Genomic DNA, 57,671 nt, shown 5'->3' with positions numbered 1-57,671 from the left:
CCTTTTGGACCTGGTCCTGTAAAAGCTCTTGAAAAATTCTTGGAAATTGCCAAACGTGATGGCTATGAAACTAAGAATGTCGACAATTATGCCGGTCACTTTACCTTTGGTGAAGGAGAAGAAGAGCTTGGAATCTTTGCCCATATGGACGTCGTGCCTGCAGGTAGTGGCTGGAAGACGGATCCATACAAACCAGAAATTATCGATGGCAAGCTCTATGCGCGTGGTTCGTCTGATGATAAAGGGCCTACAATGGCCTGCTACTATGGTTTGAAGATCATCAAAGACCTAGGACTCCCTGTTTCTAAGCGCGTGCGCTTTGTTGTCGGTACGGATGAAGAATCAGGCTGGGGCGATATGGATTACTATTTCAAACATGTCGGACTTCCTGAGCCAGATTTTGGCTTCTCACCAGATGCGGAATTCCCAATCATCAATGGGGAAAAAGGAAACATCACTGAGTACATTCATTTTGGAAATGACAACACAGGAAGTGCCCATCTTCATAGCTTTACAGGCGGCCTTCGTGAAAACATGGTACCAGAGTCAGCGACTGCAGTCGTTTCTGGACAACTTCCAGATCTTGCTGGCCTCTTAGATGCCTTTGCCAAGGAACACCAACTCAAGTATGAAATCTCAACTGTTGATGAAGAAACCTATACCGTTACGATTGTCGGGAAATCTGCTCATGGATCAACTCCTGAAGATGGAATTAATGGTGCAACCTACTTAGCTCTCTTGTTGAACCAATTTGATTTTGGTGGTGCTGCTAAGGCTTATCTTCATGTGACAGCTTCACTTCTTCACGAAGATTTTGCTGGTGAAAAATTAGGTATTGCCCATACGGATGCCAAAATGGGACCATTGAGCATGAATGCAGGTGTCTTCCATTTTGATGAAAGCCAAGCAGACAACACCATTGCCCTCAATATCCGTTACCCTCAAGGTACAGATCCTGAAACTATCAAATCCACCCTTGAAAAGATCGAAGGAGTGGCTACAGTAAGCTTGTCAGCCCACGGTCACACACCTCACTATGTTCCGATGGATGATGAATTGGTATCCACCCTCTTGCGTGTTTACGAAAAACAAACTGGCCTCAAAGGACATGAACAAGTGATCGGTGGTGGTACCTTTGGTCGCCTCTTGAAACGTGGGGTTGCCTTTGGTGCTATGTTCCCAGACTATGTCAATACTATGCACCAAGCTAATGAGTTCGCAGATGTCGAAGATCTCTATCGTGCAGCAGCTATTTACGCAGAAGCCATCTATGAACTAATCAAATAATCCACTACTCGGCCAGTTTTTCTGGCTGAGTTTTTCCATAGAAGGAGGACTTATGTCAACGATTGAAAGCATTAAACAAGCCATTATGGCAGATCCTCAAAATAAAGAATATACAGAGAAAGGGATAGAGCCACTCTTTGCAGCCCCAAAGACAGCTCGTATCAATATTATCGGACAAGCTCCAGGGATGAAGACGGAAGAAGCTGGTATTTACTGGAAGGATAAGAGTGGTGACCGCCTGCGCGAATGGTTAGGAGTTGACGAAGACACCTTTTATAATTCTGGTTTGTTTGCGGTCATCCCCATGGACTTTTATTTCCCAGGGCATGGGAAATCTGGTGACCTTCCACCTCGCAAAGGCTTTGCGGAAAAGTGGCACCCTCAACTTCTCAAGGAGTGTCCGGATATTGAGTTAACCCTCTTAATTGGACAATATGCCCAAGCATACTACCTTCATGAAAAGGTTAGTGGCAAGGTAACCGAACGGGTTCACCATTTTAAAGATTATTTGCCAACCTATTTTCCACTCGTTCACCCTTCCCCTCGCAATCAAATCTGGATGGCTAAAAATCCTTGGTTTGAGGCAGAGGTGGTTCCAGAATTGCAAACCTTAGTACAAGAGATCATTCAAAAATAAAGGAGAGCGACGATGGATCCTTATCAACAAGTTAAAGAGAAATTAGACGAGTTAGGCATTTCATTTGATGTGGTGGAACACCCACCTGCATTCACAACTGAGCAGGCCGATTCTTACATTGAAGGCTTAGAAGGTGTTCGGACCAAGTCCATGTTTTTGACCAATAAGAAGAAAACCCAATTCTATCTGCTCATCATGGACGACCAGAAACCATTGGATATGGAGGATTTCAAAGAGCAAGTGGAAGCCAACCGGATCCGCATGGCTTCAGCAGATTCTTTAGCTGAAAAAATGCAATTACCGGCAGGTACGGTTTCTCCATTTGGTTTATTGAACAATGGAGAAAAAGATATTCGAGTCTATTTCGATAAAGACATTGTGTCAGAGGAGATCATGACTTTCCATCCCAATACCAATGAAAAGACGATCTTTATTAAAACCCAAGACTTGTTACGATTTTTAGAGGCTGTTGGCTTTAACTATGAAATCCTAACCCTTCCATAACATATCTTACAGGAGAAATCATGAAAGAAATTCCATTTTCAAGCTTTTACCAAGCTTATCAAAAAGGAGACTTACACGTTCTTGATGTACGCGAGCAGGAGGAATATGATGCCCTTCACTTAGATGGGGTTCGTCTTCTTCCCTTATCTGAGTTAGCAGATCGCTACCAGGAATTAGAGAAGGATCATCCCTATTATGTCATCTGCAAGTCTGGTCGACGCTCAGCACGTGCTTGCCAATTTTTGGAAGAGCAAGGCTATGATGTGACCAACGTCCAAGGTGGCATGGATGCATTTGAATCCTAAGAAACGGGAGTGGGAAAGAACTCCTTAAAATAAAAAAAGTTGAAAAGGTTCCCCAAACCTTTTCAATCTTCCCACCTCCGCATAGCTTCAACAGTCTGGGAGACTGTTGAAGGTTGTGGATAAAGGAAACTTTGTTTCCCTCATTAGGTCATCTTTGGAGCTTAAAAGGCGAACAAAGATGCCAATCAACCACTGCGTCTTGCACTTATTCCTATCAAACATCAAAGGCTGGACAGTTTTTGCCCAGCCTCTTTTTCTTTACTAATTTCTAAAAATGAGTAGAATTTGTATGTTTTTCAAAAGATCTTGCAGGGATTTTCCAGTCTTTCATTGAAAATGGTTCAGAAATTTTGTATAATACCCTAGTATAAACAATAGTTAAGGAGATTCATTATGTCAAAACAAGATTGGCTGGATTATTTCGAAGCCGTAAATGGTCGTTCTGCTAGTGCAGAAGAAATTGCTCAAGCACTGGCTGCAGGAGAATTTCAAGAAGAAGTAGTGGTTCCAGAAACCCCACAAGCTCCAGAATTTGTCGCAGCACCAACTGCCCCTGTTGAAGAACCAGTAGCAGCTCCACAAGCCCCAGAGTTTGTTGCAGCGCCAACTGCCCCTGTTGAAGAACCAGTCGCAGCGCCACAAGCCCCAGAGTTTGTCGCAGCACCAACTGCCCCTGTTGAAGAACCAGTAGCAGCTCCTCAAGCTCCAGACTTTGTCGCAGCGCCAACTGCCCCTGTTGAAGAACCAGTCGCAGCTCCAGTTCAAGAGCCTGCCCCTCAAGCTGCTCCAGCGAATGGACCTGCTTTCCAACAAGCTCCACAACAAACCTACCAACAACCTACTCAAGCAGCTTATCAACAAGCTCCTTACCAAGGTCAACCAGGACAACCTTATCCTGCCCAACCAAGTCAATTTGGTGTAGCCGTTGGGGGTTACTGGAATTGGTTCCTTTCAGCTTTGAAACGTCCAACAGCTGTAGAAAATCCAAAAGCTCTTAACGGAATTTTACAGTATGTCTTAACTGCCTTTGTCTTGACCCTATCAACTTTCTTCACAGCTAGTGGATTTACAGGCGGTTATGGAATGGATTTCCGTGCCTTTATGTTGACATTGATTTCCCTATTCTTTAGCGTTTACGCCTTCCAAGTAGCTGGATTCTTTGTTCGTCGTGTGGTTCTTCAAGATAAGGAATACAGTTACGGTCGTTCATTTGAAGAGTTTGGACGTTTGTCTGTTTACACTTTGCCACTTGCCCTTCTTACTTTCCTAGTAGGTCTTGTAAAAGTTTATGAATTTTATGGCTTTGTAAACTTCCTTATTTTCTTCTTGTTCTTTGTTGGAACATGCTACGTCGTTCATCAAGGATTGAACAAGACAAGCTTTAAAGCAGATAAATTCTTGCTTCTAGTAGCATCATCTGTTGTCTTGCTTCTCATTGCCATCTTTGTCATTTATGTGAATGCTCGTATTTTAGAACAAGTAGCCGTAGGATTTATTCCAAGTGCTCCAAATTTCTCTAACTTTGGATTCTAACAATATCACAAAACGGAAGGTGGGGGAACCCACTTTCCCTATTTTATAATGAGGGAGAAGAGATCCATGCAAAAGAAATGGGTTGAATTATTTGAAAAAGTGATTGGTCGCAAACCGTCACCAGAAGAGTTTATGGCTGGGAAAGCTTGTGGATTTGATTTGAAACAAATTCAGTCTATCGCAGGGAATGCCCCGGCAGAGGAAGTCGCTACTGTTGAGGAACCAGTGTTTGAACCAGTTGAAGAAGTGAAGAATGTTGATCCACTTCTAGCAGCTCGTCAGGCTTGGTTGCAACATTTTGAAGAAACCTATGGGCGCAAGCCAAGTGCAGAAGAATTTACCGCGGCTAAAAGTCAAAACTTTGAGTTTTTTGTAGGACCTGTACCTGAAGCAGAATTTGCGACCCTAGATGCAACAGAAGTAACACAGGAATATGTACCTCAACAGCCAACTCAAGAGTATACGGCTCCACTTGCTGCTGAGCAAACGCAGATCTTTGCTGGTCCAAATGTCACAGAAGCAGGTCCAGCTCAGAAAAAACAAAAGGCCCCTAAAACGAAGGGTGGAAAGAAAATTTCCAAGAAGAAAATTGGAATTATTTCTGCTATTGCAGTCCTTGTGATCGCTTTGGTGGCAGCCTTCTTTTACTTCCAGTCTACAACACGTGTCGAAGTGACTGCAGATAAATTCATTAAGGCAGTGGACACCAAGGATTATCGCGAGGCAGCAGACCTGCTTTCAACCGATAACGATAAATGGACGAAGGATGAAGCCGAAAGCTTTATTACCAGCATGGAAGATCAAGGGGTCGATATCGGCACAGAGTTGAACAAGATCATTGATAATGGTGGAGAGGGCAGCTATACGGATAAATCTGGAAACAAAATTTTTGGTTTGGAAAAAGCGGACAAGAAATTTGGGATCTTCCAAGAATACCGTGTAGCCAGCTATCCAGTACAAGTCAAGGTCAAGACCAATTTGGACCAAGCCAAACTCAAAGTGGCTGCCAATAAAACGGTGACCTTGAAGAAAGATGCAGTGACAGACCTTGGTTCTTTCCATTACAATACAAAAGAAATGGAATTGACTGCTAAAACAGAGGTCGGAAATGTTACTTCTAAGATCCATCTCAATCCTAAAAAAGCAACCAAGAATAACTTAGAATTGCAGTTGAATTCTGAAAAACGCAATTTAGAAGTTGAGTTCCCAGATGAAGTTGAAAACCCAACGGATGTGAAGGTTGTGGTTAACGGCAAAGAAGTCGGAACCAGCACGACCTTTGAAGTAGATAGCATCCCTTATCAAGAAATTGAAGTACATGCTGTCTTCAACATGAATGGGGAAACCTATACAACTGAGAAGGCTAAGGTGACGATTGAAGAGGGTGAGAACGATCCGATCGAACTTAAACTAGCCAAAGATACCCTAAAACGCATCAAGAGTGCACAAGATGCTAAGAAAGCGCAAGCTGCCAAAGAAGAACAAAATCGGACCTTGGCGGAAGAATTCTTGAAAGAGTACCGCGACGCTGTCTTTAGCTCCGTTTCAAACCGAAATAACACCTACTCTAAATACTATGACACACAAAGTCAAGCTTACAAGGACATGGTTGAGTTCACAACTGGTGATGGTGTTCGAAAGGCTAAAATTGACTACTATACTCCAGGAGCTTTGGACATTCAAAGTGTCACGGAAGAAAATGGTGTGGTGACGATCAAGACTTATGAAGACTTTACCGTGCATTATACAGATAGCCATCCAGATTCACAAAACCGCAAGTACAAGACCTACACCTTGAAAAAAGTAGGTGCAAGTTATGTGATTACGGATATTGTCGTAACAAAAGAATCATAGGAGATTCCCCATGAAAGCAAGATTTTCCAAATTAACTTTAGTGACAGTTGCCTTGTTAACCTTGACAGCTTGCTCCCAATCTCAATCCACTAGTTCTAAATCTTCTGCAAAAGAAGAAACTAAACAAACGCAAACTAAGTCTTCCAAAGGAACGTCTTCTGCAAAGGATACGTCAAAAGAAACTGGCAAAGAAGAGTCGTCAAAAGCTGGTAAGTCAGATGTGAAAGTGGATTCTGGTGTCAGCTATAATGGTTCCTACTATAGTGTCAAAGGGAAATATGGTGAGGTCATGATCGCCAACAAACATTATCCCTTGTCGCCTGACTTTAACCCAGGTGAAGATCCTGAAGCTGTTTCAGCCCTTCATGAATTGATCGCAGCCATGCAGGCAGAAGGTTATCCGATCAGTGACCAATATAGTGGTTTTCGTAGCTACGACACCCAAGTTGGTCTCTACCAAAACTATGTCAATCAAGATGGTCAGGAAGCCGCCGATCGTTATTCTGCAAGACCAGGTTATAGTGAACACCAAACTGGTTTGACCTTTGATTTGATCGATACCAGTGGTAATTTGGTAACCGAACCTGGACCAAGTAAGTGGTTGCTCAAGAACGCAGCTAAATATGGATTTGTGGTTCGTTACCAAGAAGGTAAAGAAAAAGTGACAGGCTACATGCCTGAAAGCTGGCATCTCCGCTATATCGGAAAAGAAGCACAAGATATCGCTGACTCAGGTTTGAGTCTGGAAGAATACTATGGCTTCACCGGTGGCGATTACGTTGATAAATAAGAAAAGGTTGGGGTTGATATCCCAACCTTTTAATTATATGTTTTTTAGAAACGTATCCAGTTCTTTTTGGTTTTTAAGAGAGATAAATTTGTCTGGATAGGTTTGGCCGATAGTCCGATAGCGTGTGACCTGTCTGGCTTGGCGTCCATCCCAAAGAATCCAACGGATGAATTCCCAGTCAAATCGTTCAGGGCAGCCAGCTGCCATACTCTCACGGACCCGACCTTTATAACGGCGGTATCGTTTCCACCCTCTATAGAGGCAGTTCCAACAAGAGAAGTTGAGAAAGATAATCTGGTCGGCTTGCTCCATTCTCTCCTCATAGCAGCACCAAGAGTAATTGCCATCAATGACCCAGTCTTTATGATCGCTGAGAAACTGTCTCATCTCACCTTCCATCGTATCCCGGTCACTGTCTATCCAGCCCGGTTGAAATTGAAGGGTATCCATGTGGAGCTTGGGAATGGAGTAGTAGCGAGCTAAGTTTTCAGCCAAGGTGGATTTACCTGAGCCAGAATAGCCGATAATAACGATTTTCATAAGCACCTCTCAAAAAATTAGGCACAAAAAAAGCTCCGGAGAGCTTGATTTTTATGCTGTTCTTGATTAACCAAGTTTCGCTGCAAGACGTGCTTTATCACGGCTAGCTTTGTTCTTGTGGATCAAACCTTTAGTTTCTGCTTTATCGATAGCTGAGCTAGCAGCGCGGTAAAGTTCTTCAGATGGGTTTGCTTCAAAAGCTTTGATTGCAGTACGCATAGCTGATTTTTGAGCTGAGTTTTTTTCGTTTTGTTTAACGTTCAATTCAGCGCGTTTGATAGCTGATTTAATGTTTGCCAAGTTATTCACCTCCATTGATAATCTAACTATCTCATTATATATGAAAAGTTAAGATTTGACAAGCCTAAAATAGCTTTTCCTTAAAAAAGTACCGTTAACAGGCCATTTTCTCTAGCGTTTGAGATAAATTTCGTCGATTTCATGGTTGGTTGCCTTATGGAGAATCAGATCAGCTCGGTTTCTGGTTGGTTGGATGTAATGTTGCAAGTTGACTAAATTAATGGATTCCCAGACCTGATGGGCCATGCTTAAAACTTCTTCTAGGGGTTGCTCTGTAAATCGATAGTAGTAGTTATTGGGATCATTCTGAGCTAATGCAAGAAGTTTTTGGAAGCGATCGAGATACCAAGATTCGATATCATCAACTGCAGCATCCACATAGATCGAAAAATCAAAGAAATCGGTCATATAGAGACTGTCATTTTGCGGATTTTGAAAGACATTGATCCCTTCGACAATGACAAAATCAGCCGGTAAAATCGTTTGCTTCTCATCTGGGACAATATCGTATATTTCGTGGGAATAGACGGGGATTTCTACGCTCTTGTTGTTTTTGATTTGATTAAGAAAATCAAGGAGCAATTCCATATCATAGCTTTCCGGAAATCCTTTTCGATTGAGGATCTCTTGTTCTTTTAAGATAGCATTTGGATAGAGAAAACCATCCGTTGTTACCAACTCTACAGTCGAGCCTTCGAAGGTTCGTGACAGCAGGATTTGAAGTAAACGGCTAGTGGTAGATTTTCCAACCGCTACGCTTCCTGAAACACCAATGACAAAGGGTTGGCGCTCACTCGTTTTTTGAAGAAAAATACCTTTTGAGAAGGCCAAATCTTCTTTGGAACGCTTGTAGATGCCTATAAGGTTTGTCAAAGGCAGGTAGACGTCACGTACATCTTGGAGGTTGATGCGGTCGTTAAAACTTTTAATAGAATTGAGCTCTGTTTGAGAGAGTGGTGGGGTGGTTTTGCGGTGCAAATTTTGCCAGGTTTCCCGATTAATTTTTTCAAAATGTAGAAATTCTTTGTCCATATGTCACTCCTATTGTAGTCTTTAGTATACCAATTTTTAGAGGTCATGTAAACGATTTAAAAAAGGAGTGAATTATGATAAAATAACCTTATGAGTAAAATGTATTTCGATGTAAACCCAGATGCAGCCCATGATATTCATGATCTGGCTGTTGTTTTATTGGGACAAAAGATGAATTTTTATACGGACGCCGGCGTCTTTAGTAAAAAAATGATTGACTATGGAAGCCAGGTGCTCTTATCAACCCTGGATTTTCAAGAAGGGGAAAGTGTCCTCGATGTTGGCTGTGGCTATGGTCCAATTGGCCTCTCTCTAGCTAAAGCCCAGGGAGTCGCCGTGACCATGGTCGATGTCAATGAGAGGGCACTAGACTTGGCTAAGAAAAATGCTAGCCGAAACGGCGTGGAAGTTCAGATCTTTTCTTCGGATGTCTATGAAGCAGTCGAAGGGGTCTTTGACCATGTAATCAGTAATCCGCCGATCCGAGCTGGTAAGAAAGTGGTCCACCAAGTGATCACCGGTAGTTTTGAACATTTGAAACCAGGTGGAGACTTGACCATTGTCATTCAGAAAAAACAAGGAGCTCCGAGCGCTAAGGCCAAGATGGAAGAGACGTTTGGCAATTGTGAGACAGTAAAAAAAGACAAAGGCTATTATATTTTAAGAAGTGAGAAAGAATCATGAGAGCAGTAGATATCATTCAGAAAAAAAGAGATGGTCTTGCCTTAAACAAGGAAGAAATTGAATGGCTGATTGAGGGCTATGTGGCTGGAACAGTTCCGGATTACCAAATGTCAGCTTTTGCTATGGCTGTTTATTTTAAGGGGATGACGACAGAAGAAATCTCTCATATGACCATGAAGATGGTCCAAACGGGGCAACAGTTTGATCTGTCAGCTATTCCAGGTATCAAGGTGGACAAACATTCGACTGGTGGTGTCGGAGACAAGGTGACCTTGGTCTTGGTGCCTTTGGTTGCAAGTTTCGGAGTGCCGGTTGCCAAAATGAGCGGTCGTGGCTTAGGCCACACGGGTGGAACCATCGATAAGTTGGAATCCATTAAGGGTTTCCAGATTGAACGGACCCAAGAGGAATTTATCCAGCAGGTGCAGGAGATCGGCTTATCGGTCATTGGTCAATCCGACCAACTTGTAAAAGCAGACAAACTTTTGTATGCTCTGCGTGATGTGACAGCGACAGTGGATACCATTCCTTTGATTGCTAGCTCCGTTATGAGTAAGAAAATCGCTGCTGGAGCGGATGCTATTCTTTTGGACGTGACGGTAGGCGAGGGTGCCTTCATGAAGAATATTGAGGATGCTCGTCGCTTAGCACGTACCATGGTGGATCTTGGAAATGCAGTGGGTCGGAAAACCATCGCTGTCATTACAGATATGAGCCAACCATTGGGAACCAGTATTGGCAATCGTTTAGAGATTTTGGAAGCCCTGGATATTCTGAAAGGACAGGGGCGCGCTGAAGTCACTGAGTTTATTTGTGAATTAGCGCAAATCATGTTGAAATTGGCCAATGTAGATCAATCGATTGAAGCCATCCTTGAACACTTGACCAATGGTCAAGCTTTAGCGAAGTTTGAAGAAATGGTGGTGGCTCAAGGTGGAGACTTAGAAGATTTGCATCGTCCCGTTAAAGTGGATCAGGTCCTTGAAGTAACAGCGGACCAAGATGGCGTCATTGCTGCTTTACCTGCCATGGAGTTTGGTTTGTTTGCTATGCGCCTGGGTGCTGGTCGTGCTGTCAAATCGGATCCCCTCGATTATGAAACAGGGATTGTGTTTGACAAAAAAGTGGGAGAGCACGTCAAAAAAGGGGAACGCATTGCTCGCATTTTCATGAATGAAAAAAATTCACAAGAAAGAGTTACAGAATTCAAAAAAAATGTTAAAATACTAGAAAGGGCTGAAAGCGTTAAAGAAATTATTGAAATAATATCTTAAGCAGCTCAGGAGATTGTATGAAGTTAAATAAATATATCGATCACACTCTTTTAAAACCAGATGCGCAACAAGAACAGATCGAAAAGCTGATCGAAGAAGCCAAGGCTTATGATTTTGCGAGTGTCTGTGTGAACCCGACATGGGTGAATTTTGCGGCTGAGGGCTTGCGCGATTCAGACGTTAAAGTTTGTACCGTCATTGGTTTTCCTTTAGGAGCAAATACACCATTTGTCAAAGCGTGTGAAACAAAAAATGCGATTCAAAATGGTGCCGATGAGATTGACATGGTCATTAATATCGGGGCTCTTAAGTCTAAGAATTTAGCACTAGTTGAGGAAGATATCCAAGCGGTAGTCGAAGCGAGCGGTGATAAGCTGGTCAAAGTCATCATTGAGACTTGTCTCTTAACCGATGATGAAAAGATCGTTGCTTGTCAAATTGCTAAGTTAGCTGGCGCAGACTTTGTGAAGACTTCAACTGGCTTCTCAACTGGAGGAGCAACGGTAGAAGATGTGGCCTTAATGCGTCAAACTGTTGGACCCGACATGGGTGTTAAGGCTTCTGGTGGTGCTCGCTCTTATGAAGATGCTCTTGCTTTTATCGAAGCTGGTGCGACCCGTATTGGGACTTCTTCTGGTGTAGCCATCATGGAAGGAAAGGTGGCTCATGGCGACTACTGAGTTGATTGACTTAGCAGTTGAAGTGAGTAAACAAGCCTATGTGCCTTACTCTCATTTCCCAATTGGAGCTGTACTGCTAACGAAGGATGGAGAAATCTATACAGGGGTCAATATAGAAAATGCCAGTTTTGGTTTAACCAACTGTGGAGAACGGACAGCCATTTTTAAAGCTGTTTCTGAAGGAGCTCGTGAGTTTCAAGAGCTCATTATCTACGGGCAAACAGAAAAGCCCATCTCTCCATGTGGTGCTTGTCGCCAGGTCATGGCTGAATTTTTTGAGCCAGACCTTCCTGTAACCTTAGTATCTAAAGATAAATCGACGGTCGTGATGACGGTCAAGGAATTACTTCCATATTCCTTTACAGACTTGACTTAATGGGTCTGTGAGGCGGTCTTTTGACCCTTTCAATACTTCGCAACAATGTTGCACAATAATTTAGGAGGTTCAGTAATGAACAAGAAACAATGGCTAGGCCTTGGTCTAGTAACTGTCGCTGCTATCGGACTTGCAGCATGTGGAAATCGTGCGTCTAAAAAAGATAGCGCTAACTCAGAATCTAAAACAGATTTGAAAGCTGCTATCATTACCGATACTGGTGGTGTGGATGACAAATCATTCAACCAATCTGCTTGGGAAGGTTTGCAAGCTTGGGGTAAAGAAAACGGTCTTTCTAAAGGGAACGGATTTGACTACTTCCAATCAACAGATGAATCTCAATATGCGACAAACCTTGATGAAGCTGTTTCTAACGACTACAAATTGATCTTTGGTGTTGGTTTTGCCTTGAGCGACTCTGTTAAAAAAGCTGCAAAAGACAACCAAGATGTGAACTATGTCATCATCGATGACCGTATTGAAGGACAAAAGAACGTAGCATCTGCTGTTTATGCCGATAACGAAGCTGGTTACCTTGCTGGTATCGCTGCTGCAAAAACTACAAAAACTAAACAAGTTGGTTTTGTAGGTGGTATGGAAAGTGAAGTTATCACTCGTTTCCGCGCTGGATTTGAAGCTGGTGTTAAATCTGTTGACCCATCTATCAAAGTTCAAGTAGACTACGCTGGTTCGTTCGGTGACTCTGCTAAAGGTAAAACAATTGCTGCTGCACAATACGCTGCAGGTGCAGACGTTATCTACCAAGTAGCTGGTGGTACTGGTGCAGGTGTCTTCTCTGAAGCTAAAGACTTGAACGAGAAGAAAAATGAAGACGAAAAAGTTTGGGTTCTTGGTGTTGACCGTGACCAAAAAGCTGAAGGTGAATACACTTCTAAAGATGGTAAAAAATCTAACTTTGTATTGGCTTCAAGCTTGAAGAAAGTCGGAGAATCTGTAAAAGACTTGGCTAAGAAAACTGCTGACGGTAAATTCCCTGGCGGTAAAGTGATTACTTATAGCTTGAAAGATGGTGGAGTTGATTTGACAACTGACAACCTTTCTGCAGATGCTAAAAAAGCAGTCGAAGATGCTAAAGCTAAAATCCTTGACGGGTCTCTTAAAGTTCCTGAAAAATAATATTTGATTGGATCGGCCCGACCTTCAAGGGCCGTTCCTTTTAATAAATTGAGACATTTTTGTCTCAGTAAAATCTATTAGCAACCCTAGTAGATTTTATTGAAATAAAAATAGATTTGAAAGGAAACACCCCCATGACACATGAATATGTCATCGAAATGCGTGAGATTACCAAAAAATTTGGTGACTTTGTAGCAAATGACAAGATTAATCTTCAGTTGCGCAAAGGTGAAATCCATGCACTTCTTGGAGAAAATGGTGCAGGGAAATCTACCCTGATGAATATGCTGGCTGGTTTGTTGGAACCAACTGGCGGAGACATCGTGGTAAATGGAAAAACTGTTAACCTAGACTCACCTTCAAAAGCAGCTTCTTTAGGAATTGGAATGGTGCACCAACACTTTATGTTGGTTGAAGCCTTCACTGTTGCTGAAAATATCATCCTTGGGTCTGAAACCACTAAACATGGTATTTTGGATCTTAAGAAAGCCAGTCAAGATATCCTTGATTTGTCTAAAAAATATGGCTTAGCAGTGGATCCAAATGCTAAAGTTGAGGATATTTCCGTCGGTGCGCAGCAACGTGTGGAAATCTTAAAGACGCTTTATCGTGGAGCCGACATCCTAATCTTCGATGAACCTACTGCAGTGTTGACACCAGCTGAAATCGAAGAATTGATGACAATCATGAAGAACTTGGCAAATGAAGGAAAATCCATTATCTTGATTACGCACAAGTTGGATGAAATCCGTGCTGTTTCTGACCGCGTCACAGTTATCCGTCGTGGTAAATCAATTGAGACAGTCGAGATTGGTGGAGCTACCAACCAAGACTTGGCCGAAATGATGGTCGGTCGTTCTGTTTCCTTTAAAACGGAGAAAGGTCCTTCTCAACCGAAAGAAGTCGTCTTGTCGATCGAAAACTTGGTTGTAAACGAAAACCGGGGAGTCCCAGCTGTTAAGAATTTGTCAATGGAACTTCGTGCTGGTGAAGTCGTCGGGATTGCAGGGATTGACGGAAATGGTCAGTCTGAGTTGATCCAAGCGATTACAGGACTACGGAAGGTAAAATCCGGTTCAATCAAGATTAAAGGCAAGGACGTTGTGGGACTTCGTCCACGTCAAATCACAGAAATGAAAGTAGGGCACGTCCCTGAAGACCGTCACCGGGATGGATTAGTCCTTGATATGATGATCTCTGAAAATATTGCCCTTCAAACCTATTATAAAGAACCTCTTAGCAAGAATGGTATTTTGAATTATCCAAATATTACCTCTTATGCTAAGAAGTTGATGGAAGAGTTTGACGTTCGTGCAGCCAGTGAAGTGGTACCTGCTAAGGCTCTCTCTGGAGGGAACCAGCAAAAAGCCATTATCGCTCGCGAAATCGATCGTGATCCGGATCTCTTGATCGTTAGCCAGCCGACTCGTGGATTGGACGTTGGAGCGATCGAATATATTCACAAACGTTTGATTCAAGAACGGGATAATGGAAAAGCTGTTCTGGTTGTCAGCTTTGAATTAGATGAAATTTTGAATGTTTCTGACCGTATTGCGGTTATTCATGATGGGAAGATCCAAGGGATCGTAACCCCTGAAACAACGAATAAGCAAGAACTTGGAATCCTCATGGCAGGTGGACAAGTAAAGGAGGGAGCATCAAATGAATAAGAATTTAAAACAAATTGCCGTTCCATTGGTGTCTGTCCTTTTAGGATTGGTCTTGGGTGCCATTATTATGTGGGCCTTCAGCTATGATGCCCTTTGGGGATATGAATTGCTGTTTAAAAAAGCCTTTGGTTCGATTAAGAGTTGGGGAAATATTTCCCGTGCTATGGGGCCACTGATTTTAGTTGCTCTTGGGTTTTCAGTAGCCAGCCGGGCCGGCTTCTTTAACGTTGGACTTCCTGGTCAGGCTTTTGCAGGATGGATCATGGCGACTTGGTTTGCCCTTTCCTTCCCAAATATGCCTCGCTTACTGATGATTCCGATGACCGTTTTGATTGCGGCTATTGCAGGTGGATTTATTGGAGCGATTCCTGGTTTCCTTCGTGCCTATCTCGGAACCAGTGAGGTCATTATCACCATTATGATGAACTACATTGTTCTCTATGGTGGGAATGCCTTGATTCATAGCTTCCCAGCTTCCTTGATGAAAAACAAGGACTCAACCATTGATGTGGGAGCCAACGCTGTCTACCAAACGGAGTGGTTGCGTAATTTGACAGACAAATCACAAATGAACATCGGGATCTTCTTTGCCATCATCGCAGTGGTGGTCATCTGGTTCTTGATGAAGAAAACAACACTTGGTTTTGAAATCCGTGCCGTTGGTCTCAATTCGAATGCGGCAGAATACGCTGGGATGTCTGCAAAACGGACCATTATCCTTTCTATGATCATTTCTGGTGCTCTTGCTGGTATTGGTGGGGTAGCAGAAGGTCTGGGTATTTACTCAAATGTCTACGTTCAAACCAGCTCGATGAGTGTTGGATTTAACGGAATGGCCGTAGCCCTTCTTGCGATGAATTCACCAATTGGTATTCCATTTGCTGCCTTCTTGTTTGGTGCACTTCAAATTGGGGGAGTTGGTATGAAGCCAGCTGCAATCCCTGAAGAAGTCGTTCAAATTGTGACAGCATCTATTATCTTCTTCGTATGTGCCCACTACATTATTGAAAAGATGATCTCGATGCGTTCAGCTAAAAAAGGAGGAGCAAACTAATGAGTATTGTAACGATTTTAAGTATTCTTGTTTCCTCTATGATTGTGTATGCAGCGCCGCTGATCTTCACAAGTATCGGAGGAGCATACTCAGAACACGCTGGGGTTGTTAACGTTGGTCTGGAAGGAATCATGGTTATGGGAGCCTTCTCAGGTATTATCTTTAACTTGACTTTTGAGCCTGAGTTAGGAAGTTTGACACCATGGTTGTCCTTGATCGTTGCTGCAGGGATTGGAGTACTCTTCTCCTTGATTCACGCGGTGGCAACCATTCATTTCCGTGCTGACCATATCGTCTCAGGTACAGTATTGAACTTGATGGCACCACCACTTGCGGTCTTCCTTGTTAAAGCGATGTATAACAAGGGACAAACTGATAATATCAAAGTTGCCTTTGGGAAAACATCGATTCCGGTCTTATCTAAAATTCCGGTCATTGGGGATATTTTCTTCAACAATGCCAGCATCATTGGTTGGGTTGCGATTCTATTTTCATTCTTTGCTTGGTTTATCATGTTCAAGACGAAGTTTGGATTGCGTCTTCGTTCAGTTGGGGAACACCCACAAGCAGCAGATACATTGGGAATCAATGTATATAGAATGCGCTACTTAGGAGTGATGATCTCTGGTGCCCTAGCAGGAATCGGAGGAGCCATTTACGCTCAGTCAGTTTCTGTTAACTTCGCCGTGACGACTATTGTAGGTCCTGGATTTATCGCCCTTGCGGCTATGATTTTCGGGAAATGGAACCCAATCGGGGCCATGCTTGCTAGTCTCTTCTTTGGAGCTTCTCAAAGTTTGGCTGTTATCGGGAATCAATTGCCTTTGCTTAAAGGGATCCCATCCATCTACTTGCAAATTGCGCCTTACGTTTTGACCATGGTTGTCTTGGCAGCCTTCTTCGGACAAGCAGTTGCGCCAAAAGCAGATGGTGTTAACTACATTAAATCGAAATAATGCACAGAGAGAGGTTGGGACAAAAGTCCTAGCCTCTCAATTGTTTTTGGATTGTCGAGTAAGACGCAGTGGTTGAGTGGGCTCTACTACGCTGATTTCATCAGCTTTTACAGCCCTACTCAACTGTGCGGAGGTGGGACGACGAAATCGAATTCTAACGAATTACCGATTTCTGTCCCACGCTCTCTTTTGCTTTGTAAAGGCCCCTCTTAGTCGCAATTTCTTTAGATTTAGGGTACAATAAGAATACAACTTTTCACGTATTGGAGGAGCAGATGTTTAAGTGGATGAAACGCCTGATTGGCATGGTGATCGTTTTATTTATTTTATTAGTGATCTTGTTGGTTCCTGGATCTATCCCTGAAGGAGAGCAACTGAGAAATGTGCAGGCAGGGAGTTCTTTGATTGAGTTGGCTCAAAATGCTGTTTCAAATGCCTCTGTGAGCACTGAAGGGCTCTCAACTGAGCTAAGTCTCAATTCAGTGCAATTGAGTCAGGTCGTAAAAACAAGTGCTGGATCCGCCCTTGACAATTCTGACTATCAAAAGATGGCATTAGGAATGGATGGCAATGACCTTCATGTCAAAGTTCCTGTATCATTAGGGCCAATCGATAGCTATCTAGATTTAACCATGACCGGTCAAGTTGAAAACAATGTCATGAATTTGACCGTGACCGGTGCTAAATTAGGGAAAATGCCCATTCCAAAATTCTTGGTTCTCAACTATTTGAAGGATCAATCCAATCAAAATGGAGGCGGCTTCACAGTGAATGGTGATCAAATCACCCTTGATATCCCTCAAGCAGGCTATAGCATCTCAAAAGCGCGAGTAGAAAATGGCAATGCCAAGGTGACGGTTAGTATCTCCTTATTTTAAGACTATGAAAATGGAGTTGTCATGCTTATCTTTGAATTTTGTGCAGAGAATTTAACGTTTATTGATAAGGCGATTGCTGCTGGGGCAGGTCGCATTGAACTGTGCGACAACCTGGCAGTAGGCGGGACCACACCGAGTATAGGTGTGGTCAATGAAGCAATCAAACTGACAAGAGCGAAGTCTGTGGATCTATGTGTGATCATTCGGCCCCGTGGTGGCGATTTTGTCTACACTGAGCTGGAAGTCGAAGCTATGCTAGCGGATATTCGGGCTGCGAAAGAAATAGGGGTTACTTGTTTTGTGCTGGGTGCGCTGACGAGCGATCGAAAGTTGGACCAGAGGATCATGCAGCTTTTACTAGCAGCCTGTGGAGAGGCAGAGGTGGTCTTTCATATGGCCTTTGATGAGTTAGCTCATACAGATCAGCTAGAAGCGATTGAGTGGCTTTCTGATCAGGGTGTGGCCCGTATTTTAACACGAGCTGGAAGTCCAGGTGACCCACTAGAGCAACGTTTTGCACACTATCATCGTTTATTAGATGCGGCTAATGGAAAGATTCAGATCCTGCCAGGTGGAGGTGTGACCCTTGACAATCGTCAGCTCTTTTTGGAGCAATTGGGCGTTTGTCAACTGCATGGCACGCGCATCGTGTTTTAAAAAAGAAACGATCACTGCTTGAAGTAGTTTTGAAGATCCGTTATCAAGGTTGGGGACGTTGTTTCCAGCCTCTTCTAGTGCAAAAATGAATAAGGGAGAGAAAATGTTTTTAGAGCATTATTTTGACCGCTACACCTTTCAGCCAGAAAAGGGATTGGCTTTTGGATTTGAAAAGAGAGAAGCAGGTTATGAGTACCAGTGCCCCGTCTTATCGGACACTTTTCTCTTAAAGGTCCGTGTCTGCGACCGGAAGATTTCTTTTCAGGTCTATGATCAGGATACAGGGGACGAGTATATCCAGATCCATCAGGAACAGCTACAAGGAAATTTTGTTGGCCAAGTCAGGGAAGCCTGTCATGAAAGTCTTGCAAGAATCCGCCAAGCTTGTTTTGAGGTAGAAGAATTTCTCTATCCTCAAGCCAAGCGTCTCATGGCCTATATCTCCCTGCACTATCAGGGAACGATTGAGTATTTGTGGGAGAGATCTCCGGAATCCGGTGCTATTCGACACCGAGACACCCTTAAGTGGTATGGTGTCTTTATGACCATTGATTGGAAAAAACTGGATGCTGGCAAGTCTGGGAAAATAGAAGTCTTAAATGTCAAGTCTGACCAAGTAGCCCATTTCATCCAGCAGAAAGGGATTTATCCAGCTTTTCATATGAATAAAAAATATTGGGTGAGTATCCCCTTAGATGGAACAATTGCTGATGAGGAGTTGTTTGTTCTGGTGGATAGTAGCTGGCAACTCACCAAAAAGGGGAAATAAGATGAATCTGTTGAGGAAATTATCTTGGTTTTTTAATTTAGAGAAGAAGCGATACTTGATCGGGATAGGTTCCTTGATCTTGGTTAGTTTTTTAAACCTCATTCCTCCAAGAATCATGGGACTTGTGATCGATTTGATCGATAAAAGAAAGCTGACACTGGGGCAGTTAGTTATGGATATTGCCCTTTTGGTCCTCTCAGCTCTAGCCATGTATGGCCTTCGTTTTGTTTGGAGACGCTATATTTTTGGGACGGCCAATAAGTTGGCTCGGATCTTGCGTTACCGTTTGTTTCAGCAATTTACGCTCATGTCTCCGTCTTTTTATCAGCGTTATCGGACAGGTGATCTCATGGCCCATGCTACTAATGATATTAATGCGGTAACCATGTTTGCTGGTGGCGGGGTTATGTCTGCAGTGGATGCTTCTGTGACCGCCTTGGTGACCCTAGTCAGCATGTTTTTCATGATTGATTGGCGCTTAACCCTCTTAGCTATTTTGCCTCTACCGGTTATGGTGGTAGTGACTTCCGCCATTGGACGCAAAAACCACAAAGCCTTCAAAGAGGCCCAAGAAGGCTTCTCAGAGCTGAACAACTTTGTTCAGGAATCAGTATCAGGGGTTAAGGTGACCAAATCCTTTGGCTTTCAGGCAGATGAGATTCAGGCTTTTGAAAAGACCAATCAAATGGTCTTTTCAAAGAATATGACTTCAGCCGGTTACAATGCTTTGTTTGATCCGACCACTCTTCTTTTTGTCGGTCTTTCCTATGTTTTGACGCTCTACTTCGGGGGGCTATTTGTTCAGGAAGGAAGCCTGACGGTTGGACAAATCGTAACCTTTATTACCTATCTAAATATGCTCGTCTGGCCCCTTCAAGCTATGGGCTTCTTGTTTAATATTAGTCAGCGTGCTAGCGTCTCCTATGATCGGATTGAGACACTTTTAGCAGAAATACCTGATATCCAAGATCCAAGTCAACCAGTCACAGACATCCAAAACGGCGATCTGGCATATGACATTAAAGAATTCGCCTATGAGAAAGAGCCTGTCCTTAAAAAGGTAGCCTTTCATTTAGAAAAAGGGCAAACCCTTGGGATTGTGGGTCCAACTGGATCTGGAAAGACCACCTTGTTGCGTCTCTTGCTTAGAGAGCACGACTTGGAGCAGGGAGATATCTTGCTCAATGGGATCTCTATTAAAGACTATCGCTTGGAAGATCTTCGAAGCCTGATCGGCTATGTCCCTCAAGATCAGATCCTCTTTGCCATGACCATTCGCGAGAATGTCGCTTTTTCAGATCCACAGATCAAGGAAGAAGAGGTGATGAAGGCTCTGAGAACTTGTGGAGTCTATGAGGATATTCTGGCCATGCCAGACCAGATGGAGACAGTGCTGGGAGAGCGAGGGGTCTCTCTTTCTGGCGGGCAAAAGCAACGGATTGCCATGAGTCGTGCTTTGGTCATGAATCCTGAGATCTTGATCTTGGATGATTCCCTGTCTGCAGTAGATGCTAAAACGGAGCACCAGATCATTGAAAATATGAAGCAGGAACGCAAGGGGAAAACAACGATCATCACAGCCCATCGCCTATCAGCGATCGTTCATGCGGATTTGATTCTGGTAATGGAGAATGGACAGATCAAGGAGCGCGGAAATCACGAGGAATTAATGGCTCAAAAAGGTTGGTACTATGAAACCTATCAAGCCCAACAATTATCAGAAGAAATGGAGGGAAAGCTGAATGAAAACATCTGAAGCTCATGTTATGAAGCGGCTCTTGACTTACATGTGGCGTTATAAATGGTTAACAGCCCTAGCCTTAGCCTTTACCTTCCTGACTAGTCTGTTATTGACAGCGATCCCTCTTGCAGCTCGCTGGTATATTGACCACCTAGTGGATCCAACAAAAGCCGGCTCTCCAGTCATGACAGCTTTTCAGTTTCTCATTCTCTACTATGGGTTATTCATTGGGCGTGTGCTGGCAACTTACCTGAGCCAGTTAACCTTTGCGCGTGTATCCAATTCCATCGTAAGAGATATCCGTCTAGATATTTTCAAAAATCTTCAAAGACTGGGTATGTCCTTTTATGACCAGACAGCAGCAGGTTCGATTGTTTCGCGTGTGACCAATGATACACAGGCAGTCGCAGATATGTTTTCTACGGTCTTTTCAAGCCTGGTTTCATCCTTTTTACTTTTTATAGTCACTCTTGTAACCATGTTTAGCTTGGACTGGCATTTGACCATTTGGATCCTGCCTTTTCTTCCCATCATTTGGTTTTCCATCCGTCTCTATCGCAAGTTATCCAATCGCTTGGTCAAGATGACCCGACAAAAATTATCAGATATCAATGTGAAATTATCGGAATCTATTGAAGGGATGCGGATCGTGCAGGCCTTTCGTCAAGAAAAGCGCTTGACGGATGAATTCGAACAGATTAATGGGGAACATTTGGATTACGCCAACCGATCTGTAGATGTCAATTCCCTCTTTTTGAGGCCAGCAATGACCCTGTTACAGGTTCTGGCTTATGCGGTTATTCTAACCTTTTTCGGCCTAAATTGGCAGTCCTCAGGCTTTACAGCCGGTCTTATCTATGCCTTTATCCAGTATGTTAGCCAGCTTTTCCAGCCCTTGATTGATGTTACGCAGAACTTTGCTACCTTGCAGACCTCAACCATTTCTGCAGGTCGTGTCTTTGAGATGATGGATCGAGACGACTACGAGCCCAAGCAAGCTGGTAGCCTGAAAGAAATTGAGCGGGGAGATATTCGTTTTGAGCATGTATCTTTTTCTTATGATGGCAAACGGGATGTTCTAAAAGATATCTCCTTTGAGGTCAAAAATGGACAAACCATCGCTTTTGTTGGTCATACTGGTTCTGGTAAATCCTCTATTATCAATCTCTTCATGCGATTTTATGAATTTGATCGTGGCCAGATCTTGATTGATGGACAGGATATCAAGGACTACAGCCAGGAAGCCTTGCGTAAGTTCATCGGTTTAGTGTTGCAGGAACCCTTCCTCTATCATGGAACCATTGCTTCTAATATCCGGATGTACCATGAAGAACTGACAGATGAGGAAATCCGACAAGCAGCTGCATTTGTGGATGTGGCAGACTTTATTGAGAGTCTACCTGGTGGTTATGATCATTCGGTAACAGAGCGGGGTTCTACCTTATCGACTGGTCAGCGTCAGCTTCTGGCTTTTGCCCGGACCATTGCTGCCCAGCCTAAGATCCTCATTTTGGATGAGGCCACTGCCAATATCGACCAAGAGACGGAAGAGATGATCCAAAATTCTCTGAAGAAGATGCGCCAAGGGCGGACAACCATTGCCATTGCCCATCGCCTTTCTACCATCCAAGATGCCGATTGCATCTATGTTCTCGATAAAGGAAAAATCATCGAATCGGGCAATCACGATCAACTCATTGCTCTAGGAGGAACGTATAAGAAAATGTATGACCTCCAGGCTGGTATGATGAAATAAGGAAAACAAGGAGAGTGGGACAGAAATCGGTAATTTGTTAGAATTCGATTTCGTCGTCCCACCTCCGCACAGTTGAGTAGGGCTGTAAAAGCTGATGAAATCAGCGTAGTAGAGCCCACTCAACCACTGCGTCTTGCTCGACAATCCAAAAACAATTGAAAGGCTAGGACTTTTGTCCCAGCCTCTTGTTTTTCTTACTTGAAAGCTGTAAAATAAAGAAAAGAAAAGAAAAGAAAAAGGGAGCATACACCATGTCAAACGATCTGATCCTGATGGGAGTTGTCATTGTCTTATTTGGACTTTATTTCACTCTTCAAGTTGAGCTCAATAAAGTCAGAAATCAATTCACTCACTATCTTCTTAAACCAGGTAGCATCTCCAAGGAACAAAGAGAGAAGTACCTCAAAGAACCAGAGATGGAAGCGATTCGCCTAATTCGCCTCGATTATCGGATCGGCCTTCAAAATGCTAAACTTATCTATGAGCAATTAAAGAAATAAGAAAGACCCTCGTATAGTCTATATGAGGGTTTCTCTTTCAAAAAAAGGCGTAAGCTTTGGTAAAACAGTGGCCACATCTGCAGATTTGATCTTGGCGAGTTGATAAGGACAAGTAGTAATGTAAGCTGCTTCAAAGAAATCAAGCGGGAGTCCACTGTGTTTTAAGGCAGCAAGGGATTGAACTTGACTGAGTTCTAGAAGGATCCCATCGTGGGTCAGGGTCAGATGAGGGAGAAGAGAAGACTGATCCATCAAGGTATTCAATCTTTCTTCTTCCTCTTTTTTTCTGGCTAGGAGTCGTTTTTTATTGGTCAGATACATACCGTTATCAATGTAGAGACTCAAAGCCTTTTGCATGATCAGATTACTATCATAGTCCAGAATCGTCTTATAGGTCAAGACCGGCTTAAGAAGGTCTTGGGGAAGGATCATGGAAGTGATGCGAAGAGCAGAAAAGAGATTGGTCGAAAAAGATTTGATATAGATGACTCGGTCCTTTTGATCCAAATAATGAAAAGATGGAGCATTGCTGCCATCAAGATCTCCAAGATAGTCATCCTCAACAAGGTAGACATCATATTGGTCAGCTAGTTGCAAGATCGCTTCTTTCTGCTTGGTCGAATAGCTATGACCAAGCGGATAGTGAAAACGAGGGATCGTGTAGAAGAATTTGATATGGCCACTTTTGAAAATCTCTTCAAGTTCCTCGAGATCAATCCCCGTTAAATTACGTTGAATGGTACGGTAGGCAAGTCGCTGCGAATCTAAGAGTTGGTTCATCCGATGATAAGTCGGTTGCTCGATCAAGATCTGCGATTTTTTATTGGGAAAGTCAATCTGGCTGAGGATATTGAGCGCCTGCTGGGTACCAGCAGTCAAAACAATCTGATCCGCAGTCGTATAAATACCTTCTTCCTTCAATAAGCCTTGAATCGATTGACGTACTTCGAGTAAGCCTGCTTGGTCCGAAAAGTTGTTGAAGAGATAATTCTCCCGTCCAATCAAGGTTTCATTGATACAGGTCCGGAAGTCCTCAAAAGCCTGGTTGCGGTCTTTCTCTAATTTTAGTGGAAGATCCTCATGTCGATTAGGTTCTTGCTCCAAAACATAGTAGCCACTTTGAGGCTTAGCATAGAGGAAGTGCTGGTAAGTCAAGTCCAGCAAGGCCCGTTGCACTGTGTCCTTACTACAAGAAAATTGACTAGCTAACTGGCGAACGGAGGGAATTTTCTCTCCAGTTTCCAGTTCTCCATCTTGAATGGCTTTTTTTAGTACATGAATAATTTGTTGGTATTTGCTCGTCTTCATCCTGACTGTCCCCATACAGTTTTTTTCTATTGTACAGAAAAAATCACAAAAAAACCACTCCGAAGAGTGGTGAGCGTATTACATAAAGTAAACGATGGCTAAATACTGAAGAGCAGAAGCTGCCAGGATGAAGAGGTGCCAAATCATGTGGAAGTATGGTTTTTTCTTAGCATAAAAGCCAGCTCCAACCGTGTAGCACAGACCGCCCATGAGCATGAGACCCCAGAAGATCGGATTGGTTTGGCTAACGATTTGGGGAATAATAAAGATGACCAACCAGCCCATGATCAAGTAAAGAGCGAGACTGAACTTTTCATTGACTTTTTTGGCAAAGATTTTGTAGAGAATACCAAAGATGGTGGTCCCCCATTGGATCAAGATAATGCTGTAGCCCATCCAGTTGTTCATCAAGGTGAGGACGACCGGTGTGTAACTACCTGCGATCGCAATGTAAATCATGGAATGGTCGATAATACGAAGCACATACTTTTGAGGTGAATCGTAAGACATAGCATGGTAGACGGTCGAAGACAGAAACATCAAAAAGAGGCTGATCACAAAGATAGAAGTCCCAAAAGCACTGAGGAGACCGTGTTGCTCAAAGCTATAGACTGCTGAGATCGGAAGTAAGATCAACATGAGGAGGGCGCCAACAGCATGGGTTACGCTATTGGCGATCTCTTCTCCAAAGGATAATTTTTTACTTAGTTTCATGGTGTAATTCATTAGTTTCTTCCTCCGTTTTTGCTGGTTGAATGTAAGATAGGGTTTCAAGATAAAGTTGAACCGTCTGACAGGCAGAGCGAATGATGGGAGCGATCGGCTCTTTTTGCTCATTGAGATAAGCGACAAAGCTATTATAGAGAAGATCTGAACTCGCCTGGTCCTGCAAGAAATTTAAGGTAGAAGCGATCTCCTGAATAGAAAAGACCGTTTTTAAGGTTGTAATAGCGATCAAGCGAGCCACCTGTCTACGCTGGTATTTCTTCTTATCTGGTTTTTCAACATAGCCATGTTTTACGTAATTGTTGATCATGGCAGCCGTCAAGCCCTTATCTGAAGAAGGGAGGACAGGTGCACAGGTTTTATTGACATAAAGTAGAACCTGATCGAGATAGAGGTCTAGCTCAGGTAGTTGCTCCCACGTTGGATAGGAAAAAGTAGACACGAAACCTTCACCTTTCTTTAATCTAGTTTTCATAACTAGATAATAACATTAATAAAAACTCCTGTCAAGAAAATTTGAAAAATATGGTACAATAGACCTATGAAACTATTAATTCCATCCGCTAAAGAACTGAACGAACAGGTTCGTATCGTCGAGCCCCAACCCTTGTCAGAGAACACAAAAACCATCCTCCAAGCATTGAAGCAATTCTCGCTAGAAGAATTAGCGACCTTTTACGGTATCTCAGAGGAAAGATCCCTAGTAGAAAAGGAAAGAATTGAGGCTCTGTTAGCTGGGAGTGCTAAAACCTATCCTGCTTTGGAACTGTTTGATGGCCTTATGTATTGTAGTATCGAGCGTCAAGACTTATCCGAAAAAGAGCAGGCTTATCTGCAGGAGCATTTGTTAATCACGACCGCTTTATACGGTGTACTACCTGCCTATGAAGGGATTGCGCCCCATCGCTTGGATTTTATGATGAAGCTAAAACCAGCTGGAAAATCTCTAAAGGCATTCTGGAAAGAGGACTATGATCAGGCAGTAGAAGGTGAGGAGCAGATCTTATCCCTTTTGTCCTCTGAGTTTGAACAGGTCTTTTCAAAAGCCATTCGTGAGCGAATGATTCGGATCAAATTCATGGAGAATCGTGATGGGACACTAAAGATTCACTCGACGATTTCAAAGAAAGCACGTGGGGCTATGGTGACAGCCATGATGAAGGAAGAAATCACCCATCTAGAAGATCTGAAATCACTAGAAGTAGCAGGTTTCTCTTATCGTGAGGATTTATCGCAAGAGAAAGAATGGATCTTTGTGAAAGAATAAATAAAAATATTCCTGAGAAGCGTCAGGAATATTTTTTTTGATCTGTTAGATAAAGAGAATGCACGATGAAAACTCCAAAATAGAGGATTTTGGAGTCAGAATCGACTTGAGCAGTAAGGCTTAGGCGATATGTTTGAATTTCTTCAAGAGTTCTGTCAACTCAGCTTGCTCGCCACTATTAAAGACTTGCATCAAGCGTTGAATATTTTTGATATGATCTGGAAGAGCTTCTTCGATCTTTTTACGACCGGCATCTGTAATAGATACAAGATAAGCACGGCGGTCTTCTGGATCGGTTTCGCGTGTAATCCAACCATCGCGGACCATATTGCGAATAACCACAGTCATATTTCCAGAGGTCGCAAGAATGCTATCAATCAGATCTTGAATGCGGAGATCGCCTTTGCTGTACAAGGTCTCAAGTACAGAGAATTGAGTTGGTGTCAACTGGTGCTTTTTAAAGATATGAGCCTCAGAGGCACGGATCAATCGTTCTGCCTTGTGGAAGACGATCATGGTTTTTAAATCTACGTTTGCTTCTTTGAATAATCTCTTTAAATTTTCCATATCTATATTTTATCAATAAATAGTATTTCTGCCTTTTAATTTTATTTTCAAATTAGTTACAGAATTGTGACAAATTTATTAAACTATGAACAAATGATAGTAAAGGTGTTAATTTTAGTTTGTTTATCAAACAATTTTATACTAAAACATTGTAACAGGTATGAAATATTAGTAACAATTCTTTCTTGAAAATCTATAGAATTCTAGGTGGCTTTGGTGTATAATGAGGGAGTGAAACAGAAAAATTATCTTTTTATCATATGGCAACATATAATAGGAATCTGTGTCTTAGTTCTGACGGTCCTTTTTTCTTGGCTATTTCTTGCTGAAAAAACTTCTGATCGCTTGCAGGATCAAATGGCGCAAGCAAGAAAAATAGCTCTGTCTCACTCTTCGATTGCGACCATTGAGACGGAGAGTTTCTTTCATGGCAAAGAAGCGTATCTTTCCTTTATTGGCAAGGACCAAGAGGGGCAAGAACTAGCGGTTTTGGTGGCGCAGGCGGATGATGCAGTCTATACCTACCCTTTGAAAGAAGGAGTTAGTTCCAAAGAGGCAGCTTCTGTCGTCAAAGAGAAGAGTCAGGACGCGACTGATCGGGTAACTTTTGGGCGCTTTAAAGGCAAACCGATCTGGGAAGTCAAGGCTGGGAGCTCTTATTATGTGGTGGATTTCAAGACTGGGAAAGTCACCGGTGTTTTTTAAGATTTGAGGAGGAAATATGAAATTATCAAATCGTGTATTGGAAATGGAAGAAAGTGTGACCTTGGCTGCTAATGCGCGTGCCAAAGCTTTGGCAGCAGAAGGTCGTGATATCTTAAGTCTGACCCTGGGTCAACCTGACTTTGCGACTCCAAAAAATATTCAAGAAGCTGCAGTCGCATCCATTGAGGATGGTCGTGCCAGCTTTTATACGGTCGCATCTGGACTTCCAGAATTGAAGGATGCCATTAGCGACTATATGAAGGAGTTTTATGGCTATGCTGTGAATCGGAATGAAGTAGTGGTCGGTACTGGTGCTAAGTTTATCCTCTATGCCTTCTTTACTTCTGTCATTAATCCAGGTGATGAAGTCATCATTCCAACCCCTTGCTGGGTTTCTTATGTAGACCAGGTCAAGATGGTAGAGGGCACACCTGTTACTTTCCAAACAACAGAAGAAAATCACTTCAAGGCAACGGTAGAGCAACTGGAAGCAGCACGGACAGACAAGACCAAGGTAGTCTTGCTGAATTCACCATCCAATCCAACAGGAATGATCTACAGTAAAGAAGAACTCGAAGCAATCGGAAATTGGGCTGTTGAACATGACATCCTTATTTTGGCAGACGATATCTATGGTCGTTTGGTATACAATGGCAATACCTTTACGCCCATTTCTAGCTTATCAGAAGCGATTCGCAAGCAAACCATCGTGATTAACGGAGTTTCTAAAACCTATGCTATGACTGGTTGGCGGGTTGGTTTTGCAGTGGGTGATCCTGAGATTATTGGAGCCATGGCCAAGGTGATCAGCCAAACAACTTCCAACTTAACAACCGTTTCCCAATATGCTGCAATCGAAGCCCTCACAGGAGATCAATCTTCTATTGAGATCATGCGTCAAGCTTTTGAAGAGCGCTTGAATACTATTTATCCTTTGTTGAATGAAGTACCTGGTTTTGAAGCCATCAAACCTCAAGGAGCCTTCTATCTCTTCCCAAATGTCAAGAAGGCCATGGAAATGAAGGGATATACTGATGTGACGGAATTTACCACAGCAATTTTAGAAGAAGCAGAGGTTGCTTTAGTAACGGGAGCTGGCTTTGGTGCCCCTGAAAATGTTCGCTTGTCTTATGCAACAGATTTGGATACCCTCAAAGAAGCTGTTCGCCGACTCAAGGCCTTTATGGAAAAATAAAATTACAAGACCCTTAGTAATGAGCTGAGGATCTTTTTCTTTAAAAAAAATCTGGTTTTCACAGGTAGAACCTAGCACTGAAAGCCTTTTTATGATACAATTAAGAAGATAATGTCTTCGGACAAGTTTAACGAGAAAAGGAAGATGAATGATGACAAAACGGATTACTATCATCGAAGTAAAAGACTACGTTGGTCAAGAAGTGACCATCGGTGCTTGGGTGGCCAACAAATCAGGTAAAGGAAAAATTGCTTTCTTGCAATTGCGTGACGGTACTGCTTTTTTCCAAGGTGTGGCTTTTAAACCAAACTTTATCGAAAAATTCGGCGAAGAAGTGGGGCTTGAAAAATTTGATACCATCAAACGCTTGAGCCAAGAAACATCAGTGTTTGTGACTGGTATTGTCAAAGAAGACGAGCGTTCTAAATTTGGTTACGAATTGGATATTACAGACATCGAAGTGATCGGTGAATCTCAAGATTACCCAATCACTCCTAAAGAACACGGGACAGACTTCTTGATGGACAACCGCCACTTGTGGTTGCGTTCACGCAAACAAGTTGCCGTTATGCAAATCCGTAATGCCATTATCTATGCAACTTATGAGTTCTTTGATAAGAATGGCTTCATGAAGTTTGATAGCCCAATTCTTTCAGGAAATGCGGCGGAAGATTCAACTGAATTGTTTGAAACAGACTACTTCGGTACTCCAGCTTACTTGAGCCAATCCGGTCAGCTTTACCTTGAAGCTGGTGCTATGGCCCTTGGTCGCGTCTTTGACTTTGGTCCAGTATTCCGTGCTGAAAAATCAAAAACTCGTCGTCACTTGACTGAGTTCTGGATGATGGATGCGGAGTACTCTTACTTGACACACGATGAGTCACTTGATTTGCAAGAAGCTTATGTAAAAGCCCTTCTTCAAGGTGTTTTGGATCGTGCTCCTCAAGCCTTGGAAACCTTGGAACGTGATACAGAGCTCTTGAAACGCTATATTGCGGAGCCATTCAAACGGATCACTTATGATGAAGCCATTGATCTCTTGCAAGAGCATGAAAATGATGAAGATGCGGATTATGAGCATTTGGAACATGGAGATGACTTCGGTTCACCACATGAAACATGGATTTCAAACCACTTTGGTGTGCCAACATTTGTCATGAACTACCCAGCAGCTATCAAGGCCTTCTACATGAAGCCAGTTCCTGGGAACCCAGATCGCGTGCTTTGTGCAGACTTGCTCGCACCAGAAGGCTACGGAGAAATCATCGGTGGATCTATGCGTGAGGAAGACTACGACGCCCTTGTTGCGAAGATGGAATCTCTTGGCATGGATCGTACAGAGTATGAATTCTACCTTGACCTTCGTAAATACGGTACAGTTCCACACGGTGGATTTGGTATCGGTATCGAGCGTATGGTAACCTTCGCAGCTGGTACTAAACACATCCGTGAAGCCATTCCATTCCCACGTATGTTGCATCGTATCAAACCTTAATAGACGAAAAAACGCCATTAGGCGTTTTTCACTTTTATCTGCTTCAAAAAACTATGAAAGGAATTTCAATGCTGAAAAAAGACATCATCGATAGGAAAGAATACGAAGATGGTCAGGGGTCTTTGATCGCAGATCTAGACCATAGCATTCAACAGATGCTCAAGACCTCCTACCCGGAAAGTCAAATGGATGATTTTATCACGTATAAAAATTTGAGCCAGTATTGTATGGATTATCTTGGACAGATTATTGAGCGTGCCAATGATAAAAACGAAGCCATTAAACAGCAGGTGACAGGTGTCATGCCCGAAAGCGAGCGCCCCTTTAACGTTTAAGACCGCTTGACAGCCAGCTATACCTTCGGTCAGCGGGTAGCAGATTCGGTTGCACACTTTGGTGGGTCATGGACTTTTATCATTAGTTTTATCCTGATGATGGCTATTTGGATGCTGATCAATGTCCTGCATCCTTTTGGCTGGAATTTTGATCCTTATCCTTTCATCTTGTTGAATCTAGCACTTTCTACGATTGCGGCGATTCAAGCTCCTTTGATCATGATGAGCCAAAACAGGGCAGCAGATTATGATCGCCTGCAAGCGCGAAATGACTTTAACGTTAATATGGAGTCGGAACGAGAAATTCGCTTACTGCATACGAAGATTGATCATATGGTGCAACAAGACCAGACGGATTTACTGGAAATTCAAAAGTTGCAAACCGAATTGTTGGTGTCCTTGTCTAATCAAGTGGCCCAGCTGCGTCAAGAACTGAATCAAGAAAAAATGAAGGAGGTGGAGAAGATGTAGGCAACTCTAAGTAAGTCTTTTAGAAACACTTATATAATCTATTGAAAGAGGAAAAACAATGTTTAAAAGAACTTACAAACGCAATATTTCACTCCTAGCAGGTCTGGAATTTACATCTTATTTTGGAATCACCAGTTTTTGGATTCTCTTTTTTATTCAAAATGGTCTTTCTTTGCTTCAGATTGGTTTATTAGAGAGTATCTTTCATGGGACGAGCCTTTTATGCGAGATCCCATCTGGTATGTTGGCCGATCGCTTTAGTTACAAGACCAATCTTTATTTGGCTCGCTTGTCCAGTATTGGATCCTCGATCTTGATTTTATTTGGTCAGGGGAACTTTTGGATCTATGCGATTGCTATGATGGTCAATGCTTGGTCTTATAATTTTGACTCGGGGACTAGTACAGCTTTCTTATTTGATTCAGCGGTAGAAGCAGGTCAAAAAGACCGTTATCTTCAGATTTCTAGCTTCTTGTCTGGTGTGGCCGAAGTCACCCGAACGTTAGGTACAGTCGTGGCAGGCTTCTTTATTCACGGAGCATTGGCTTGGACCTATTATATTGCTATTGGGCTTTCCTTGCTTTCTATTCTTTTGATCTTTCTGATGAAGGAGCCAGAGAGCAAGAGTGATGAAAGAAATCATTTGACCTTAAAGCGGATATTGGAGGTAGTGAAACAAGAATGGCTGGAAAAACCAGTCTTATTTTACTGGATGCTCATCTATCAGTTGGTAGGGACCATCATGTGTATGTTTTATTTTTACTACCAACAGAAAATTAGTGACTTAGCTAGTTGGCAAGTTTCGCTCATCATGTTAATTGGTAGTGGATTCAATCTCCTAGCGGTTTATTTGGCCAGTCAAATCGGGAAAAAATGGAATAGTAATCAAGTCTTTCCGATTCTAGTTGCACTGACAGGGTTGGCCTTGCTTTTAGTAGGTGTAAAGACCCCATTCGCCTATCTGAGTGTCTATCTCTTGACCAATGCCCTTTATGCAGTTTATCAACCCATCTACTACAATGATTTACAAGCTTATCTGCCATCTAGTGTACGAGCAACGATGCTGAGTATCAATTCCATGATGTTTAGTCTATCTATGATTGTCATTTTCCCACTGACTGGTTGGTTCATTGATAGTTGTGGCTTTGTAGCAGTCTTTCTTGTATTAGGCCTTATAACACTATTTTCTTTCCCACTACTAATGATTGGATTGGGGAAAATGGGTAAGACCTTAAGCAAGGTAACAAAGAAGGAATAAGATTTCTGACCTTCATCTGGTCAGTATTCAACTCTCTCTGCTCTGTAGGGGGAGTTTTTTCATCTTAAGAATTTGTGGTAAAATATGTATATCCATTAAAAAAAGAATCGAGTCGTATGAAATCATTATTGAAGTATTTTAAGGGCTATCTATGGGAAACTTTTCTAGGGCCCGCGTTTAAACTTTTAGAAGCTATTTTTGAATTGTGTGTCCCCTTAATCATCGCCCACTTAGTCGATCAGGTCATTCCGAAAAAGGAAACGAGCGCAGTGGTGATGACGGTCGGTGTTTTGTTTTTATTTGCGAGCTTTGGGGTCGTCGTAGCCATTACGGCCCAGTATTTTTCTTCTAAAGCAGCTGTCGGCTTTACCCGCGAGATGACCAAAGATTTGTATGAGAAGATCTTATCGCTTCCAAAGGACAAGCGCGATAGGATCGGTACTTCTAGTTTGGTAACCCGTCTTACTTCTGATACCTATCAAATCCAGGTTGGGATCAACCAATTCTTGCGCCTCTTTTTGAGAGCACCGATTATTGTCTTTGGTTCTATCATCATGGCCTTCACCATCAGTCCTAAACTCACTCTTTGGTTCTTGGGGATGGTGGCGATTTTAACCCTGATTATTGTCATCATGTCTCGGATTGTCAATCCTCTTTTTGCCAAGATTCGTAAAATTACAGACCGAATGGTCACGGTGACGCGTCAGCAATTTCAAGGGATACGGGTGATTCGGGCCTTTGGACAAGATGCTAGTGAATTAGAAGATTTTAGAGAGGTCAATCAGGACTACAAGATCTGGCAAATTCGCGCTGGTATCTGGTCTAGTTTGGTGAGTCCCTTGACATTCCTTGTGGTCAATACGACCTTGGTTTGTGTTATTTGGCAAGGACAATTGAATATCTCTGCTGGCCTTCTAACCCAAGGGATGTTGGTCGCTTTGGTCAATTATTTATTACAAATTTTAACAGAATTGATCAAGCTGGCTATGCTGGTCACGTCTTTAAATGTCAGCTATATTTCAGCCAAGCGTGTCCAAGAGATTTTTGATTTGAAGGAAGAAGACCTCCTAGAAGCTTTGCCGGAAGAAACTGCAAGAGAGCAAGAAGCGATTAGCGCAGAGAAAGTTTCTTTCACTTATCCAACGGCTTCAAGCCCAGCTCTAGAAAATATTTCCTTTGATCTGGATCATGGACAGATGTTGGGGATTATTGGTGGTACTGGTTCTGGGAAGTCTACCCTTGTTCAGTTATTGAGTCATTTGTATGCCGTTAGTCAGGGGAAATTAGCCCTCTTTCATCAAGGTCGCTCTCCTAAAACTCTCAAGGAGTGGCGGGACTGGGTAGCTCTTGTCCCACAGAAAGCAGAGCTCTTTAGAGGGACTATCCGCTCGAATCTCTTACTTGGAATGGAAGAAAATCTATCGGATGATGATTTGTGGTGGGCGCTAGAAACAGCTCAGGCGGCTGATTTTGTCCGTGAAAAAGAAGGACAACTTGATGAACCAGTGGAAGCCTTTGGTCGAAATTTCTCAGGTGGCCAACGCCAGCGGTTGACCATTGCGCGTGCCCTTTTGAAGAAGGCTCCTTTCTTAATTTTGGATGATTCAACTTCCGCCTTGGATTATTTGACGGAAGCTCGTCTCTTAAAATCGATTAAAGAAGAATTGAGTGATACAAGTTTGATCTTAGTATCTCAACGAACCAATAGTCTCAAGTCTGCTGATCAGATTTTGGTCTTGAACAAGGGACATCAAGTAGGACTGGGAAATCATGATTTCCTCTTGTCTACCAATGAGATTTATCAAGAAATTCATTATTCACAACACGGGAGGGAGGAAGCATGAGTCAAAAACGTTCTAGTTATGTAAAACGTCTGTTTAGAGATTTTGCTCACCATCCCGTGCTCCTGATTCTAGCTAGTCTCGGAACCATCGCTCAAGTGGCCTTAACGGTTTTGTTACCGATCCTGATCGGACATGCAGTTGATTTAGTCATCAATCCTCAAGGGATGACAGTCTTATGGCCCGTTTTGATCCAAATGGTTCTGGTCATTGTGGCCAATACCCTGATCCAATGGATCAATCCTCTTGTCTACAATCAATTGGTCTATCGGTTTAGCCAAAGCCTAAGAGCAGAAGTGATGGAAAAAGTACACCGATTGCCCTTGTCTTATCTAGATAAACAAGGGAGCGGGGACTTTGTCAGTCGTCTTACGACCGATGTAGAGCAACTCAACAGCGGTCTTCTGATGGTCTTTAACCAGTTCTTTGTTGGCCTCCTAACCATTCTTGTCACCATCGTGACCATGGCAGAATTGGATTTCTTTATGATGGTGGCGGTTCTGGTCTTGACCCCTCTATCCCTGTTGATTGCTCGTTTTATTGCCAAGCGTTCTTATACGCTTTTCCAAAAACAGACCAAGGCGCGTGGTCTTCAAACTCAATTGATCGAAGAGTCTTTGACCCAGGAAAGTTTGATCCAGTCCTTTAATGCTCAGGATCAATTCCGTGAGGCTTTTAAGGGGACGAATGAAAGCTATGCCAATTATTCCCAATCCGCTGTATTTTATTCTTCAACTGTCAACCCTGCCACTCGCTTTGTGAATGCCTTGATTTATGCAGTAGTGGCTGGATTTGGTGCTGTACGCATTATTTCGGGATCTCACTTTACTGTCGGTCAATTGGTGACCTTCCTCAATTATGTCAACCAATACACCAAGCCTTTTAATGATATCTCCTCTGTCTTGTCAGAACTCCAAAGTGCCCTTGCCTGCGCAGAGCGCTTGTACAGCGTCTTGGATCAAGCTGAGGTCGAAGAGACAGGCCATCAGATTCTGGAAAGTCAGGATGTCAAAGGTGCGATTGGTTTTGAGCATGTCTCATTTGGCTATGATTTGGGGCGGACTTTGATTAAAGATCTAAGCATTCAGGTTCCAGCCGCCAGTAAGGTTGCCATTGTAGGGCCTACAGGAGCAGGAAAATCGACCTTGATTAATCTGCTCATGCGTTTCTACCCTGTTAATTCTGGAGAGATCACGATTGATGGAGTGCCAATTACGGACTACACCCGTGCTTCTTACCGCCAACAGTTTGGTATGGTTTTACAAGAAACTTGGCTTAAGGTTGGGACGATTCATGAAAATATCGCCTTTTCTCGTCCAGATGCAACTAGAGAAGAAGTCATAGAAGCAGCCAAAGCGGCCAATGCAGATTTCTTCATTCGGCAGTTGCCACAAGGGTACGATACCTATCTTTCAGATGCTGGAGAGTCTTTGTCTCAAGGACAACGCCAACTCTTAACGATTGCGCGGGTTTTCCTTTCAGTTCCTAAGATTTTGATCTTAGATGAGGCTACATCCTCCATCGATACTCGGACTGAGGTCTTGATTCAAGATGCTTTTAATCAGCTCATGAAGGGACGGACTAGCTTTATCATTGCACACCGCTTGTCGACCATTCAAAATGCTGATATGATCCTTGTAATGGTAGATGGCGATATTGTTGAGCATGGCACTCATGAAGAGCTAATGGAAGCGCAAGGTGTGTACTACAAGATGCAGACAGCTCAGCAACAGATTAGTTAGAATGTAAACAAACCATTTTTAATGTAAAATAAGTATAGTGATTCTGCAAAGAAATAAATATCTACCCAATTTGTATAACGAATTAAGAGAACATTAAAACTTTCCGCTGTGAGAAAAGTGCCTGAAACAATTTAGTTTCAGGCACTCGGAATTATTGAGACTTTAGGCTCAATAATTAGTCTTGGAACTTCGCAGAAGTTCGCTGACGTCCGTACTCACCTAAGGAAAGTTTTTAATATGTCTTTATCTTCAATCTAAGCATTTTCAGGTTTGAAAATGCTTTTTTCGTCTAAAAAAACATCTAGCAAAATTGCTAGATGTTTCAGAAACTTTATCTTTTTAAACGTTTAGAACCTTATCCAAGAATTCTTTCAAGCGTGGGTGTTGGGGGTTGTCGAAGATTTGGTCTGGTTTACCGTCTTCGAGGAATTCACCGTCTGCGGTGAAGATGACGCGGTTGGCTACTTGGCGGGCAAATCCCATCTCGTGGGTAACGATGATCATGGTCATTCCTTGCTCTGCCAACTCTTTCATAACGTTCAATACATCTCCAACCATCTCAGGGTCAAGGGCAGAAGTCGGTTCGTCAAAGAGCATAATATCTGGATTCATGGCGAGTCCACGGGCAATAGCCACACGTTGTTTTTGACCACCGGAAAGACTGTTCGGATTGGCATCGGCTTTATCTGCGAGTCCAACTTTTTCCAACAATTCCATTCCGACTTTTTGAGCTTCTTCGCGAGTCATCAGTTTGTGCTCTACTGGCGCAAACATAATGTTTTCAAGGACGCTCATATGTGGGAAGAGGTTGAAGTGTTGGAAAACCATCCCGATATTTTCACGGACCAAATCAACATTGGTTTTTGGATCGGTTAGATCATATCCATTAACTGTAATTTGACCTTTTGTCACTTCTTCGAGGAGATTGAGACTACGAAGGAAGGTCGATTTACCAGAACCGGATGGTCCGATAATGCAGACCACATCCCCTTCATAGAATTTTGTTGAAATTCCTTTTAGGACCTCATTTTCACCGTAGTATTTATGGAGGTCATGGACATCAATTTTTAATTTAGCCATTAGTTAGCCCTCTTTTCTAATTTTTTTGCAAATCGTGTTAGCAAGGTGATAATCACGAGGTAGAAGACGGCAAGGATCGCATACATCTTGAAACTTTGGTAGTTTCGAGCGATGATGATCTTACCAGTTTGGAAGAGTTCTACCAATCCGATCGCAGAAACGATAGTCGTATCTTTCAGGGCAATGACGAATTGGTTAACAAAGTTTGGAAGCATGAGTTTGGTTGCTTGTGGCAAGATGATCTTACGCATGGTCTTGCCATAAGAGATTCCAAGGCTTCGGCTGGCTTCCATCTGTCCAATCGGTACAGCTTGGATCCCCCCACGAACAATTTCTGCAATATAGGCAGCAGCATTGAGGGAGAGGGCGATGGTACCTGCAACAAAGTCGTTGATTGGGGATTGATGACCTGTGACCGATTCAATCAAGTTTGGAATTCCCCAGAAGATGAAGGCGGCGAGGATCATGAGTGGGATCCCACGAATAACATCGACAAAGATCTCAGCAGTCCAGCGGAGCCATTTATATGGGCTAACACTAAACATCCCAAAGATAACACCGATCACCATAGCAATGGCAAAAGAGAGAAGCGCAAGGGCAAGAGTAACACCCAAACCACTTAACAATTGTTTGTAGTTGTTTTGAAGCAAGCCCCAGATCGTTGTTTCATCTGCTGTTGTACTTGAAGTACTTGACTTGCTATCTGCTTTAAGGTATTTATCGAGAATCTTTTGGTATTGACCACTTTTCTTCAAGTTTGCAAGACCGTTATTGAACATTTCGATCAATTCAGGATTTTCACCTTTTTTAACGGCAAATGCTAGTTGACCACTTGGAGTTCCTTTGATAGGTGTTTTGAATTTACGTCCTTGTTTAATGGCGTATTTGATAACAGGTTCGTCATCCATGATCGCTGCAACAGAACCAGAATTCAAACTGTCATACATAGAAGCTCCGTCAGAGAACGTTTTGATCTTGTAACCATATTTCTTTTGGTTTTCTTCAAGGAAGTTTTGTGAGGAAGTACCGTTTTTAACACCGACTGTCTTTCCTTTTAGATCATCATACGAATCAATCTTGCTATCTTCTTGGACTGCAAGAATGGAGTTAGCAGTATAATATGGTTCAGAAAAATCGAAGGTTGATTTCCGAGCATCTGTTACGGTCATCCCTGCGATCATTCCTTGCGCATGGCCGGATTGGACATCACTTACCGCTGCGTCAAATCCAGGATTGTTAATCTCGATGGTAAATCCTTGGTCTTTGGCAATAGCCTTGATCAAGTCCATATCGATTCCTGTGTATTTGTTTTTTCCATTTTGGAAGACAAATGGTGCAAAAGATGAGTCACTTGAAATTACATATTTTGATTTTTTAGGAGTTGCTTTTTGACCAGCAGGAGTAGTTGTTTCTGGAACAGCACTGTTACTTGATGATTGACTTTCACCTGTCCATTTCTTGATGATCTCATCAAGTGTCCCGTCAGCTTTCATTTGAGCGAGAGCCTTGTTAAATTCAGTGATCAACTTTTCATGATTTCCACCTTTTTTAACACCAAAGGCAAAGCCACCGACTGCTTCCCCGTCCATATTGATAGCTAGGTCCTGACCCTTTTGGATGGCGTATTGAATAACAGGTTGGTCATCCATGACTGCATCCACTGCACCGGCTGATAAACTGTTGTACATGAGATCACCGGTATCAAAAGTCTTGATCTTGTAGCCGTACTTGTCCTTGTATTTATCGAGGAAGCGTTGGGCTGCAGTTCCGTTTTTAACACCGACTGTCTTCCCTTTTAATTGGCTGTACTTCGTGATTTTGTCGGCTTTCGTAGTCGCAATGACAACTTTTGTATCGTAGTAAGTATCAGACATGGTGAAGACTTTTTCACGTTCTGTTGTTTTGGTCATACCGGCCATGATGGCATCTGCTTGACCAGCTTGAACTGCATTGACCGCTGCATCAAATCCCGGGAAGGATTTGTCCAAATCCCAGCCATTGATTTCAGCGACCTTATCCAAGATCTCTACGTCAATTCCTTTATAGGTTTGATCTGAATCCTTAAATTCAAACGGTGCATATGCTGTGTCAAAAACGACCTTGATCGTTTCAGCATGAGCATGACCAGCGAATGCAACGAATGGAAATAAGAACAGCAAACATGCTAGTAATTTTTTCTTCATTTCTGTCTCCTTTTAATTCTTTTCTCTTTGGGTATTTGACCCATGAGCACATTGACCAAAGGATGGCCTTAAAAAAACAAATCATTCATACCAAAACGAGTATGAATGGTCTTATGTTTTTCTACAGAAGCTATTATATCAGAAAAAAGTCGTTTTTGCAAGAAAAATCCAGTTTCGATGTTAGGTTTTCTAACATCAGATAGTGTTGCAGGTCTGGGTTTTCTTTGTTACAATGGATCTATTCAGATAAATGGAGGTTACTAGATGAAGAAAGGGTTGATCATTCAAGGTATCAAAATGAAAACTTCTGTGTCAGTTTTCGTTTCTACACTATTCTACGTGTTTTTAGCTTCCTTCTTTATAGAAGGAGGACTATGGCTCAGTAGTGAATTGGTGGGACCATTTTCCATTGCAATAGGTTATCTAACCGAGTTCTTCTCACCAGGAAATGGGGTTGCAAGTATTCAAGAGTTTTTCTTCCATTATATTCTCTATTATGAGCTTTTCAGTTTTGTATTTATTCTCTTACTCTTTATTTTTTGGGTGAAAGTAATAGAGAAGAATTCCTTATCAAGCTTAGGTTTTGTAAAAAGAAATTGGCTCAAGTATCTAGGTTGGGGGATCTTGCTTTCCCTTCTTCAAATGGGAATGATTGCCCTTGTCTACCAAGTGGGTGGAATCGGGACTTTTGAGCTAAATGAATTAAGTTTAGAACCCATCCTCTTTATTCTAGGTTTATTCCCATTTTGGCTCCTTCAAGGAGGAACGGAAGAAGTAGCGACGCGGGGTTGGCTCCTGACTCGGATTGCTGCAAGAGCCAATCTACCCTTAGCGATCTTGATTTCTAGTAGTCTCTTTGGCATTCTGCATATGGGTAATGCAGGAGTGACCTTCTTATCCGTTCTGAATATCATCCTTGATGGGGTGCTAGCTGGTCTGCTTTTTATCTATACCGATAGTATCTGGCTAGTGGTCGCTCAGCACGGGACCTGGAACTATGTACAAGGAAATCTCCTTGGTTTTCAAGTCAGTGGGACGGGGGCAGATGCCTCTATCTTCAGCTTTACCATGGGATCAGGACCTGACTGGCTGACCGGAGGGGAATTTGGAGCGGAAGGATCGATCATCACAACTCTGGTTCTTCTATTATCCGTCCTGATTGTTTACCGCTTAGGGGAAAGAAATGAAAGAGCTGTTGAGTAATAAGTGTGAAATGGCTGATAGGAAATAATGATAAATACGAAGACAGGCTCTTTAGTCTGTCTTTTTCTGCACTAGGTTCCTCTCCTCAAAAGTCAGAGAAATATCCTTTATTGTGGTAAAATAAAGGAAGTACAGTCGAAGGAAGAAAGTATGATTAATAGAATCACAGACAACAAATTTAAACTAGTCTCCAAATACCAACCGTCTGGGGATCAACCGCAGGCCATCGAGCAGTTGGTAGATAACATCGAAGGTGGCGAAAAGGCCCAAATCTTGATGGGGGCAACTGGTACGGGGAAGACCTATACCATGAGTCAGGTCATCGCCCAAGTCAATAAGCCAACCTTGGTCATTGCCCACAATAAGACACTAGCAGGCCAGCTCTATGGGGAGTTCAAGGAATTTTTCCCTGAAAATGCGGTCGAGTATTTCGTCTCTTACTACGATTACTACCAGCCAGAAGCTTATGTGCCCTCTAGCGATACCTATATCGAAAAAGATAGCTCGGTCAATGATGAGATTGACAAGCTTCGTCACTCAGCAACCTCCGCTCTTTTAGAACGAAATGACGTCATTGTAGTCGCGTCTGTTTCGTGTATCTATGGGTTAGGTTCGCCTAAGGAATACTCCGACAGCGTGGTGAGCCTGCGTCCGGGTCTGGAGATTTCTCGTGATAAACTGCTCAATGACTTGGTGGACATTCAGTTTGAGCGCAATGACATCGACTTTCAACGGGGAAAATTCCGTGTTCGTGGGGATGTGGTCGAGATTTTCCCAGCTTCGCGTGATGAGCATGCCTTTCGAGTCGAGTTTTTCGGGGATGAGATTGAGCGGATTCGTGAGGTTGAAGCTTTGACGGGCCAAGTTCTAGGAGATGTGGACCACTTAGCCATTTTCCCAGCCACTCACTTCGTGACCAATGACGACCATATGGAAGTGGCCATTGCCAAGATTCAGGCGGAACTAGAAGAGCAGTTAAAAGTCTTTGAAAAAGAAGGTAAGCTCTTAGAAGCCCAACGCCTGAAGCAACGGACAGAGTACGATATTGAAATGTTGCGGGAAATGGGCTACACCAATGGGGTGGAGAACTACTCCCGTCACATGGATGGCCGAAGTGAAGGAGAGCCTCCTTACACCCTCCTTGACTTCTTCCCAGAAGATTTCCTCATCATGATCGATGAAAGTCACATGACCATGGGACAGATCAAGGGTATGTACAATGGAGACCGATCACGCAAGGAGATGTTGGTCAACTATGGTTTCCGTTTGCCATCTGCCTTGGACAACCGGCCACTGCGTCGTGAAGAGTTTGAAAGCCATGTCCACCAGATTGTCTATGTGTCAGCGACACCAGGTGACTATGAGATGGAACAAACGGACACCGTCATCGAGCAGATTATTCGTCCGACTGGTCTTCTGGATCCAGAAGTGGAAGTACGCCCTACCATGGGACAAATGGACGATCTCTTGGGTGAGATCAATGCGCGTGTAGAACGTGGAGAGCGGACCTTTGTCACTACCCTGACCAAGAAGATGGCAGAAGACTTGACCGACTACTTCAAGGAAATGGGTGTTAAAGTCAAATACATGCACTCGGACATTAAGACCTTGGAGCGGACGGAGATTATTCGTGATTTGCGTTTGGGCGTTTTTGATGTCTTGGTCGGTATCAACCTCCTTCGGGAAGGGATAGACGTACCAGAAGTCAGCCTAGTTGCCATTCTTGATGCGGATAAGGAAGGCTTCCTCCGTAATGAGCGTGGGCTTATCCAGACCATCGGGCGTGCAGCCCGTAATAGTGAGGGACATGTGATTATGTATGCGGACACCATGACCCAGTCGATGCAAAAAGCTATTGATGAAACAGCTCGTCGTCGTCAGATTCAGATGGCCTATAATGAAGAGCATGGCATTGTGCCACAAACCATTAAGAAGGAAATCCGAGATCTTATTTCTGTTACTAAGGCGGTGTCCAAGGAAGAAGACAAGGAAGTGGATATCACCAGTCTCAACCGCCAAGAGCGCAAGGAACTGGTCAAGAAACTGCAAGGTCAAATGCAAGAAGCCGTCGAAGTGCTTGATTTCGAGCTTGCAGCGCAAATCCGCGATATGATGTTGGAAGTGAAGGCCTTGGATTAGAAAGGATAAAGCGAATGAAGATTATCATTAAAGCAATGGAAACTCCTGAAGAGATAGAAGGAAAATCTCTCGTTCATTGGCAAACGTGGAGAGAGGCTTATGACGATCTTTTACCCGCGGATTTTCAGGAGACGATGACATTAGAAAAATGTCGATTCTTTAGTCAAAAATATCCAGAAAATACCTTGATTGCGATGGATGGAAAGAAGGTCGTTGGATTTATCAGCTATGGAAATTACCGTGATGAGACCATTCAAGCTGGTGAAATCATTGCCTTATATGTTTTAAAAGATTACTATGGAAAAGGTGTGAGTAAACAGTTAATGCATGCTGCATTTGTTGCTCTTGATCCATTCTCTGAAATTTATTTATGGGTATTGAAAGATAATAAGCGAGCCATTGCTTTCTATCAAAAAATGGGTTTTACTTTTGATGGCCAAGAACAAATACTTAAACTTGGAAAACCTGTTAAGGAATTGCGGATGATGTGTTCTTCAAATAAAAATTCCTAAAGGACGTATCTATCAATCTTTGAACCATTATCAATTAATCAAGTAAAAATATAAAAGAGATAGAATGAACCAAAGAGATGAAGGAGAAGACGAATGAAAATTTTAGTCATCAATGGGCATCCCGATAAGGAAAGTTACTGTCAGGCTATTTTCCAAACCATTGTCGAAAATATTGACTCAGGTCGCCATGAACTTGAAGTCATTAACCTTAATGAAGAGGACTTTGATCCGGTTCTTCGCTATGGCTATCGAAAGCGGATGGAGGAAGATCCTTTTATTCTTCGTTCCCAAGAATTAATCCAGTGGGCAGATCACCTGATCTTTGTTTATCCCATCTGGTGGAGTAGTATGCCGAGCCTTATGAAAGGCTGGATCGACCGGGTCTTTACACCGGGGATTGCTTACTCGGCCAATGATCAGGGAAGTTTTATCTGGAATTACCTCAGAGGCAAGCAATTCAAGAAGTTGCTTAAAGGCAAAACGGCCAGTATTTATGCGACCTCCATGGCCCCCACTTGGTGGTATAAGATCTTTTCAGGCCCTCTCAACATTCCAGATAGTTATGGCATCTCTGTTTTGAAAAATGCCGTCTTGAACCACTGTGGGATTAAAACCAAGCGTGTCAGCATTTTGGGAGAAGTCGGCCGGGATGTGAATACCGCTAGCATGCGGGAACAGCATCTCCAAAAGGTAGCAGCAGAAGTGAAGAAACTTTGACCCTGTTCTTGTCTTTGTTGGACATTTCTAGACAAGCGGTTGTATTCTTAATGGATGTTGGATAAAATAGAATTAAAATCCATGGGAAATAGGGTAAATAAATATGTTTCTGTTTATGTATATGATCTATGTCATCTATTTCATTTCAAAACTGAAAAAAGAAGATAAAAGGGTCTCTCTTTTTACGAAGATTGTTGTTTATGGTTTATTGGTTTTATCATTGATTAAGATCTATTTCGGCTTAGTGGCATTTATATTTTCCCCTTTACCACTAATTGGTTCAATAGTTTCTTTTGCTCTTGGCGGTATGAGATTGGTTCTTAAAATAGTTATAGCACTTAGCTTACTTTTATTATCGCTAAGTCTATTCTTAGACAGCAAAAAAAGTGATCCGGATACGCCCCTTATAGAACATTGGCTCCGGTTAGGTTATCATATTCTGTTGATGTTACTTTAGGAGATCCAGTTTAAACCAATTAGTAAGAAAGGGAGATCAAACATGAAAGAGTATCTGAACCTGTTTCGGATCTTGTATCTTATTCTTTTACTTTTAGTTTTTGCGAACTTTTTATTAGGCTACAATGGTTACGCCTTTACTCCGCTCCTCTGGAATCCTTGGTTGTATCTAGGAGCTGTGACAGTTTTTTGTCATATCTGGTATCGCTTTTATCGAACTCACACAGTCAATTGGAAGAATGTAGTGGGGCTACTTTTTAGTTTCTTTGCTAGCTTGATCTTAGTATTATTCATTGTGTTTTTCTTTAGTTTTGATGGTCATGGTTCGGTAACGATTCACTCGGAATATTATTTAAAAGAGAAGTCAATTGTCTTTCAGAGAGGCTCTCTTTTGGATGCCTATGATGAATACCATGAGCTGGTAAATCCCTTTGTGATGAAAAAAGAGATAAAGAAAAAAGTTTATATTGATTCATTGTCAACATATTAGAAAGGAAATTTATGTCACGCGAAACATCTACCATTCTAACAAATCTATGTCTGATCGAAGACTGTTCAACGAATAAAGTAGTCCTCCAATACCGCTCACCTGAAAAGACTCACTGGGCTGGCCATGCTTTTCCAGGTGGCCATATCGAAGAAGGAGAAAGCCTTGTAGAATCCGTCATTCGTGAAGTCTACGAAGAGACAGGACTGACAATTGCAGATCCAAAACTGGTCGCAGTCAAAGACTGGGAGCCAGATGAGGGAGGCCGCTATATTGTCTTTTGCTACAAAGCGACAGAATTTACAGGCCAGCTCAGATCATCTGAAGAAGGAGAAGTTTCTTGGGTTGAGAAGGACCAATTAGAAAAGTTGGACTTGTCCTACGACATGCTTCCTCTCCTAGAAGTGATGGAAGACCCAGATTTATCCGAGTACTATTATCGCAAACGGACAGACGATGATTGGGAAAAATTAAGATTTTAAACAAAGGGCTAGAGGTATCTAGTTCTTTTTAGCTCTAAGGAATTGCCCCTTTGCTTGTATCTGCTTCTTAATTGTAGTATGATAGAGGAGTTGAAAAGATGCTAGAAAAGGTGGCAAGTAATATGAAAGATTTTCACTTTGATGCAATTGCTGCATTTGAAAATTACGAAATCGAAAAGATGAGAGATGGCCATGTGGTGGTGACAACCAAGGTCGTGGAATCATCGCTCAATTATTATGGAAATGCGCATGGAGGCTATCTCTTTACCCTGTGTGACCAAGTCAGTGGTTTGGTCGTGGTTTCTCAAGGTGTCGATGGGGTGACCTTGCAATCCTCGATCAATTACTTGAAAGCAGGACGTCTGGGTGATGTCCTTACGATACATGGCGAATGTGTCCACAGTGGACGGACGACTCGAGTTGTGGATGTCGATATTACCAATCAAGACGGGGCCAATGTCTGCAAGGCAACCTTTACGATGTTTGTTACGGGAGTGAGAGATGAATCCGCACAAGTACGCATTTAAAAACTATATTTTTGATTTTTATGGAACCTTGGTCGACATCGAAACGGATGAGTCGAGCCCCATTTTATGGGATACCATGGCTCAGATCTACCAATCCTACGGGGCAAGCTACACAGGAGAAGGTCTGCGCCTGCGTTATAGAGAGTTGGTGCAACAAGCCGAAGAAGACTTGTCTAAGGAAAAACACGTTGCCTATCCAGAGATTGATCTGACGGTCATCTTTGTGCAATTGTATTTAGAAGGTCATCCAAGTGGGGATAGTGTTGCCCACCTCAAAGAGTGGGGACGTTTGATTGCGAGGACTTTCCGTGTCCTTTCTCGCAAGCGGTTGGAGCTCTATCCTCACACGAAAGAAGTGTTAGAGGATATGAAAGCTGCAGGTTGCCGAATCTTTCTTTTATCCAATGCCCAAGCAGATTTTACCAATCCGGAGATTGATTTGGTTGGTTTGAGAGAGCTTTTCCATGCCATTTACTTGTCGTCTGACGCAGGTATTCGCAAACCTCAGCCAGAGTTCCTCTTGGAAGTGATGAAAGAACACCAGTTGAACCCTGAGAAAACGGTCATGGTGGGGAATGACTTTACGACAGATGTCGCTGTTGCCCAAAGTATCGGGATGGAGAGCATCTTGATCAATACCTTCCCATACTCTGATGCTGAACTGCGCGAGAAGAATCAAGCAGGTGTGCGCGTGATTCGAGATATTCAAGAATTGCAGGAAGATTGAGAAATATGATCTATGTAGGGAGGCCAAGTCGCCTCCTTTTTTCTTGAAAATGCTACAGTCGAGCAGGATTTGTCAAATTTTCGCTTTCATGGTATACTATGAAAGTTAATTTGAATAAGGAGATAAAAATGAATAACTTACCAAACTGTCCAAAATGTAACTCTGAATACGTCTATGAAGATGGAGCGCTCTTGGTGTGCCCAGAGTGTGCGTATGAATGGAACCCAGCTGAGGTCGAAGAAGAAGAGGGTGTCGTAGCGATTGACGCCAACGGAAACAAATTGGCTGATGGCGATACAGTGACTTTGATCAAAGATTTGAAAGTTAAGGGTGCACCGAAAGATTTGAAACAAGGGACGCGCGTGAAAAACATCCGTATCGTTGAAGGAGACCACAACATCGATTGTAAGATTGATGGCTTTGGTGCAATGAAACTAAAATCAGAATTTGTGAAGAAAATCTAAAGAAAAGAAGGAGGGCCTTGCCTCTTTTCTTTCAGGAGAATACTATGAAATTCAAATTATTATTTAGCTATCGTTTTCTATTGTTTATCTTAAGTGTTATTGGCGTTTATCTGCAACTCACCAAGCATGGTGGCTTTGGCATGATGCTCTATTACACCATTTTATCCAACATGTTAGTCATGTTCTTTATGGGAGACATGGTTTGGCGCATGGTTCGAGGTCGTTCGACCCAGACTCAGGGTTACCTTCGTATGAAAGGCGCAGTTACCATGTCCATTATGATTACCTGTGTCATCTACCACTTTATGTTGGCGCCTCTTGCGACACCAGAGAAGTTTTATCGTTTGGAAAACTTCCTCTGTCATTACATCGTTCCTTTGATGTTCTTCTTTGATACCCTAGTGATTGATAAAGCCAAGCAATACCGTAAGCTCGATCCTTTCTTTTGGACCTTGATTCCACTGGCTTACATGCTCTTTGCTCTTCTCAATGGGTTGGTCTTGAAGTGGCCAATTCCAGGTGCAAAAGATAGTCCCTTTGCCTATTTCTTTATCAATGTGAATAAATACGGCTGGGCCTTTGTTGGAAAATGGGTGGTGATCATCTTTATCGCTTACCTCTTGGCTGGCTATGTGCTCTATGGGATTAAAAATATCAAGCGGAAATCGGCTGTTTCTTAGTAAAAACCGAACATTATTCGGATGAAAAGTCATGTTTTTAAATTTTTTTGAAAAATGTTGAGTTTTTTCTTGCATGTCGTTTGAAACTGTGATATAGTTATTTCAATTAAATAAATCCTTTAATCCTGTCCCGTGAGGCAGGCAAGGAGACTGTGAAAAACAATGGCTAGGACCATAGAGCGAGACTCTATCCTCTTAGACCATTCATTTGCTGAACCTCCTTGAAAAAGGAGGTTTTTCTTTTACAACTAAGGAGGACTGAATGAAAACCAAAGAAGTCGTTGATGATTTGACGATGAAACGGGCCATTACCCGCATCACCTACGAAATCATTGAACGAAACAAAGATTTGAGCCAGATTGTGCTGGTGGGAATCAAGACGCGCGGTGTTTACATTGCTCGCCGGATCCAAGAACGCCTCTCTCAGCTGGAACAAATTGATGTCCCTGTTGCAGAACTCGATACCAAGCCTTTCCGAGATGATATGAAGGCGACAGAGGATACGACGGTCTTACCAGTTGATATCGCTCATAGAGAGGTCATCTTGATCGATGACGTCCTCTATACAGGTCGTACGATTCGCGCTGCCATTGATAATCTGGTCAGTCACGGTCGTCCTGCTCGAGTAAGTCTTGCGGTTCTAGTCGACCGTGGGCATCGAGAGTTGCCGATTCGTCCGGACTTTGTTGGGAAAAATATCCCGACCAGTAAGTCAGAGGAAATCATTGTCGAGATGGTGGAACTAGACGGCCAAGACCGCGTCCTCATCAAAGAAGCTTAAATAAATAATAAACCATTCACAATATAAAAGGAGAATCAACATGTCTGAAAATCAAATCGCTCTTAAAAACCTTGTCTCAATGGAAACTCTTACCAATGAAGAAGTAATGGCTTTGATCAAGCGTGGGATTGAGTTCAAAAATGGAGCTAAAGCATCCTACGAAGACCAACACATCATCTCAAACCTTTTCTTTGAACCTTCAACTCGTACCCACAAAGCCTTTGAAGTGGCAGAGTTGAAATTGGGATGTGATCTCCTTGACTTTGATGTAAAGACAAGCTCTGTGAACAAAGGGGAAACACTTTACGACACAATCTTAACCATGTCAGCTCTTGGAGTGGATGTCTGTGTCATCCGTCACCCTGAAGTGGACTACTACAAAGAATTGGTTGAAAGTCCAACGATCACTGCCTCTATCGTCAATGGTGGGGACGGTTCAGGTCAACACCCAAGCCAAAGCTTGCTTGATTTGATGACCATCTACCAAGAATTCGGTCACTTTGATGGCTTGAAAGTTTGTATCGCTGGGGACTTGGATCACTCACGTGTGGCAAAATCAAACATGCAAATCTTGAAACGTTTGGGAGCAACTCTTTACTTTGCAGGTCCAGACGAATGGAGAAGTGCGGAATTTGAAGACTATGGAACCTTCGTCACTATCGATGAAGTCATTGAAAAAGTGGATGTGATGATGTTCTTGCGTGTGCAACACGAACGTCATGATTACGAATCACTCTTCTCTAAAGAAAACTACCACCGCCTTCATGGTTTGACACAAGAACGTTATGACCGTATGAAAGATACTGCGATCTTGATGCACCCAGCACCAGTCAACCGTGACGTTGAAATTGCGGACCACTTGGTAGAAGCTCCTAAATCTCGCATCGTAGAACAAATGACCAACGGTGTCTTTGTCCGTATGGCCATCATTGAAGCCGTCCTTAAAGGTCGCGGTGCAAAATAAGATAACTGACAATTCATTGAAAGGAAAGGAAGAGGACAGAGTAGACAGCTACATGGAATCTGACTTTCCTTTTTTTAAGGAACTATGATAAAATTGGATTAGTGTAAAAAGAAGGGAGGGGTTCGATGAAACGATTATTGGTCCTAGAGGATGGGACTGTATTTGAAGGAGAAGCCTTTGGTGCAGACTTATATGTGACTGGTGAATTGGTCTTTACGACAGCCATGACAGGCTATCAAGAATTGATCACGGATCAGGCTTTTAGTGGCCAGATCCTCTCCTTTACCTTTCCAGTTATTGGCGCAACAGGGATCAATCGAGATGATTCTGAATCGATTACGCCCACTTGTTTAGCAGTAGTCGTTCAGCATCTAGTGGAGATGCCGAGCAATTGGCGGCAGCAGATGACCTTGGATGAATTCTTGAAGCGAAAAAAAATCCCTGGTATTGTAGGGATTGATACGAGACAGGTGGCAAAAATTGTCCGCAAGTATGGACGGATGAAGGCGACTGTCATTAACAAGGGGGATTCGATCGAGCATATCTTGGATCAGTTGCGAGCAACGGTCCTTCCCAAAGACCAAGTGCGTCAAGTTTCTACAAAAACGGCCTATGCTGTACCAGGTTTTGGAAAGAGTATTGCCTTGATTGATCTAGGGGTCAAGCACTCTGTCTTACGCCAGCTGAGTCAAAGGGACTGTAATGTGACAGTTTATCCCTATGATATCTCTTATGATGAACTGATGGAACAGCAGCCCGATGGCGTTATTTTATCCAGTGGGCCTGGCGATCCCCATCAGGTGAAAAAACTCTGCCGCTTGATCAAAAAGCTCAATGGTCAGATTCCAATCTGGGGTATGGGCTTGGGAGCACAGGTATTGGCTCAAGCTTACGGGGCTGAGCTAGCTCCCATGGAAGTTGGGCATTTCGGTTTAAATATTCCCGTCCGTGAAATTGCGACAGGGAAAATCGAGATAACGAGTCAAAATCACTTGTATAGTATCGCACGCGATAGCCTACCCCATGATTTATTGGTCACGCATGAAAATGTCAATGACCATAGTATCGAAGCTTTTCGCCATCGTTACCAACCGATTTTAGGGGTTCAATTCCAAGTGGATGCGAGTCCAGGGCCAAGGGAAAATCTCTATTTTTACGATGAATTTTTAGAATTGATTGATGCCAAAATTCACGAAAGTAGAAGGGAGAAGGAATGATGAAAGAAAACCAGAAATTGCTTCTCCTATGTGGAGATTCTTATCAGGATATTAGCCTCTTGGCTGCGGTAAAGGAAGCACAAAAACTTAATGCCAAGGATGGGAATGCTCTGGTCCTTTATCTGGGCGAAGAAAATACTATCACCCAAGAAGCTGGAAAACAGGTTGTAGTCAGTAAGCTTAAGCTGGATGCTCTTAGGACGATTCTTCTTTCCTATACAGGATCCCGCTTGCTCCTAGCTTTTGCGGATAAACAGATTTTAAATCTCTTGTTCCGATTGGAAGAAATTGGGTTTTTCAAAGAAGTATCGATCATGATTGTCGGGCCGAGTCTCCAACGCTACCGGACCTTCTATCAGCAGGCGGATCAACGACGCCTTTTTCAAGAGCTGGGCTATCAGGTACCCGCTTCCGCACTGGTTGGCTCGGTTCGAGAAGCCATTGAGTTTTCTGAAGGCATTCAATTTCCCATTATGATCTGGCCGGTAGCGAGTAAGCAAGGGCAGGGGCGAAAGATTGCTCATAATCTAGATGACTTGTGCGAAGCAGTAGAAACGGGACTTTCGGTTTCTCCAAGTCAGCAGTGTTTGCTAGAATTTTCGACCTATGGCTTTAAGGAACTGGATTTTGTGGTCATGCGGGATCGCGAAGACAATCACTACCTGGCGGCCTCTATTGAAAGCATTGATCCTGTCGGGATCCATTCTAGTGACTCTTACCAATTTATGCCAGCGGTCACCCTGACTGACCGGGAGTTTCAAAATCTTCGAGAAGCAGCGATCCACATCAGTCGCTATTTGAAGCTGACAGGAGCCATTTCGATCAAGTTTGCTTTGGATCCGACGAGCTATGCTTTTTATATCCTAGAAGTTAATTCATTTGCTTCAGACAGTATCTCGATGGCCTCTATGGGCTTGGGCTATTCCTTGTTTGAGCAAGGAGTTCAGTTACAATTAGGGCGCTCTCTCGAGCATTTGCCTCATCCCTTGTTAAAGGATTTAAAGGCCGTTTACGAACCGAGTTTGGACTATATCTTCTTTAAGATTCCGATTTTTTCTGATGCTGCTAAAAATGCCCGTCTCAATACCCAAATTCACTCTTATGGGGCAGTTTATGGATTTGGGAAGAGAATCGATGAGGCTTATCAACAAGCCCTAGAAACCATTAAAGATAAGAACTTGCTGACCATCCTTCCTGAGGAAATGAGCGATGATGAATTAATCCAGAAAATTGCTCGTCATATGCCCCACCGGCTCTTCTATATCTTAGAAGCCTTGAAACGTGGTTTTGAGTTTGAGGAACTCTTGGATTTGAGTAAATTAGCACCTGTTTATTTGCAGGTCTTGGCCAATCTAGTGGAGTTAGATAAAGGAATAGAGGCTGAGACAAGTCCAGCCTTTCTTCCGGTTGAGCCATCAGCTGGCTTATATGAGGTCAAAGCGGGAGCAGCCTATTATCTGACCCAAAACGGAACCAATGAATCATTGGGTTTGGACGCTGCTTGTGTCTTGGTGGATGATCTAGAAATCTGCGATGAGTATTTTTACCAAAAGGTGCGAAAGCAGGCGAAAGAGCTGAAAGAAAAAGGACAACTGGTGATCTTAGTCACGAATCGTCCTTTTACAGAATCTTTGGCAGATAAAGTCTATTATCTTTCGATCAATGAGACAAGCCTTCACCTGATTCAGACCATTGATCAGGTCAAAGAAATTGTCAAGCTTTCAAACATACAATAAAGGATCCGGACAATCTATCCGAATCCTTTTTTGTTTCTTATTTTTTGGTCACAATACCGATAATGGTATCAACTGCGCGTTCCATGGTTTGGAGGCTGACGTATTCAAAGCGACCATGCATGTTTTCGCCACCGGCAAAGATGTTTGGTGTTGGAATCCCCATAAAGGAAATTTTAGAGCCATCTGTACCACCACGGATCGGTTCAATGATTGGAGTGATGCCAAGATCTTCCATGACTTCCTTAGCAAGGGTGATTGGTGTCATATCTTGTTCAATCACTTGCTTCATGTTATAGTACTGATCTTTGAGGGTGAGGAGAATGCGTTCACTACCGAGTTCCGCATTCATTTGATCGGCAATTGATTTCATAAGGTCTTTGCGTTTCTCAAAGCTTTCGGTTTCAAAGTCCCGAATGATGTAGCTGGCACTTGCTTCTTCGACAGTTCCATCGATGTTCATCAAGTGGTAGAAGCCTTCATAGCCTTCGGTTAATTCTGGACGTGCTCCTTCAGGGAGTTTGTTATGGAAATCAATGGCCAATTGAAGAGCGTTGATCATTTGATCTTTAGCTGTACCTGGGTGGACATTGCGTCCTTTGAAGGTAATTTCAGCCCCAGCTGCTGAGAAGGTTTCGTATTGAAGCTCTCCAAGAGGACCACCATCTACAGTATAGGCAAAATCTACATCAAAATCCTCTGCATCAAATTGATCTGCGCCGACTCCGATTTCTTCATCTGGACCAAAACCGACACGGATTTCTCCGTGTTTGATTTCAGGATGAGCTGTCAGGTATTCAATAGCTGTCATGATTTCAGCGATACCAGATTTATCGTCTGCACCAAGAAGAGTAGTACCATCCGTCGTGATCAAGGTTTGTCCCTTGTAGTTATTCAAATGAGCAAAATCAGCTGGATCGAGTGTGAAACCAGAGTCACCAAGGGCAATGACACCCCCATCATAATTCTCAACGATTTGAGGATTGACATTTTCGGCATTGAAGTCAGCGGTATCCATGTGAGAAATAAATCCAATCTTGCGTGTAAAGCTTGGATCATTGGCTGGAAGTGTCCCAATAGCATAGCCGTTTGGTAAATAGTAGACGTTTTGAAGGCCCACGCGTTTCATTTCAGGGATCAAGACGTTTGTTGCAAAATCAACTTGTGATTGGGTACTTGGAGTGGTTGTAGAATTTTCGTCTGAACGTGTGTTAACCTTTACATAGGTAATAAAACGGTCCAACAAATTTTGGTATTTCATGATCATTCTCCTTTTTCAGTTTCAATTAATTTGTGAATAGCATGGGCCACGCCATCCTCATCATTGGTCAGGGTGATGAAGTCTGCGATTTCCTTGACAGCAGCATTGCCATTTCCCATAGCGACGCTGTAACCAGCAAAACGTAGCATTTCAAGGTCATTATTGGCATCTCCAAGAGCCATGACCTGGTCTCTCCTGTAGCCTAATGTTTGACTTAATGCTTGAAGAGCAGAAGCCTTGCTCGCTCCTTTTGGAAGGATTTCAAATAAGATATCCTGTGAACGTACAGTGTTAAAATCGGCCTCTAATGCAGCCTCATTCTGAGCTTGGAAGTCATCAATAGCAGAAGGATCTCCCACGTACATGGCTTGAAAAATAGGAACAAGGTTGGGTAGATCCTCTTCTGAGACAAGTGTCGGTTTACTATTAACAATACCCGCATCCATCGTGACAAGTTCACTGGCTTCAGGTGCGACCACTAGGTAGTGATCCATGTCAAATAAGGTTAGCTGGACGTCTGTATCTTCCGTCAAAACTTGCAACCGGTGCATGTCCTCAAGGCTCAATTCTTCCTTGCCAATGATTTCCCAATTCTGAGTCGACAAGGTTGTACACCCGTTATTGATAATCATATAGTAGTTGCCATCAGGGAGTCCAATCTCTTCAAAGATGGGCCGTACCCCTGCTAAGGGGCGCCCCGTACAGATCACAATGTCATAGCCGGCTTCATGGGCTCGGTGAAGAGCTTCAATATTGCCTTTAGATAGAGTCTTATCCTCATGCAAAAGAGTTCCGTCCAAGTCAATCGCAATTAATTTAATCATTTGATTTCCTCCAAATCAAGAGGAACAAAGCCATCAATCACTTTTCCAATCACCCCAGGTTCCTCATCTAGTGGAATGATTTGATCACTATATTTCTTATTGAGGGAAACCAGTCGAATACCGTTGGCCTCACGAAATACTCGTTTGATCAACGTTTGCCCATCAAAATCAATGGCATAAATAGCCCCTGCCTGATCATAATAGGTTTGCTTGATTAACACAACGGCCCCTTTTACGTATTTAGGCTCGAGGGAATCCGTATGAATCCAAAAAGCCAAATCGTAAGGAATCTTTTGATCAAACCAGACGATATCAGCTTGTTTCTGATTTTGGTAAGCTGCAAAAGAATCATAGACAGAATAAGAGTGGTATTGCTTTTCAATTTTCTGTCTTTCTTTCTGATGGGTCAAGAGACTCTTTCCATAAGAAAGAAGATTTTCTTGATTTCCTTCATCGAGCTTTTTATACAATCGTTCGATCTCTGAATCAATGACCACAAAATCATTGCGCAAACGAGGGTCAATTTCAGCAACTGCTACCTGGAAAAAGGCTGCAATCTTCTCTAAATTTTCAGGAACGGGAAGAGAAGTTCCTTTTACATATCCAGTCAGGGTACTTGCAGGGATTCCAGTAATACGAGATAATTCGATCTGTTTTTTTCCTTGTTCTTTCAGTAATTCTCTGATTTTTTCCGATATAATCCGTAATGCCTCTTTGTCTTGAGGGCTTGCTTTTCCACGACCTCTAGCCAACGTACTCACCTCCTTGTATTTACCCTTACTATTATAATGAATTAAATCGAAAAAGTAAATAGAAATCCCTGAGAAATGCGAAAAAAGATGAATTTGATCTAAATCGGATTTTCATTTTAAATTTTATCAGATATTCCTTTACTTTTTGAGGAAAAAGATCTAAGATAAAACCAAAGAGTTCATGGAGGTGGAGATATGATTCGTACTGTTCAAGTCAAAGATGCAGTTCAAATTAGAGATTTATGTCACCAAGCATTGGGGTATAATTCGACCCTTGAGAAAGTGGCAGCTCAGATTGAAAAATTCAATCTGCCAGATTCGGATCATTTTTGCTTTGTTTATGAAGAGGACCAAACAGGAAATATTCTTGGTTATGTGGAAGCGGAAGTTTATGAAAGCCTCTATAGTGACTCTGGTCTAAATGTTTTGGGACTTGCGGTTTTTCCAACTGCACAAGGACGTGGGATCGGTCGCCAATTGATGGAGCGAGTAGAAGATCTTGCCAAAAGCAAGCATTATGCTTTTATCCGTTTAAATTCTGGATCTCATCGAAAAGAAGCCCATATCTTTTACGAACACATAGGCTATGAGGGAAATAAAACGCAGAAGCGATTTTTGAAAATAATGAATTAAGATAGGCAAAGGCCTATCTTTTTTGTTATAATGAAGAGTACGATTAAATTTACTAGGAAGATGATTATGCCAAATTTTGAAGAATTAAAAAAACGACAAGAGAAGATTCGGAACTTCTCGATCATCGCCCATATTGACCATGGAAAGTCAACCTTGGCCGATCGAATTTTAGAAAAAACCGAAACCGTGTCTAGTCGGGAGATGCAAGCCCAACTCCTAGACAGTATGGACCTAGAGCGGGAACGTGGGATTACCATCAAGCTGAATGCCATCGAGTTGAACTACACGGCTAAAGATGGGGAAACCTATATCTTCCACTTGATTGACACACCAGGACACGTGGACTTTACCTATGAAGTTTCGCGGTCGCTCGCTGCCTGTGAGGGTGCCATTCTCGTAGTAGATGCCGCTCAAGGGATTGAAGCTCAGACCCTAGCCAATGTCTACTTAGCGCTGGACAATGATTTGGAAATCCTGCCAGTTATCAATAAAATCGACTTGCCAGCTGCAGATCCAGAACGGGTGCGCACAGAAGTAGAAGATGTCATCGGCTTGGATGCCAGTGAAGCAGTCCTAGCTTCTGCCAAGGCTGGTATTGGGATTGAAGAGATTTTGGAGCAGATCGTTGAGAAAGTTCCAGCTCCGACTGGGGATGTTGAAGCCCCTCTTCAAGCCTTGATCTTTGACTCTGTTTATGATGCCTATCGTGGGGTGATCCTTCAAGTCCGTGTGGTCAATGGAATGGTTAAACCGGGCGATAAGATCCAGCTCATGAGCAATGGCAAGACCTTTGATGTCACAGAAGTTGGGATCTTTACTCCTAAAGCAGTTGGACGTGATTTCCTTGCAACTGGAGACGTCGGCTATATTGCGGCTTCTATCAAAACCGTTGCGGACACCCGCGTCGGGGATACGGTGACCCTAGCGACCAATCCAGCAAGTGAGCCACTACATGGATACAAGCAAATGAATCCAATGGTCTTTGCTGGTCTTTACCCAATCGAATCTAACAAATACAATGATCTTCGTGAAGCCTTGGAAAAATTGCAATTGAATGACGCCAGTCTTCAATTTGAACCAGAAACTTCTCAGGCCCTCGGTTTTGGTTTCCGTTGTGGTTTCTTGGGTCTCCTTCATATGGACGTTATCCAGGAGCGCTTGGAGCGTGAGTTCAACATTGACTTGATCATGACAGCACCGTCTGTTATCTACAAGGTCAATTTGACAGATGGAGAAGCACTGGATGTCTCAAACCCTTCTGAGTTTCCAGATCCAACCAAGATCGCTTCGATCGAAGAACCGTATGTTAAAGCCCAAATCATGGTGCCGCAAGAGTTTGTTGGAGCTGTGATGGAATTAGCCCAACGGAAACGCGGTGATTTTGTGACCATGGACTACATCGATGAAAATCGGGTGAATGTCATCTATCAAATCCCACTAGCGGAAATTGTCTTTGATTTCTTTGATAAATTGAAATCTTCTACTCGTGGCTATGCGAGCTTTGACTATGAGTTGTCTGAATACCGTCCTTCTAAATTGGTCAAAATGGATATCCTTCTCAATGGCGATACCGTCGATGCCCTCAGCTTTATCGTTCACAAGGACTTTGCCTATGAACGTGGTAAGTTGATCGTTGAGAAGCTTAAGAAGATTATCCCTCGTCAACAGTTTGAGGTGCCCATCCAAGCAGCCATCGGTCATAAGATCGTGGCCCGTACAGATATCAAGGCCCTTCGGAAGAACGTCTTGGCCAAGTGTTATGGTGGGGATGTCTCACGGAAACGCAAGCTTCTTGAAAAACAAAAGGCTGGTAAGAAACGGATGAAAGCTATCGGATCTGTAGAAGTTCCACAGGAAGCCTTCCTATCTGTCTTGTCAATGGATGAAGAATAACAATTAGAGAGTGGGACAGAAATCGGTAATTCGTTAGAATTCGATTTCGTCGTCCCACCTCCGCACAGTTGAGTAGGGCTGTAAAAGCTGATGAAATCAGCGTAGTAGAGCCCACTCAACCACTGCGTCTTG

General features: G+C 42.8%; 56 protein-coding genes and 1 pseudogene (1 of these 57 running past the window's edge). 45 read left to right on the top strand and 12 right to left on the bottom strand.

What is annotated here, in order from left to right:
- The 7 genes from pepV to ldcB form a co-directional block, all read left to right on the top strand.
- Positions 1–1,287 carry the 3' portion of a dipeptidase PepV gene (gene pepV / locus PCY11_RS03715; RefSeq protein WP_301362494.1) on the top strand. 120 nt of this gene lie to the left of the window's left edge, so 1,287 of the gene's 1,407 nt are visible here — the last part of the coding sequence; the start codon falls outside the window, past its left edge; the stop codon is at positions 1,285–1,287.
- A 52-nt stretch (positions 1,288–1,339) separates the two neighbouring features.
- A complete protein-coding gene (locus tag PCY11_RS03710) occupies positions 1,340–1,924 on the top strand; it encodes a uracil-DNA glycosylase family protein (protein WP_045759544.1) in 585 nt (194 codons plus the stop codon).
- A 12-nt stretch (positions 1,925–1,936) separates the two neighbouring features.
- Positions 1,937–2,428 (top strand): prolyl-tRNA synthetase associated domain-containing protein, encoded by a 492-nt coding sequence (locus tag PCY11_RS03705; RefSeq protein ID WP_301362493.1) that lies wholly within the window; start codon positions 1,937–1,939, stop codon positions 2,426–2,428.
- A 20-nt stretch (positions 2,429–2,448) separates the two neighbouring features.
- Positions 2,449–2,733: a rhodanese-like domain-containing protein gene (locus tag PCY11_RS03700; protein ID WP_070449063.1), complete on the top strand. Its 285-nt coding sequence runs from the start codon at positions 2,449–2,451 to the stop codon at positions 2,731–2,733.
- Positions 2,734–3,126: 393 nt separating this feature from the next.
- Positions 3,127–4,266 (top strand): DUF6574 domain-containing protein, encoded by a 1,140-nt coding sequence (locus tag PCY11_RS03695; protein ID WP_301362492.1) that lies wholly within the window; start codon positions 3,127–3,129, stop codon positions 4,264–4,266.
- 66 nt (positions 4,267–4,332) lie between these two features.
- Positions 4,333–6,120 carry a hypothetical protein gene (locus tag PCY11_RS03690; protein ID WP_200893073.1) on the top strand — a complete coding sequence of 596 codons (1,788 nt, stop codon included), beginning with the start codon at positions 4,333–4,335 and terminating at the stop codon, positions 6,118–6,120.
- 10 nt (positions 6,121–6,130) lie between these two features.
- Positions 6,131–6,910, top strand: a complete 780-nt coding sequence (gene ldcB / locus PCY11_RS03685; protein WP_070846529.1) for an LD-carboxypeptidase LdcB/DacB — start codon at positions 6,131–6,133, stop codon at positions 6,908–6,910.
- Positions 6,911–6,943: 33 nt separating this feature from the next.
- Here the strand turns inward: ldcB and PCY11_RS03680 are convergent, their stop codons facing one another.
- From PCY11_RS03680 to coaA, 3 genes are all read right to left on the bottom strand, one after another.
- The gene (locus PCY11_RS03680) at positions 6,944–7,450 is read right to left on the bottom strand and encodes a DNA topology modulation protein (RefSeq protein WP_045759539.1); all 507 of its coding nucleotides are present in this window, start codon (positions 7,448–7,450) and stop codon (positions 6,944–6,946) included.
- Between the two features lie 66 nt (positions 7,451–7,516).
- Positions 7,517–7,765: a 30S ribosomal protein S20 gene (gene rpsT / locus PCY11_RS03675; RefSeq protein WP_003007640.1), complete on the bottom strand. Its 249-nt coding sequence runs from the start codon at positions 7,763–7,765 to the stop codon at positions 7,517–7,519.
- Between the two features lie 96 nt (positions 7,766–7,861).
- Positions 7,862–8,782 (bottom strand): type I pantothenate kinase, encoded by a 921-nt coding sequence (gene coaA, locus PCY11_RS03670; protein WP_070449057.1) that lies wholly within the window; start codon positions 8,780–8,782, stop codon positions 7,862–7,864.
- Between the two features lie 90 nt (positions 8,783–8,872).
- Between coaA and PCY11_RS03665 the strand changes: the two genes are divergently transcribed.
- The 14 genes from PCY11_RS03665 to PCY11_RS03600 all read left to right on the top strand — a co-directional run bounded on the left by PCY11_RS03665 (position 8,873) and on the right by PCY11_RS03600 (position 22,914).
- Positions 8,873–9,466: a class I SAM-dependent methyltransferase gene (locus tag PCY11_RS03665; protein WP_049506550.1), complete on the top strand. Its 594-nt coding sequence runs from the start codon at positions 8,873–8,875 to the stop codon at positions 9,464–9,466.
- Positions 9,463–10,740 carry a pyrimidine-nucleoside phosphorylase gene (locus PCY11_RS03660; protein WP_061590810.1) on the top strand — a complete coding sequence of 426 codons (1,278 nt, stop codon included), beginning with the start codon at positions 9,463–9,465 and terminating at the stop codon, positions 10,738–10,740. The genes PCY11_RS03665 and PCY11_RS03660 overlap by 4 nt, the downstream gene beginning before the upstream one ends.
- Before the next feature lie 17 nt (positions 10,741–10,757).
- Complete coding sequence (deoC, locus tag PCY11_RS03655) at positions 10,758–11,420, top strand: deoxyribose-phosphate aldolase (RefSeq protein ID WP_003001619.1); 663 nt, start codon at positions 10,758–10,760, stop codon at positions 11,418–11,420.
- On the top strand, positions 11,407–11,796 hold the full coding sequence (locus PCY11_RS03650; RefSeq protein ID WP_031573704.1) for a cytidine deaminase: 390 nt from the start codon (positions 11,407–11,409) through the stop codon (positions 11,794–11,796). Before deoC ends, PCY11_RS03650 begins: the two co-directional genes overlap by 14 nt.
- Before the next feature lie 75 nt (positions 11,797–11,871).
- On the top strand, positions 11,872–12,933 hold the full coding sequence (locus tag PCY11_RS03645) for a BMP family protein (protein WP_031573707.1): 1,062 nt from the start codon (positions 11,872–11,874) through the stop codon (positions 12,931–12,933).
- A 134-nt stretch (positions 12,934–13,067) separates the two neighbouring features.
- Positions 13,068–14,603, top strand: coding sequence for an ABC transporter ATP-binding protein (locus PCY11_RS03640; protein ID WP_301362490.1), 1,536 nt, complete (start codon positions 13,068–13,070; stop codon positions 14,601–14,603).
- A complete protein-coding gene (locus tag PCY11_RS03635) occupies positions 14,596–15,657 on the top strand; it encodes an ABC transporter permease (RefSeq protein WP_049485437.1) in 1,062 nt (353 codons plus the stop codon). Before PCY11_RS03640 ends, PCY11_RS03635 begins: the two co-directional genes overlap by 8 nt.
- On the top strand, positions 15,657–16,613 hold the full coding sequence (locus PCY11_RS03630) for an ABC transporter permease (protein WP_021153355.1): 957 nt from the start codon (positions 15,657–15,659) through the stop codon (positions 16,611–16,613). The genes PCY11_RS03635 and PCY11_RS03630 overlap by 1 nt, the downstream gene beginning before the upstream one ends.
- Before the next feature lie 275 nt (positions 16,614–16,888).
- Positions 16,889–17,491, top strand: coding sequence for a hypothetical protein (locus PCY11_RS03625; protein WP_070846521.1), 603 nt, complete (start codon positions 16,889–16,891; stop codon positions 17,489–17,491).
- A 21-nt stretch (positions 17,492–17,512) separates the two neighbouring features.
- The gene (locus tag PCY11_RS03620; RefSeq protein ID WP_301362489.1) at positions 17,513–18,148 is read left to right on the top strand and encodes a copper homeostasis protein CutC; all 636 of its coding nucleotides are present in this window, start codon (positions 17,513–17,515) and stop codon (positions 18,146–18,148) included.
- Between the two features lie 103 nt (positions 18,149–18,251).
- Positions 18,252–18,917: an MmcQ/YjbR family DNA-binding protein gene (locus PCY11_RS03615; protein ID WP_061590729.1), complete on the top strand. Its 666-nt coding sequence runs from the start codon at positions 18,252–18,254 to the stop codon at positions 18,915–18,917.
- Between the two features lies 1 nt (position 18,918).
- Complete coding sequence (locus tag PCY11_RS03610; RefSeq protein WP_061590728.1) at positions 18,919–20,673, top strand: ABC transporter ATP-binding protein; 1,755 nt, start codon at positions 18,919–18,921, stop codon at positions 20,671–20,673.
- On the top strand, positions 20,660–22,414 hold the full coding sequence (locus tag PCY11_RS03605; RefSeq protein WP_070846513.1) for an ABC transporter ATP-binding protein: 1,755 nt from the start codon (positions 20,660–20,662) through the stop codon (positions 22,412–22,414). The genes PCY11_RS03610 and PCY11_RS03605 overlap by 14 nt, the downstream gene beginning before the upstream one ends.
- 251 nt (positions 22,415–22,665) lie before the next feature.
- Positions 22,666–22,914, top strand: coding sequence for a hypothetical protein (locus tag PCY11_RS03600; RefSeq protein WP_003001593.1), 249 nt, complete (start codon positions 22,666–22,668; stop codon positions 22,912–22,914).
- An 18-nt stretch (positions 22,915–22,932) separates the two neighbouring features.
- Here PCY11_RS03600 and PCY11_RS03595 read toward each other — a convergent pair whose 3' ends face one another.
- The 3 genes from PCY11_RS03595 to PCY11_RS03585 all read right to left on the bottom strand — a co-directional run bounded on the left by PCY11_RS03595 (position 22,933) and on the right by PCY11_RS03585 (position 25,423).
- On the bottom strand, positions 22,933–24,237 hold the full coding sequence (locus PCY11_RS03595) for a PLP-dependent aminotransferase family protein (protein WP_049485650.1): 1,305 nt from the start codon (positions 24,235–24,237) through the stop codon (positions 22,933–22,935).
- A gap of 63 nt (positions 24,238–24,300) precedes the next feature.
- Positions 24,301–24,948, bottom strand: coding sequence for a hemolysin III family protein (locus tag PCY11_RS03590; protein ID WP_003011253.1), 648 nt, complete (start codon positions 24,946–24,948; stop codon positions 24,301–24,303).
- Positions 24,923–25,423: a DUF1836 domain-containing protein gene (locus PCY11_RS03585; RefSeq protein ID WP_301362488.1), complete on the bottom strand. Its 501-nt coding sequence runs from the start codon at positions 25,421–25,423 to the stop codon at positions 24,923–24,925. The genes PCY11_RS03590 and PCY11_RS03585 overlap by 26 nt, the downstream gene beginning before the upstream one ends.
- 66 nt (positions 25,424–25,489) lie before the next feature.
- On the opposite strand from PCY11_RS03585, the gene yaaA reads away from it, so the two are divergent.
- Positions 25,490–26,215, top strand: a complete 726-nt coding sequence (yaaA, locus tag PCY11_RS03580) for a peroxide stress protein YaaA (RefSeq protein WP_301362487.1) — start codon at positions 25,490–25,492, stop codon at positions 26,213–26,215.
- A 120-nt stretch (positions 26,216–26,335) separates the two neighbouring features.
- Here the strand turns inward: yaaA and PCY11_RS03575 are convergent, their stop codons facing one another.
- Positions 26,336–26,782, bottom strand: coding sequence for a MarR family winged helix-turn-helix transcriptional regulator (locus PCY11_RS03575; protein ID WP_003001765.1), 447 nt, complete (start codon positions 26,780–26,782; stop codon positions 26,336–26,338).
- A 231-nt stretch (positions 26,783–27,013) separates the two neighbouring features.
- Here PCY11_RS03575 and PCY11_RS03570 point away from each other — a divergent pair, with 231 nt between their 5' ends.
- The 7 genes and pseudogenes from PCY11_RS03570 to PCY11_RS03540 all read left to right on the top strand — a co-directional run bounded on the left by PCY11_RS03570 (position 27,014) and on the right by PCY11_RS03540 (position 35,824).
- A complete protein-coding gene (locus PCY11_RS03570) occupies positions 27,014–27,487 on the top strand; it encodes a DUF5590 domain-containing protein (protein WP_201037494.1) in 474 nt (157 codons plus the stop codon).
- 16 nt (positions 27,488–27,503) lie between these two features.
- Entirely contained in the window at positions 27,504–28,682 is a 1,179-nt protein-coding gene (locus tag PCY11_RS03565) for a pyridoxal phosphate-dependent aminotransferase (RefSeq protein ID WP_003014756.1), read from the top strand.
- Between the two features lie 148 nt (positions 28,683–28,830).
- Complete coding sequence (gene asnS, locus PCY11_RS03560) at positions 28,831–30,177, top strand: asparagine--tRNA ligase (protein ID WP_070846505.1); 1,347 nt, start codon at positions 28,831–28,833, stop codon at positions 30,175–30,177.
- Positions 30,178–30,245: 68 nt separating this feature from the next.
- Positions 30,246–30,983: pseudogene (locus PCY11_RS03555) on the top strand (DUF1003 domain-containing protein).
- A gap of 58 nt (positions 30,984–31,041) precedes the next feature.
- Positions 31,042–32,241, top strand: a complete 1,200-nt coding sequence (locus PCY11_RS03550; protein WP_003007574.1) for an MFS transporter — start codon at positions 31,042–31,044, stop codon at positions 32,239–32,241.
- 116 nt (positions 32,242–32,357) lie between these two features.
- Positions 32,358–34,085: an ABC transporter ATP-binding protein gene (locus tag PCY11_RS03545; RefSeq protein WP_070846504.1), complete on the top strand. Its 1,728-nt coding sequence runs from the start codon at positions 32,358–32,360 to the stop codon at positions 34,083–34,085.
- The gene (locus PCY11_RS03540; protein WP_070846501.1) at positions 34,082–35,824 is read left to right on the top strand and encodes an ABC transporter ATP-binding protein; all 1,743 of its coding nucleotides are present in this window, start codon (positions 34,082–34,084) and stop codon (positions 35,822–35,824) included. Before PCY11_RS03545 ends, PCY11_RS03540 begins: the two co-directional genes overlap by 4 nt.
- A gap of 339 nt (positions 35,825–36,163) precedes the next feature.
- Here PCY11_RS03540 and PCY11_RS03535 read toward each other — a convergent pair whose 3' ends face one another.
- Both PCY11_RS03535 and PCY11_RS03530 read right to left on the bottom strand, forming a co-directional pair.
- Complete coding sequence (locus PCY11_RS03535) at positions 36,164–36,904, bottom strand: amino acid ABC transporter ATP-binding protein (protein ID WP_003007564.1); 741 nt, start codon at positions 36,902–36,904, stop codon at positions 36,164–36,166.
- Entirely contained in the window at positions 36,904–39,087 is a 2,184-nt protein-coding gene (locus tag PCY11_RS03530) for an amino acid ABC transporter substrate-binding protein/permease (protein WP_301362486.1), read from the bottom strand. Before PCY11_RS03530 ends, PCY11_RS03535 begins: the two co-directional genes overlap by 1 nt.
- Before the next feature lie 264 nt (positions 39,088–39,351).
- Here PCY11_RS03530 and PCY11_RS03525 point away from each other — a divergent pair, with 264 nt between their 5' ends.
- The 14 genes from PCY11_RS03525 (at position 39,352) to PCY11_RS03460 (ending at position 52,179) form a co-directional block, all read left to right on the top strand.
- The gene (locus PCY11_RS03525) at positions 39,352–40,290 is read left to right on the top strand and encodes a CPBP family intramembrane glutamic endopeptidase (RefSeq protein ID WP_301362485.1); all 939 of its coding nucleotides are present in this window, start codon (positions 39,352–39,354) and stop codon (positions 40,288–40,290) included.
- Positions 40,291–40,440: 150 nt separating this feature from the next.
- Positions 40,441–42,429, top strand: a complete 1,989-nt coding sequence (uvrB, locus tag PCY11_RS03520) for an excinuclease ABC subunit UvrB (RefSeq protein ID WP_301362484.1) — start codon at positions 40,441–40,443, stop codon at positions 42,427–42,429.
- Positions 42,430–42,443: 14 nt separating this feature from the next.
- On the top strand, positions 42,444–42,941 hold the full coding sequence (locus PCY11_RS03515; RefSeq protein ID WP_070675545.1) for a GNAT family N-acetyltransferase: 498 nt from the start codon (positions 42,444–42,446) through the stop codon (positions 42,939–42,941).
- Between the two features lie 93 nt (positions 42,942–43,034).
- Positions 43,035–43,658: an NAD(P)H-dependent oxidoreductase gene (locus PCY11_RS03510; protein WP_070675542.1), complete on the top strand. Its 624-nt coding sequence runs from the start codon at positions 43,035–43,037 to the stop codon at positions 43,656–43,658.
- A gap of 499 nt (positions 43,659–44,157) precedes the next feature.
- Positions 44,158–44,604, top strand: a complete 447-nt coding sequence (locus PCY11_RS03505; RefSeq protein WP_070846482.1) for a hypothetical protein — start codon at positions 44,158–44,160, stop codon at positions 44,602–44,604.
- Positions 44,605–44,615: 11 nt separating this feature from the next.
- Positions 44,616–45,083: an 8-oxo-dGTP diphosphatase gene (locus tag PCY11_RS03500; protein ID WP_045759513.1), complete on the top strand. Its 468-nt coding sequence runs from the start codon at positions 44,616–44,618 to the stop codon at positions 45,081–45,083.
- 122 nt (positions 45,084–45,205) lie between these two features.
- Positions 45,206–45,610, top strand: coding sequence for a PaaI family thioesterase (locus PCY11_RS03495; RefSeq protein WP_003016342.1), 405 nt, complete (start codon positions 45,206–45,208; stop codon positions 45,608–45,610).
- The gene (locus tag PCY11_RS03490) at positions 45,585–46,337 is read left to right on the top strand and encodes an HAD family hydrolase (protein WP_045759512.1); all 753 of its coding nucleotides are present in this window, start codon (positions 45,585–45,587) and stop codon (positions 46,335–46,337) included. Before PCY11_RS03495 ends, PCY11_RS03490 begins: the two co-directional genes overlap by 26 nt.
- Before the next feature lie 128 nt (positions 46,338–46,465).
- On the top strand, positions 46,466–46,801 hold the full coding sequence (locus PCY11_RS03485; protein ID WP_003016288.1) for a zinc ribbon domain-containing protein YjdM: 336 nt from the start codon (positions 46,466–46,468) through the stop codon (positions 46,799–46,801).
- A 44-nt stretch (positions 46,802–46,845) separates the two neighbouring features.
- Positions 46,846–47,481, top strand: a complete 636-nt coding sequence (locus PCY11_RS03480; protein WP_045759511.1) for a Pr6Pr family membrane protein — start codon at positions 46,846–46,848, stop codon at positions 47,479–47,481.
- Between the two features lie 262 nt (positions 47,482–47,743).
- The gene (pyrR, locus tag PCY11_RS03475) at positions 47,744–48,262 is read left to right on the top strand and encodes a bifunctional pyr operon transcriptional regulator/uracil phosphoribosyltransferase PyrR (protein WP_003001719.1); all 519 of its coding nucleotides are present in this window, start codon (positions 47,744–47,746) and stop codon (positions 48,260–48,262) included.
- A gap of 40 nt (positions 48,263–48,302) precedes the next feature.
- Positions 48,303–49,226, top strand: coding sequence for an aspartate carbamoyltransferase catalytic subunit (locus PCY11_RS03470; protein ID WP_024055663.1), 924 nt, complete (start codon positions 48,303–48,305; stop codon positions 49,224–49,226).
- Between the two features lie 125 nt (positions 49,227–49,351).
- A complete protein-coding gene (locus tag PCY11_RS03465; protein ID WP_024055662.1) occupies positions 49,352–50,443 on the top strand; it encodes a carbamoyl phosphate synthase small subunit in 1,092 nt (363 codons plus the stop codon).
- Positions 50,440–52,179, top strand: coding sequence for a carbamoyl-phosphate synthase large subunit (locus PCY11_RS03460; protein ID WP_301362483.1), 1,740 nt, complete (start codon positions 50,440–50,442; stop codon positions 52,177–52,179). Before PCY11_RS03465 ends, PCY11_RS03460 begins: the two co-directional genes overlap by 4 nt.
- Positions 52,180–52,216: 37 nt before the next feature.
- Here PCY11_RS03460 and pepT read toward each other — a convergent pair whose 3' ends face one another.
- The 3 genes from pepT to PCY11_RS03445 are packed head-to-tail and all read right to left on the bottom strand — an operon-like array spanning position 52,217 to position 55,013.
- Complete coding sequence (gene pepT, locus PCY11_RS03455) at positions 52,217–53,437, bottom strand: peptidase T (RefSeq protein ID WP_049507377.1); 1,221 nt, start codon at positions 53,435–53,437, stop codon at positions 52,217–52,219.
- 2 nt (positions 53,438–53,439) lie between these two features.
- Positions 53,440–54,261, bottom strand: a complete 822-nt coding sequence (locus PCY11_RS03450) for a Cof-type HAD-IIB family hydrolase (protein ID WP_024056087.1) — start codon at positions 54,259–54,261, stop codon at positions 53,440–53,442.
- The gene (locus tag PCY11_RS03445; RefSeq protein WP_024056088.1) at positions 54,258–55,013 is read right to left on the bottom strand and encodes an XRE family transcriptional regulator; all 756 of its coding nucleotides are present in this window, start codon (positions 55,011–55,013) and stop codon (positions 54,258–54,260) included. The genes PCY11_RS03450 and PCY11_RS03445 overlap by 4 nt, the downstream gene beginning before the upstream one ends.
- A gap of 195 nt (positions 55,014–55,208) precedes the next feature.
- Here PCY11_RS03445 and PCY11_RS03440 point away from each other — a divergent pair, with 195 nt between their 5' ends.
- Together PCY11_RS03440 and lepA are read left to right on the top strand one after the other, a co-directional pair.
- The gene (locus PCY11_RS03440) at positions 55,209–55,646 is read left to right on the top strand and encodes a GNAT family N-acetyltransferase (protein WP_024056089.1); all 438 of its coding nucleotides are present in this window, start codon (positions 55,209–55,211) and stop codon (positions 55,644–55,646) included.
- A gap of 66 nt (positions 55,647–55,712) precedes the next feature.
- Entirely contained in the window at positions 55,713–57,539 is a 1,827-nt protein-coding gene (lepA, locus tag PCY11_RS03435) for a translation elongation factor 4 (RefSeq protein ID WP_009731117.1), read from the top strand.
- Positions 57,540–57,671 lie beyond the last annotated feature (132 nt).

It is taken from the genome of Streptococcus sp. SP8 (genome assembly GCF_030440045.1).
GTDB classification, from domain to species: Bacteria; Bacillota; Bacilli; order Lactobacillales; family Streptococcaceae; genus Streptococcus; species Streptococcus parasanguinis_I.
The sequence above is the reverse complement of the archived record's forward strand: the minus strand, read 5'-3'. Positions and strand labels throughout refer to the sequence as shown.

Coding starts and splice junctions, on each gene's coding strand:
- PCY11_RS03710 (WP_045759544.1), top strand. CDS start 1,340: ATGTCAACGATTGAAAGCATTAAACAAGCCATTATGGCAGATCCTCAA.
- PCY11_RS03705 (WP_301362493.1), top strand. CDS start 1,937: ATGGATCCTTATCAACAAGTTAAAGAGAAATTAGACGAGTTAGGCATT.
- PCY11_RS03700 (WP_070449063.1), top strand. CDS start 2,449: ATGAAAGAAATTCCATTTTCAAGCTTTTACCAAGCTTATCAAAAAGGA.
- PCY11_RS03695 (WP_301362492.1), top strand. CDS start 3,127: ATGTCAAAACAAGATTGGCTGGATTATTTCGAAGCCGTAAATGGTCGT.
- PCY11_RS03690 (WP_200893073.1), top strand. CDS start 4,333: ATGCAAAAGAAATGGGTTGAATTATTTGAAAAAGTGATTGGTCGCAAA.
- ldcB (WP_070846529.1), top strand. CDS start 6,131: ATGAAAGCAAGATTTTCCAAATTAACTTTAGTGACAGTTGCCTTGTTA.
- PCY11_RS03680 (WP_045759539.1), bottom strand. CDS start 7,450: ATGAAAATCGTTATTATCGGCTATTCTGGCTCAGGTAAATCCACCTTG.
- rpsT (WP_003007640.1), bottom strand. CDS start 7,765: ATGGAGGTGAATAACTTGGCAAACATTAAATCAGCTATCAAACGCGCT.
- coaA (WP_070449057.1), bottom strand. CDS start 8,782: ATGGACAAAGAATTTCTACATTTTGAAAAAATTAATCGGGAAACCTGG.
- PCY11_RS03665 (WP_049506550.1), top strand. CDS start 8,873: ATGAGTAAAATGTATTTCGATGTAAACCCAGATGCAGCCCATGATATT.
- PCY11_RS03660 (WP_061590810.1), top strand. CDS start 9,463: ATGAGAGCAGTAGATATCATTCAGAAAAAAAGAGATGGTCTTGCCTTA.
- deoC (WP_003001619.1), top strand. CDS start 10,758: ATGAAGTTAAATAAATATATCGATCACACTCTTTTAAAACCAGATGCG.
- PCY11_RS03650 (WP_031573704.1), top strand. CDS start 11,407: ATGGCGACTACTGAGTTGATTGACTTAGCAGTTGAAGTGAGTAAACAA.
- PCY11_RS03645 (WP_031573707.1), top strand. CDS start 11,872: ATGAACAAGAAACAATGGCTAGGCCTTGGTCTAGTAACTGTCGCTGCT.
- PCY11_RS03640 (WP_301362490.1), top strand. CDS start 13,068: ATGACACATGAATATGTCATCGAAATGCGTGAGATTACCAAAAAATTT.
- PCY11_RS03635 (WP_049485437.1), top strand. CDS start 14,596: ATGAATAAGAATTTAAAACAAATTGCCGTTCCATTGGTGTCTGTCCTT.
- PCY11_RS03630 (WP_021153355.1), top strand. CDS start 15,657: ATGAGTATTGTAACGATTTTAAGTATTCTTGTTTCCTCTATGATTGTG.
- PCY11_RS03625 (WP_070846521.1), top strand. CDS start 16,889: ATGTTTAAGTGGATGAAACGCCTGATTGGCATGGTGATCGTTTTATTT.
- PCY11_RS03620 (WP_301362489.1), top strand. CDS start 17,513: ATGCTTATCTTTGAATTTTGTGCAGAGAATTTAACGTTTATTGATAAG.
- PCY11_RS03615 (WP_061590729.1), top strand. CDS start 18,252: ATGTTTTTAGAGCATTATTTTGACCGCTACACCTTTCAGCCAGAAAAG.
- PCY11_RS03610 (WP_061590728.1), top strand. CDS start 18,919: ATGAATCTGTTGAGGAAATTATCTTGGTTTTTTAATTTAGAGAAGAAG.
- PCY11_RS03605 (WP_070846513.1), top strand. CDS start 20,660: ATGAAAACATCTGAAGCTCATGTTATGAAGCGGCTCTTGACTTACATG.
- PCY11_RS03600 (WP_003001593.1), top strand. CDS start 22,666: ATGTCAAACGATCTGATCCTGATGGGAGTTGTCATTGTCTTATTTGGA.
- PCY11_RS03595 (WP_049485650.1), bottom strand. CDS start 24,237: ATGGGGACAGTCAGGATGAAGACGAGCAAATACCAACAAATTATTCAT.
- PCY11_RS03590 (WP_003011253.1), bottom strand. CDS start 24,948: ATGAATTACACCATGAAACTAAGTAAAAAATTATCCTTTGGAGAAGAG.
- PCY11_RS03585 (WP_301362488.1), bottom strand. CDS start 25,423: ATGAAAACTAGATTAAAGAAAGGTGAAGGTTTCGTGTCTACTTTTTCC.
- yaaA (WP_301362487.1), top strand. CDS start 25,490: ATGAAACTATTAATTCCATCCGCTAAAGAACTGAACGAACAGGTTCGT.
- PCY11_RS03575 (WP_003001765.1), bottom strand. CDS start 26,782: ATGGAAAATTTAAAGAGATTATTCAAAGAAGCAAACGTAGATTTAAAA.
- PCY11_RS03565 (WP_003014756.1), top strand. CDS start 27,504: ATGAAATTATCAAATCGTGTATTGGAAATGGAAGAAAGTGTGACCTTG.
- asnS (WP_070846505.1), top strand. CDS start 28,831: ATGATGACAAAACGGATTACTATCATCGAAGTAAAAGACTACGTTGGT.
- PCY11_RS03550 (WP_003007574.1), top strand. CDS start 31,042: ATGTTTAAAAGAACTTACAAACGCAATATTTCACTCCTAGCAGGTCTG.
- PCY11_RS03545 (WP_070846504.1), top strand. CDS start 32,358: ATGAAATCATTATTGAAGTATTTTAAGGGCTATCTATGGGAAACTTTT.
- PCY11_RS03540 (WP_070846501.1), top strand. CDS start 34,082: ATGAGTCAAAAACGTTCTAGTTATGTAAAACGTCTGTTTAGAGATTTT.
- PCY11_RS03535 (WP_003007564.1), bottom strand. CDS start 36,904: ATGGCTAAATTAAAAATTGATGTCCATGACCTCCATAAATACTACGGT.
- PCY11_RS03530 (WP_301362486.1), bottom strand. CDS start 39,087: ATGAAGAAAAAATTACTAGCATGTTTGCTGTTCTTATTTCCATTCGTT.
- PCY11_RS03525 (WP_301362485.1), top strand. CDS start 39,352: ATGAAGAAAGGGTTGATCATTCAAGGTATCAAAATGAAAACTTCTGTG.
- uvrB (WP_301362484.1), top strand. CDS start 40,441: ATGATTAATAGAATCACAGACAACAAATTTAAACTAGTCTCCAAATAC.
- PCY11_RS03515 (WP_070675545.1), top strand. CDS start 42,444: ATGAAGATTATCATTAAAGCAATGGAAACTCCTGAAGAGATAGAAGGA.
- PCY11_RS03510 (WP_070675542.1), top strand. CDS start 43,035: ATGAAAATTTTAGTCATCAATGGGCATCCCGATAAGGAAAGTTACTGT.
- PCY11_RS03505 (WP_070846482.1), top strand. CDS start 44,158: ATGAAAGAGTATCTGAACCTGTTTCGGATCTTGTATCTTATTCTTTTA.
- PCY11_RS03500 (WP_045759513.1), top strand. CDS start 44,616: ATGTCACGCGAAACATCTACCATTCTAACAAATCTATGTCTGATCGAA.
- PCY11_RS03495 (WP_003016342.1), top strand. CDS start 45,206: ATGAAAGATTTTCACTTTGATGCAATTGCTGCATTTGAAAATTACGAA.
- PCY11_RS03490 (WP_045759512.1), top strand. CDS start 45,585: ATGAATCCGCACAAGTACGCATTTAAAAACTATATTTTTGATTTTTAT.
- PCY11_RS03485 (WP_003016288.1), top strand. CDS start 46,466: ATGAATAACTTACCAAACTGTCCAAAATGTAACTCTGAATACGTCTAT.
- PCY11_RS03480 (WP_045759511.1), top strand. CDS start 46,846: ATGAAATTCAAATTATTATTTAGCTATCGTTTTCTATTGTTTATCTTA.
- pyrR (WP_003001719.1), top strand. CDS start 47,744: ATGAAAACCAAAGAAGTCGTTGATGATTTGACGATGAAACGGGCCATT.
- PCY11_RS03470 (WP_024055663.1), top strand. CDS start 48,303: ATGTCTGAAAATCAAATCGCTCTTAAAAACCTTGTCTCAATGGAAACT.
- PCY11_RS03465 (WP_024055662.1), top strand. CDS start 49,352: ATGAAACGATTATTGGTCCTAGAGGATGGGACTGTATTTGAAGGAGAA.
- PCY11_RS03460 (WP_301362483.1), top strand. CDS start 50,440: ATGATGAAAGAAAACCAGAAATTGCTTCTCCTATGTGGAGATTCTTAT.
- pepT (WP_049507377.1), bottom strand. CDS start 53,437: ATGAAATACCAAAATTTGTTGGACCGTTTTATTACCTATGTAAAGGTT.
- PCY11_RS03450 (WP_024056087.1), bottom strand. CDS start 54,261: ATGATTAAATTAATTGCGATTGACTTGGACGGAACTCTTTTGCATGAG.
- PCY11_RS03440 (WP_024056089.1), top strand. CDS start 55,209: ATGATTCGTACTGTTCAAGTCAAAGATGCAGTTCAAATTAGAGATTTA.
- lepA (WP_009731117.1), top strand. CDS start 55,713: ATGCCAAATTTTGAAGAATTAAAAAAACGACAAGAGAAGATTCGGAAC.